This window comes from Methylobrevis albus (assembly GCF_015904235.1).
GTDB classification, from domain to species: domain Bacteria; phylum Pseudomonadota; class Alphaproteobacteria; order Rhizobiales; family Pleomorphomonadaceae; genus Methylobrevis_A; species Methylobrevis_A albus.
The window spans coordinates 110,714-168,044 of record NZ_JADZLT010000052.1 but is presented as its reverse complement, the minus strand read 5'-3'; the positions used below and the strand labels follow the sequence as shown (position 1 = coordinate 168,044).

Sequence of the window (57,331 nt, the reverse complement as noted above, 5' to 3'; positions counted from 1 at the left end):
CGCTGCCCCAACTCGTGATCCCGCTCGGCCTGTCGGGGCTCTATGCGGTTCTGGTGCTGCGCCATTTCGCCGAACCCGGCGGCGGCTACGGCAGTCTCGCCGAGGTGCGGCAGCTCTTTTCATCCGACTGGGTCTTGCTCGCGGGCTGGGTGCACTATCTCGCCTTTGACCTCGCGATCGGCGCGCTGCTGGCGACCCGGATGGAGAGGGCCGGCATCGGCCGCCTCATACAGGCGCCGATCCTGCTCGCGACTTTCCTGTTCGGCCCGGTGGGGTTCCTGCTCGCCCTGGTCACCGAGGCGGCCCTCGCGGCGCGGCTCGTCGTTCCCGTGCGTTTGGATCCCAGCCCCTGGACGTGACCCGATGACCTCGTCGGATTTCCCTGCTTCGACCGGACCGGCGCCGCCGAGCCCGCTCGCCGTGCTCACCGCGCTGTCCTTCGCCCTCGTCGTGTTGACGGCGGCCTGGGGGCTGGTCGACGACCGATTGCTGCAGGGCGTGCCGGTGTGGAGCAAGCCGCTGAAGTTCGCCGTCTCCTTCACGGTGCTGTTCGCCACGCTGGCGCTTGCCGAGCAGCGCCTGTCCCCGGCCTGGCGCGGCAGCTGGACGCTGCGGCTCACCACGGCGGTGATGGCCGCCGCGATGATCGGCGAGATGGCCTACATCATCGCCATGGCGGCGCAGCAGACCGCGTCGCACTACAACGTCGCCACCCCGTTCACGGCGCTGATGTACAGCCTGATGGGCGTCGGCGCGCTGGCGCTGGTCGCAGGCGTTGCGGTCTTCGGCCTCGCGGCGCTGCGCGACGCCGGCGCCCGCCTCGCCCCCGGCCTGCGCTGGGGCATCGGCTGGGGCTTCCTGCTCTCCGCCGGCCTGACGCTGGTGACGGCAGGATACATGGGCTCGGCCGGAACCCACGTCGGCACCCAGCTCGCCGGCGCCGCCACCCTGCCCCTCTTCGGCTGGTCGGCCAGCGTCGGCGACATCCGGCCCGCGCATTTCCTCGCGCTGCACGCGATGCAGGTGCTGCCGCTAGCCGGACTTCTGGCCGACCGGAACGCCATCCCCGTGCATCGCCTGCGCTGGGTGGCGCTCGCCTACACGGCCCTCACCGCCGCGGTCTTCGCGCAGGCGCTGGCAGGCTTGCCGTTGGTCCGCCTCTGAGGACCGGCCGCGACCCGGCCGCCGGACGGCGCCCGGCCACTTGCCCATGGCGCTTGCCACGAACGCATCGCCGACAGCGGCTGAAAGAGCATCGGAAAGCTGAAACCCAAGGTGGCTGCAAGTCCCGCCATCAGCTATCTGAGAGCATGTTTCTATCGATTGCGACCACCTGCCAGCCCGCCACCGACCTCGGGTACCTGCTCCACAAGCATCCCGACCGGCTGCACGAGATCGAGCAGACGTTCGGCAAGGCTTGGGTGTTTTATCCCGAGGCCGGCGAGACTCGCTGCGAAGCGGCGCTTGTGCTCGACGTCGACCCCGTCGGCTTGGTCCGCGGCAAGGGCAGCGCGGACGGCCTGCTCGACCAGTATGTCAACGACCGCCCCTATGCGGCGTCCTCGTTCCTTTCGGTCGCGCTGAACAAGGCGTTCCGGACGGCGATGACCGGCGTCTGCAAGCCGCGGCAGGATCTCGCCGACAGCGCCTTGCCGCTCGAAGCCGTGATCTGCCCCCTGCCGATGCGCGGCGGCGAGAAGCTGCTCCGTCAGCTCTTCGAACCGCTCGGCTGGAGCGTCAGCGTCGATCCGGTCCCCGGTCCGGACGCGGCGGCGATGAGCAACCTCTATGCGCGTGTGCAACTGACCGGCACGGCTCGCCTCAGCGCCCTCCTCAACCATCTCTACGTCCTCATTCCCGTCCTCGACGACGCCAAGCACTACTGGGTGGGCGACGACGAGATCGACAAGCTGCTGAAGCGCGGCGAGGGCTGGCTCGACAGCCACCCGGCGAAGGACCTGATCGTCCGCCGCTATCTTCGTCACCGCGGCGTGCTGGCGCGGGCGGCGCTGGAGAAACTGGCGCCGGAGACGCAGCAGGAGGCCATCGAGCCGGAGGCGCGCCGGGCTCCGGAAGACGCCCTGGAAGCGCCCATGCGCCTGCACGACGAACGGCTGGCGGCGGTCGTCGACGCGCTCCGGGCCGCCGGCGCGAAAACCATCGCCGATCTCGGCTGCGGCGAGGGAAGGCTGCTGCAACGCCTGCTGCGCGAGCGGTGGGCGGAGCGGCTGATCGGCCTCGATCCCGCCGCGCGCGAGCTGGAATGGGCGGCGAAACGGCTGAAGCTGCATCTTCCAGGTGGCCCGCCGGAGGAGCGCGTGCGGCTGCTGCACGGATCACTGACCTATCGGGACGGTCGGTGGGCCGACGTCGACGCCGCCGCGCTCGTCGAGGTCATCGAGCATCTCGACCCGGATCGGCTGCCGCTGGTCGAGCGCGTGGTGTTCGGCGAGACGCGCCCGGCCACCGTCGTGGTCACGACCCCCAACGCCGACTACAACGCGCTGTTTCCGAACCTGCCTGCCGGCGCCTTTCGCCATCCCGACCACCGGTTCGAATGGACACGGGCCGAGTTCGAAGCCTGGGCCGGCAAGATCGGATCGACCTATGGCTATCGGCCGGCCTTCAGCGGCATCGGCCGGCTGGACGAAACGCTGGGCGCACCGACACAGATGGCGGTATTCACCCGATGAGCACGGCCGCCCAGAGCATCGATATCCCCGATTTCTCTCTCGTCGTGCTCATCGGCTCGACGGGTGCGGGAAAATCGTCGTTCGCAGCCAGGCATTTCGGTCCGACCGAGATCATCTCGTCCGACCGTTGCCGCGCCCTGATCTCGGATGACGAAACCAACCAGGACGTCAGCGCCGACGCCTTCGCGCTGGCAGCTGAAATCGCCGGCCGGCGGCTGAAGCATCGCAAGCTCGCGGTCATCGATGCCACCAATGTCCGCCCGGCCGATCGCAAGGCCTGGATCGACCTCGCGCGCCAGTGGCACGCCCTCCCCGTCGCCATCGTCCTCGACCCAGGCATCGACGTCTGCATAGCGCGCAACAAGGCGCGGCCCGATCGTGCCTTTGGCGGCCAGGTCGTGCAGCGGATGACGGCGGAGGTGCGGCGCGGCCTCGGCGGCCTGCAGCGCGAGGGCTTCCGCCAGGTCTGGAAGCTCACCAGCGTCGACGCCATCGAGGCGGCGACCGTCGCGCGGCAGCCGCTCTGGACCGACAAGCGCCACGACTCTGGTCCCTTCGACATCATCGGCGACGTCCACGGCTGCGCCGACGAACTGCAGACGCTTCTCGCCCGGCTCGGATACCGGATCGAGTGGTCGGAGGAGCATGGCGAGCGGACGGTCGCCGTGACGCCGCCCGAAGGCCGAAAGGCGGTCTTCGTCGGCGATCTCGTCGACCGGGGGCCGAACTCGCCGGACGTGCTGCGTATCGCGATGAGCATGACGGCGGCCGGAACGGCCTATGCCGTCCAAGGCAATCATGACCGCAAGTTCGAGCGCTGGCTGGCAGGCCGAAAGGTGACGATCGCGCACGGCCTGCAGCAGACCATCGACCAGATGAAGGACCAGAGCCGCGACTTCCGCGACGCCCTGCCGAAATTCCTCGACGGGCTGCGCAGCCACCTCTGGCTCGACGGCGGCCGGCTCGCGGTCGCCCATGCCGGCCTGAAGGCGGAGATGATCGGCCGCGGCTCCGGCACGGTGCGCGAGTTCGCGCTCTACGGCGAGACGACCGGCGAGATCGACGAATTCGGCCTGCCGGTCCGCGCCGACTGGGCGGCGAGCTATCGCGGGTCGACGACCGTCGTCTACGGTCACACGCCGGTGCTGCGCGCCGACTGGGTCAACAACACACTCTGCATCGACACGGGCTGCGTCTTCGGCGGCAAGCTCACGGCGCTGCGCTGGCCGGAGAAGGACCTCGTCGAGGTCCCGGCCGAGCGCATCTGGTCCGAGCCGGTCCGCCCGCTCGGCGGCAGCCTCGACCCGGCGTCGGCCCAGGCCGGCGCGGATGCCGTCCTCGACATCAAGGACGTCAGCGGACGCCGCTGGATCGAGACGGAGCTGAAGGGCAACGTCGTCGTCGCGGAAGAAAACGCGTCCGCGGCGCTGGAAGTGATGAGCCGCTTCGCACTGGCGCCGCAGTGGCTCGCCTACCTGCCGCCGACGATGTCGCCCTCCGAGACCAGCGATCGCGACGGCTGGCTCGAGCGGCCGGAGGAGGCCTTCGCGCATTTCCGGGAGCGCGGCGTCGCCGAGGTCGTGTGCGAGGAGAAGCACATGGGCTCCCGCGCCGTGATCGCCCTCTGCAGGACGGCAGACGCCGCCAGAAACCGCTTCGGCGTGACCGGCGACGATACCGGCGCGATCTGGACCCGCACGGGACGGGCCTTCTTCGGTGATCCGGCGACGACCGAAGGGGTGCTCGCCCGGCTGCGCGCGGCGGTCGATGGTGCCGGCCTCTGGGCGGAGCTCGGCACGGACTGGCTGCTCCTCGATGCCGAGATCATGCCCTGGTCGGCCAAGGCCGGCAGCCTGATCGAAAGCCAGTACGCCCCCGTCGCGGCCTCATCCCGGGCAGGCTTTGCCGCCGCCACGGACGCCTTCACCCGGGCCGGCGCCCGCGGCGTGGAGGTCGCAGATGTCGGCGCGCATTTCGCCGATCGCGCCCGGCGGGCCGCGCTCTACGGCAAGGCCTGGGCGCCCTACGTCTGGCCGGTGTCCGGGATCGACGACCTCAAGGTCGCGCCCTTCCATCTGCTCGCGAGCGAGGGACGGCTCTGGTTCGGCGAGGATCACGTCTGGCACATGAGCCAGGCCGATCGCATGGCCGCGGCCGGCGGCGCCGTCGTGTGCCGCACGGCATGGCGCACCGTCGCGCTCGATGACGAGCGCGCTGTCGCGGGCGCGGTCGCATGGTGGGAGACGCTGACCGAAGGCGGCGGCGAAGGCATGGTGGTCAAACCGCGCCCGTTCGTCGCGCGCGGCACGAAGGGCCTCATCCAGCCCGCCCTGAAGGTGCGCGGCCGCGAATACCTCCGCATCATCTATGGCCCCGAATACGACGCCCCCGGCAACCTCGTACGTCTCCGCGAGCGGGGCCTCGGCGCCAAGCGCAATCTCGCCCTGCGCGAATTCGCGCTCGGCCACGAAGCCCTCAAGCGCTTCGTCGCCCGCGAACCGCTGCGGCGGGTCCATGAATGCGTGTTCGCGGTGCTGGCGCTCGAAAGCGAGCCGATCGATCCGAGGCTCTGACGGCGCGTGCCGCTGGTCGACGAGGTTTGCCGGAAGACGTCCGAAGCCGGCTTCGGCACGATGGCCGACGCCCCCGCACCGCGATAGTTTGCGATCCGCTTCTGGTCGTTCGGCAGGTCAAGAGGCCAGATCGCCATCAGTCGTAGGTCAGAAATTCATGGACTTGGCACCGATCACCCGTGATCACATGATCGAGACACTGCTCGTCGCCGACCCGTCCTTCCACCCGCACTGGACAGAGTTCCTCGCCGAATGGGTCGATGAGCCGGAGCCGCCGATCTATGTGGCGCTCGGATCGTTGGCGAGGCACATCCTGGAGTGCCTCGAAGCCGGCAGCAGCGAGAGGTTGGACGCGATCTTCGCTGTGGTGGAGCGCTGGCATGTCGACGGTGATCACTTCGTCCGGGAAGCCGCGACCATCGGCTTGCTCGAGACCTTGCAGAACCATACTGCCGAAAGCGAAGTGACGTTGGCGGCCGTGAAATCCCGGCTCGGGCCGGAAAGCAGGCGCTGGTGGGACAAGCTCGACCGCTTCTGGCAAGGCGATGCCCACGCGCTCGCCTTCGACGACTGACGACCGCCGCCGCGGACACCGTCGTCCGCCTCGCGAAACAGAAGACGTAGCGCCTTACTGCGGACGAGCCGCTCGCTAGAGAAACCGGCGCCAGAGCGGCCAGGCCGCCGCGGCCAGAAGCAGCAGCACCCCGCCGAACAGCAGTGGATTGTCGCTGGCCGCCATCTCCTCCATGCCGCGCGTCGCGGTGTAGCCCGGCAGCAGCATCAGGGGCGCCCAGACGAGGGCCGAGGCGATGTTGGCCGTCTGGAAACGCCGCTCCTGCATCCGCGCGACGCCCGCCAGCACCGGGACGAACGCGCGCACGGGGCCGAGGAACCGGCCGAAGAACACGGCGGCCCAGCCCCAGCGCCGGAACAGCAGCCGCGCGCGGGCATAGGCGCGGCGCTGGCGCCGCGGCAGCCATCGACGCACCACGCGCGGCCCGACCGCGCGGGCGACCCAGAAGCCTACCGCGTCGCCGGCGATCGCGCCCGTGACGGCGGCGACCACGATCGGCCCCGGCTCCAGCGCACCGGTCCCGAGCAGCGCCCCCACGGCGAGCAGCAGGGCCGTCGCCGGCACCAGCAGGCTGATGCCGGGCAGCGATTCGAGGCAGGTGATGGCGAAGACGGCGACGGGCGCCCAGCCCGAACTGTCGCGGATCCAGCGCTCGAAGCCGGCGATCAGCGCGTCCATCAGCGGCAACAGCCGGCGGACCGCCGCCGCCGCGGCCGCCCGCGTGGCACCGGCCGTCCGCCGCGCGCGAACCGGTCGATGATCGTCATGCCGTCCTCGCTCCGGCCGGCGACCGGACAGCCACCACCCCCGCCGGGAGCACGTGCTTCAGGATGTCGGCGAGGGTGATGACGCCGCGGACCGCGTCGCCGTCCATCACGACGGCGATCTGCACGCTGGCACCCCGCATGCGGGCCAGCGCCTCGTAGACCGGCGCCTTCGCTGCGAGCTTGAAGGCCGGGCGGGCGCTGTCCCGCGCGAGTTGCGTCGTCGGCAGCGTCAGCGTGTCCCGCACATGCACCACGGACGGCGCCGCGCCCTCCCCGCCGAGCATCAGGATGCGCATGTGTCCCGACTGCAGCGCGACGGCACGAAGCTCGCCCACGGTCGCGGTCGGCCCGACATGGACAGGCGACCGCGTGACGAGTGCCTCGACCGGCAACTTGCCGAGATCGATCAGTCCCGAGATCTGCTGCTGGATCTGCGGGTCGAGCGTCCCGACCTTGGCCGAGTGCTCGACCAGCTGGCGGATGGTCGCGCTGTCCTGGCCGCCGACGGCCGCACTCTCGACAGGCTCGACGCCGCTCGCCCTGACCAGCCGGTTCGCCATGCTGTTGACCCAGCGCAGCAGCGGCCGCAACGGCCAGAGCATGGCGCGAGACAGCAGGCCGATCGCCAGCGCCGAGGTCTCGGGATGCGCGATCGCCCAGGATTTCGGCGCCATCTCGCCCACCACCAGGTGCAGGAAAGTGACGATGAAGAGGGCGGCGGCGAAGGCGGACGCGCCCGCCGCCCATTCGGGCAAGCCGAGCGCGGCGAAGACCGGCCCGAGCCAGACGTCGAAAGCCGGCTTGGTGACCGCACCGAGACCGAAGGTCGAGGCGGTGATGCCGAGCTGCGCGCCCGCGAGCATCAGGGTCAGGTCGTTCATGCCGCGCAGCGCGGCACGCGCGGAGCGACTGTCGGCCGCCAGTTCCTCGAGCCGATGCCGGCGCGCGCCGAGCAGGGCGAATTCGATGATGACGCAGACGGCGCTGAGCGCGATCAGCGCGAGGGTCGCCAGCGCGATGAAGAGCGGATCGTTCATCGGTCGCCCTCCTCCGCCGCCACTTCGACGAGGCGCACGCGCACCTCGGCGGGCACATGGCGTTCGATGCGCAGCACATCGACCTCGAGCCGCCGTTGCACCAGCTCGTTGGTCGCGAGTTCCGCCGGATCGGCGGGGAGCGCGATCGTCACCGTCTCGCCTTCCGCGGGCAGGCCGCCCTTCTCGGCGATGAGCAGGCCCGCCACGGTCTCGACGTCGCCGCGCGGCAGGTCGTGGCCGATGGCACGCTCGACCTCGTCGAGATGCACGTCGCCGTCCATGAGCCAGACACCGTCGCCTTCGGACACGACGGCCTGCTCGGTCGCGTCGTCATGCTCGTCGGTGATCTCGCCGACGATCTCCATGGCGAGATCCTCGAGGGTCAGCACGCCGGCGAAGCCGCCATATTCGTCGATCACGCAGGCGAGCTGATTGGTCGTCCGCACCAGTTCCTCCAGGGCCGCCGGCAGGGGCATCAGGGTCGGGATCACCGGGGCGGGCCGCATCACTGTGAGGACCGACTCGCCCGTCTGGCCAGATTCCATGCGGGCGAGCACATCGGAGAGGTGAACCAGCCCGATCGGCGCATCGTCGTCGTCGACCACCGGATAACGGGTATGGGCGCGCGCCATGAGGTCGCGCAGATCCTCCAGCGTCGCCTCCGGACCGACCCAGTCGCATTGCGAGCGCGGCACCATGGCGTGCTCGACGGTGCGCTGGGGGAAATCGAGGATCCGATCCAGCATCACCGCGAGCTCGGCCGGCAGATCGCCGCTCGCGCGCGAGGCCGCGATGATGTGCGGCAGGTCGGCGGCCGAGGCGCTGACATCGAGGTCGTGCACGGGCTCGATCCGCAGCACCCGCAGCAGCAGGTTGGCCGACTTGTCGAAGATGGTGATCAGCCAGCCGAACACCCGCATGTAGAGCAGCGTGGAGCGGGCGAACGCCCGCGCCATCGGTTCGGCATTCGCGATGGCGAGGTTCTTCGGATAGAGCTCCCCGAAGATCATCTGGACGATCGTCGCAAGCACGAGGGTGGCGATGGTGCCGGTGGCGACCGCCACCTCGGTGGAAATGTTCGCCGCGCCGAGGAGCACGCCGAGCGAACGACCGACCAGCGGCTCGGCGACGAAGCCGACGAGCAGACCGGTGATGGTGATGCCGAGCTGGGCGCCCGACAGCATGAAGCTGGTGCGCCGAGTCACGGTGAGCGCGCGCTCGGCTGCGACGTCACCCTCGGCCGCCCGCGCGGCGAGCCGCGTGCGGTCCACCGCCATGTAGGCGAACTCCTGGGCAACGAAGTACCCGTTCACCGCGATGATCGCCAGAATGACGACAAGGCCGAGCAGCAGGCCAAGCAGCGCTTCCATCATCGTGGGATCACCAAGGCGAGGGTCGGTCGTTGAGCGGGCGGGCCATCAGGATTGGGCACGGCGGTTTCATCACCTGTTGCTGGAGGAAGGGGTCGAGGCGCAAGCGGGAAAGGCGACGCAAGGCAACGATGCCAGGGCGCCGTAGGCTGATCACGATGCACGGTGCGCGTTTGGCGCTGCGGGCATGGCCGATCGGCCTGCAGCCGGCGCAGTAGGGCCTGACGGCTTGGAAATATGGCGGCAAGCATTTCGGTGGTGCGGGCCGGACCGGCCCGGCGACTACTGCCGCAGGCGTCGGCAGCCTGGCGGGAGGAGCGGCATGCCGGTCGGCGTCGCGACAGCGGCCGCGGATGCCGGCCCCTCGACCATGCTCCAGCGGCGGTCGCCCGGCGGCAGCTCGCTTGCGCCGCAATCGCAGCGGCGACGCCGGCCGGACCAAGCCGCGATGCCCTCGCCGCCGGACACGACCGGGCACGGGGAGGATATGAACACTTGGAACGTTGAGAGAATGCGGAGCCGGCAACGCGGCGAGGCGCGCCGAAAGCCGGGCGTCCCGGCGCAAGGCGGCGATCTCGCATATCGCCGCGGCCCGAAACAGCAGATCGCAACCGACCCGGCCAACCGGGCACAGCTTCAGGGGGCTTCGAGGGCGGACTTGGCCCGTCGGGTCCCAAGTTAGAACTCCCGTTTCGACATGGAAGCTTATGTAGGTCGCACCTCGCGATTTGTCGAGCGCGTGGCGTTGTGGTGCCTCGCCATAGGCATCGATCGATTGCCCGGCCGGCCCGGCCAATCGAAACCCCGTCCGTCCGCTGATCCGCAGCGAAGAGCCGGAGCGCCCGGCCCGGTGAAGATCCCTCCCAATCGATCGTCCCCGGCGGCTTTCTGGTCGCGTTGTAAACCACCCGGTTCACGCCCTTCACTTCGTCGATGATCCGTGTCGCGACACGGCCGAGGAAGGCCATGTCGTAGGGGGAGAAGTCGGCGGTCATGCCGTCGACGGAGGTGACGGCGCGGAACTCGAGGACGTTTTCGTAGGTGCGGCCGTCAATCAGCCGTCGTCCCGGTCTGGACATCCGCATGCCCCATCGGCTTTCGGCCACGCAGCCAGTGCAGCCGAAACGATCCCGAGCAGGGAAGAGCGCGATGCTCCGTCGCGCGCCAGAACCGACATTCCCTGGACGACAGCCATGATGAGGCCAGCCAGCGCAGCGGCGTCGGTGGCGCCGGGCAGTGCGCCGTTCGCCACGTCGGAGTGGATGCGCGCTTCAAGACTAGCGGCGATCGACTTGCGAATGCCGGCAATCTCGCCCTGAACGTCGCGGGCTTCAGCCGAACCACTCGCGGTCGCGCTGGCGAGCAGACATCCCTTGGGCGTCGCCTCCCCGGTAAACGCGATGGCGGCGCTGGTCAGCATCGCGTTCGCAGCATCGTACGCCGTCGGCGCGCCCCGGATCTCGCCGGCCATCACTTCGGGGTCGCCGGCGTAGAGGCGTGCCGCTTCGAGAAACAAGCGCTTCTTATCGCCGAACGCACTGTACAGGCTGGGGGCCGTCACCCCCATCGCCGTCGTCAGATCGACGATCGAGGTCGTCTCATAGCCGTGCTGCCAGAAGGTCAGCATCGCTCGTTCGAGCGCAGCGTGGCGGTCGAACGAAAGTGGCCGTCCGGTCTTTCGGCGCGAGGGAGGCGGCTTCGAACCTTTCATAGTGATCACTCGGGAATGGGTTGACTCGACCGGCCCGACCTAGCATGGCTTTCATAACGAACGCTATGAAAGATCCTCCATGTCCCTCACCGATTTCCGCACGCTTGGCCGGTCCGGCCTCGTCGTCAGCCCACTCGCACTGGGTACAATGACCTTTGGTCCCGGCGAGTGGGGTGCCGACGAAGCGACATCCCGCGCAATCTTCGATGCTTATCGCGCGGCCGGGGGCAATTTTGTCGACACCGCCGACATCTATTCAGGTGGCGAGAGCGAGACGCTGGTCGGCAAGTTCATCGCCGACAGTGGCAGCCGGGACGAGGTCGTGCTCGCGACAAAGTTCGGGTTCAACGGCTCGGCGAGCCCTCTGAGCGCGACCCAAGCCGGCGGGGGCAATCCCAATGCCGGCGGCGCGGGTGCGAAAAACATTCACCGCGCACTCGATGCCTCGCTGAAGCGGCTCGGGACCGACTATGTCGACCTTTACTGGATGCACGTCTGGGACGGCGTGACGCCGGTCGAGGAAATCGTTCAGACGCTTGGCGATCTCGTTCGTGCCGGCAAGATCCGCTATTTCGGCTTCTCGGACATGCCCGCATGGCTGGCGATGAAGGCCGCGACGATCGCCAGCGAACGCCGCGTTCCCGGCCCGATCGCGATGCAGCTCGAATACTCGCTGGTCGCCCGCGATGTGGAAGCGGAGCACTTCCCCGTGGCGCACGAAGCCGCGATGGGGATCATGCCCTGGAGCCCTCTCGCGGGAGGTTTTCTCACCGGCAAATACGCACGCGAGAACACGGCGGGCACCGGCCGACTGAGCGGTGCCAACCCATTCGGCAACAGCAAATTCGTCGATCGCAACTGGGACATTCTCGATGTCTTGAAGGCGATCGCACTCGAACTCGATCGACCGCCTGCGCAGGTGGCGTTGGCCTGGACGTTGGCCCGACCCGGTGTGGCATCGACGCTGATCGGCGCGAGCAAGCTGTCGCAGCTGGAAAGCAACATTGCTGCGGCGGAGTTACGGATGACCGCCGACCAGATGCACCGGCTCGACATCGCCAGCGCGCCGGAAACCGGATTCAGTGCCTCGTTGGCGCAACCGTTCATTCGCCGCATGATTTTTGGCGGGCACGGTGTCGTTGGCTGGGGCGCGTGAATGGCGGGAGGCGCGGATGTTGTCCGTTTTCCGTTTGACGATGCATGGCGAAAAGGCGCATCCGCGCTCGGGTGCCTCCGACCGTTGACTGAAGACGGGACCGTGCTGAGAGCATCCGGTCGGTTTTCGTCGATCGGAATTGCTGAACGGCCGAACAAAAGCGGGCAAAGAGCCTTCCGGCTTATTTGCCCGCCAGTCAGTCAGCTAAAGGCACAGCCCAGAAGGGCTGTGCCTTTCATCGTCATTCCCACTCGATCGTCCCCGGCGGCTTGCTCGTCACGTCGTAGACCACCCGGTTCACGCCCTTCACCTCGTTGATGATCCGTGTCGCGACGCGGCCGAGGAAGGTCATGTCGTAGGGGTAGAAGTCGGCGGTCATGCCGTCGACGGAGGTGACGGCGCGGAGCGCGAGGACGTTTTCGTAGGTGCGGCCGTCGCCCATCACGCCGACGGTCTGGACCGGGAGCAGCACGGCGAAGGCCTGCCAGATCGCGTCGTAGAGGCCGGCTTTCCGGATCTCGTCGAGATAGATCGCGTCGGCCTGGCGCAGCACGTCGAGCTTCTCGCGGCTGATGCCGCCCGGCACGCGGATGGCGAGGCCGGGGCCCGGGAACGGGTGGCGGCCGATGAAGGTCTCGGGCAGGCCGAGCGTGCGGCCGAGCGCACGGACTTCGTCCTTGAAGAGTTCGCGCAGCGGCTCGACCAGCTGCATGTTCATCCGCGCCGGCAGGCCGCCGACATTGTGGTGCGACTTGATCGTCACCGACGGGCCGCCGGTGAACGACACGCTCTCGATCACGTCGGGATAGAGCGTACCCTGCGCGAGGAACTTCGCCGGCTTGCCGTCCAGCGCCAGCTTCTTCGCCTCGGCCTCGAACACCTCGATGAACAGGCGGCCGATGATCTTGCGCTTCGTCTCCGGGTCGGCGACGCCGGTGAGCTCGCCGATGAAGAGGTCGGCGGCATCGACGTGCACGAGCGGGATGTTGAAGTGCTCGCGGAAGAGGGTCACGACCTGCTCGCCCTCGCCGAGCCGCATCAGGCCGTGATCGACGAAGATGCAGGTGAGCTGCTCGCCGATCGCCTCGTGGATCAGCACCGCGGCGACCGCCGAATCGACGCCGCCCGACAGTGCGCAGATCACGCGCTCAGGTCCGACCTGCGCCCGGATGCGGGCGATCGCCTCCTCGCGGAACGCCGACATCGACCAGTCGCCGGCGACGCCTGCGACGTTGTGCACGAAGTTGGCGAGCAGCTTGGCGCCGTCCGGGGTGTGCACCACTTCCGGGTGGAACTGCACGGCGTAGAAGCGGCGATTCTCGTCGGCGATCGCCGCGAACGGCGCGCCCGGCGACGTCGCGACCACCTTGAAGCCGTCGGGCAGCGCGGTCACCCGGTCGCCGTGGCTCATCCAGACCTGGTGGCGCGTGCCCTTGGCCCAGATCCCCTCGAACAACTTGCAGTCCTCGGCGATCTCGATGAAGGCGCGGCCGAATTCGCGGTGGTTGTCGGGTTCGACGGCGCCGCCGAGCTGGGCGCACATGGTGTGCTCGCCGTAGCAGATGCCGAGCACCGGGATGCCGGCGTCGAAGATGGCCTGCGGCGCCCGCGGCGAGCCGATCTCGGAGGTGCTGGCCGGGCTGCCCGACAGGATCACCGCCTTCGGCTGCATCCGCGCGAAGGCCGCCTCGGCCGACTGGAACGGCACGATCTCGGAATAGACCCCGGCCTCGCGCACCCGGCGCGCGATCAGCTGCGTCACCTGGCTGCCGAAGTCGATGATGAGGATGGAATCATGGCTCATGGCGGAAGCTCTCCGAACGGCGCCGCGGCGGCGGTGTCGGAGCGAACCGACCGCCGCCGGGCTGGAAACAACGCGCGCCCGGCGACGGCCGGGCGGCGGGACGGGATGCCCGAAGCCGGACGCAGCGGCGCGACGAACGGGGGACCCGTCAGTCGGCGCGGCGCAGGCGGGCGATGAAGAAGCCGTCGGTGCCGGTGGCGTGCGGCGTCAGCCGCGCCGCCGTACCGGCCCCGAGGGGAACGCGGGTCGTCTCCGGCAGCGGGCGCGCCGCGACGCGGCCGAGCGCTGCCGCGGTGTCCTCCAGCCGGAAGTCGCGCCGGGCGGCGAGGAAGGCCGCGACCTGGTCCTCGTTCTCCTCCGGCAGCACCGAGCAGGTGATGTAGCAGATGGTCCCGCCGGGGCGCACCAGCTGCGCCGCGGCGCCGAGCACGCCGCGCTGCTGCTCGCGCCGCATCTCCAGCGCGCCGGGCGCAAGGCGCCACTTGGCGTCGGGCCGCCGGCGCCAGGTGCCGGTGCCGGTGCAGGGCGCATCGACGACGACGAGGTCGGCGCTGCCCGCGAGTGGCGCCAGCGGATCGCCGCGGCCGGGGTCGAGCACCTCGATGCCGGACGCCCCGGAGCGCGCGATGCGGTCGAGGATGTCGCCGAAGCGGCGCTTGTCGTTGTCGTAGGCGAGGATGCGGCCGGCGTCGCCGAGGGCAGCCGCCAGCGCCAGCGACTTGCCGCCGCCGCCGGCACAGAGGTCGATCACCACGGAGCCCGCGGCCGCCGGGCCGAGGGCTTCGGCCGCAACCAGTGCCGCGAGCTGGCTGCCCTCGTCCTGCACCTCGAACCAGCCGCGCTTGAAGCTGAGCTCCGAGACGAGGTGCGGCGCCTTCTCGTCCCCCGGCCCGACCGGCACCCGAACGCCGACCGGCGACCAGGTCGCCGCGATGGCGCCGGCGCCGGCGAGGTCGGCGAGCACGGCATCGCGGTCGGCCTTCAGCGTATTGGCGCGCAGATCGACGTCGGCGCGGGCGGCGAGCGCCCTGCCCTCGGTCTCGAGCCGGTCGCCGAACACGCGGGCGAGCGACGGCACCAGCCAGCCGGGCAGGTCGGCACGGGTCGCGATGTCGGCGTCGTCCGGCAGCGTCGCCGCGGTCAGCGCCGCGGCCTCCGCGGGCGTCGGTGGCGCGGGCGCATGCCGGTCGGCCGGGTCGGCGGCGGCGGCGAGACCGTCGAGGCCCTTGCCCCACTGCAGCGCATAGGCGGCGAACACCAGCGCGCGCGGATCGTCATTCCCCATGATCGCGCCGAGCGAGGCGCGCCGGCGCAGCACGTCGTAGACGAGGTTGCCGATGGCGGAGCGATCGCGCGAGCCGGCGAAGCGGTGCGTCAGGCCCCAGTCCTTCAGCGCGTCCTGCACGGGGCGCCGGCGGGTTTCGAGATCGGCGAGGATCTCGATCGCTGCGGAGATGCGGCCACCGTCGCGCATCAGCCCGCCATCCCGAGCACGATGCGAAGCGTGAGGATCACCGCCATCACCGCGATGCAGGCAACGCCCGCGGCGAACATCCTGAAGCGCGGCAGCACGTCGTTGCTGCCGGTGTGGACCGCCATGTGCAGGATGCGGAAGCCGACGAACACCCAGGCGAGCACCGCGACGGCGAGATCGGCCATGCCGAGCGCCAGCGCCAGCAGCCCGACGGCGTAGAACAGCGTCGGCGTCTCGAACTGGTTCTGCATGTTGTTGGACATCTTGCGCACGTCGTCCGGCCACGCACCGGTGTCGAGCGCGATATCGGCGAGGCGCACGCGGCGCGCCCGCACCGCGCCGACGCGCGCCGCCCCCGCCCGCAGCATCGCCACGATGCTGAGGGCGATCTGCGCGAGCAGCGCGAGGGCGAGCAGCGCGGCGGCCGTCGGCATCACACGTTCCCCGGATAGTTCGGGCTCTCGCGGGTGATGGCGACGTCGTGGGCGTGGCTTTCGCGCATGCCGGCCGGCGAGATGCGGATGAAGCGGCCCTTGTCGCGCAGCTCCTCCAGCGTGTGGGCGCCGACGTAGCCCATGGCGGCGCGCACGCCGCCGGTGAGCTGGTGCAGGATGCTGGCGACCGGGCCCTTGTAGGGCACCTGGCCCTCGATGCCTTCCGGCACCAGCTTCAGCGCGTCGGTGACTTCGGACTGGAAGTAGCGGTCGGCCGAGCCGCGCGCCATCGCGCCGACCGAGCCCATGCCGCGGTACGCCTTGAAGCTGCGGCCCTGGTGCAGGTAGACCTCGCCGGGGCTTTCCTCGGTGCCGGCGAACAGCGAACCGATCATCACGGCCGAGGCGCCGGCGGCGAGCGCCTTGGCGATGTCGCCCGAGAAGCGGATGCCGCCGTCGGCGATCACCGGCACGTCGGCGTCCTGTGCCGCCTTCACCGATTCCATGATCGCGGTGAGCTGCGGCACGCCGACGCCGGCGACGATGCGGGTGGTGCAGATCGAGCCCGGGCCGATGCCGACCTTCACGGCGTCGGCGCCCGCATCGATCAGCGCCTTGGTGGCGTCGGCGGTGGCGACGTTGCCAGCGAGGATCTGGGTGCGGTTGGAGATGCGCTTCACCCGCCGCACCGCGTCGAGCACGCGCTCGGAATGGCCGTGCGCGGTGTCGACGACGAGGATGTCGACCCCGGCATCGATCAGCCGCTGCGAGCGCTCGTAGCCGGCGTCACCGACGGTGGTCGCGGCGGCGACGCGCAGGCGGCCCTGGTCGTCCTTGGCGGCGTTCGGATGCAGCTGCGCCTTTTCGATGTCCTTGACGGTGATCAGGCCGATGCAGCGGTAGCTCTCGTCGACGACGAGCAGCTTCTCGATGCGGTGGCTGTGCAGCAGGCGCTTGGCCTCGTCCTGGCTGACGCCGTCCTGCACGGTGATCAGGTTGTCCTTGGTCATCAGCTCGCTGACGGGCTGGTTCGGATTGGTCGCGAAGCGCACGTCGCGGTTGGTCAGGATGCCGACCAGCTTGCCGACCACCTGGCCGCCGGCGCCGCCGTTTTCCACCACCGGAATGCCGGAGATGCGGAACGACTTCATCAGCCCCAGCGCCTGCTCCAGCGTCGCGTGCGGGCCGATCACCACCGGGTTGACGACCATGCCGCTCTCGAACTTCTTCACCTGCCGCACGTGCTCGGCCTGGATCTCCGGCGTCAGGTTGCGGTGGATGACGCCGAGACCGCCGGCCTGCGCCATCGCAATGGCGAGCCGCGCCTCGGTGACGGTGTCCATGGCCGAGGAAATGATCGGGATGCGGATGTCGATCTCGCGCGTCAACCGGGTGCGCAGGTCCGTATCGGACGGCAGCACCTCGGAATGACCCGGCAGCAGCAGCACGTCGTCGAAGGTAAGCCCGAGCGAACCGCCGTGGGCGGGATCGAAGAAGATCGCCATGAACCAACTCCTGAAATGACCTGACGCCCCGCGGAGACGAATCTCCGAAGGGCGTAATCCCGTCGCCGCGCGACCGGAACGTCAGGCGGAAAGTTGGCGCCGGTCATTAACACGGGCATGACGTGTTGCAAAGCCGGAGTCGTCGCTGCAGGGCAGCCCTGCGACGCGGGACCAGCCGCGGCAGGCTGCGGGCGCCGCGAGGGTCACATCGCCGAAGCCCGCGGGGCACGCGCTCCCGGCGCCCTGCCCGTTTCCTGGGCCGTCCGCACGGGCTCAGTCGTCTCTCGCCTTGGCGCGCGGGTCCCAGCCGCCGGCGTCCTCGGCCGGCATGTCCTCGGCGCCCCAGTCCTCGGTGCGGGCGTCCGCGGGCCGCTCGTCGTCGGCGACCATGGTCGTGGCTGCCGTCTCGTCGGCCGCCTCGACCGGCGCCTCGCTCCGCCCGCGAAAACCGCGGGCGATGACGTAGAGCTCGGGGCTTTCCTGCCGGCTGGCCGGCGGCTTCACGTGGCCGATGCTGGCGAAATCGCGCTTCAGGTCGGCGAGCAGCGTGTGTTCGGTGCCGCCGCGGAACACTTTCGCAAGGAACACGCCGCCAGGTGCCAGCACGTCGCGCGCGAATTCGGCGGCGACCTCGCAGAGGTGAACGATGCGCAGGTGATCCGTCGGGGTGTGACCCGTCGTCGGCGCCGCCATGTCGGACAGCACGAGGTCGACCTTGTGGCCGCCGAGCGCCGCAACCAGCGCGTCCGGCGCGTCGTCGTCGAGGAAATCCTTCTGCAGCATGATCACGCCGGGAATCGCGTCGACCTCGAGATAGTCGATGCCGACGACAAGCGGCCGGTCCGGCGTCGAGTGCACCTTGCGCGCGGCGACCTGGCTCCAGCCGCCGGGCGCAGCGCCGAGGTCGACCACGCGCTGGCCGGGTTTCAGCAGCTTGAACTTCTCGTCGATCTCGATGAGCTTGTAGGCGGCGCGCGAGCGCCAGCCCTCCCGCTTCGCCTTGACGACATAGGGGTCGTTGAGCTGGCGTTCCAGCCAGCGCTGCGACGACGCGGTGCGGCCGCGCGCGGTCTTCACGCGCACTTTCAGGCCGGTGTTCATCCGGCCGCTACCCTTGGCGCCGACCTTGGTCGTCGGCTTCTTCGGCGGTTTCTCGTCAGCCACGCGCGCCTCCCTGCTCTTCGGCGCGCGGCGCCGGCCGCCGCCGCCAGACGCCGTCGCGCGCCATCAACTCGACGAGAATCCCCTCGCGCAGACCGCGATCGGCCACCCGCAGCGTCTGGCACGGCCAGCGCCGGCGGATCGCCTCGAGGATCGCACAGCCCGCCATGACGAGGTCGGCGCGGTCGTGGCCGATACACGGGTTCGCCACCCGCTCCTCGAACGGCATGTCGAGCAGCTGGTCGATCATGCCGCCGACCTCCTCCGACTTCAGCCACACCCCGTCGACCCGGCGCCGGTCGTAGCGCTTCAGCCCGAGATGGACGCCGGCGAGCGTCGTCACCGTACCCGAGGTGCCGAGCATGTGCACGCGGCCCTCGGCGATCAGCCGCGGCAGTTCCTCGATGCCGGCGAAGGCGTCGAGCATGCCGTTCACCTCGGCCACCATCTGCTCGAAGATCTCGCGCGTCACGCAGACGCCGCCGTGCCGCTCCGACAGCGTGACGACGCCGACCGGCAGCGACGTCCACGCCCGGATGAACCGCGTCAGCGCGAAGCCGCGCGCGTTGCCGCGCTGGCGCAGATCCAGCCACACGAGTTCCGACGAGCCGCCGCCGATGTCGAACAGCAGAACGCCGTCGGCCTGCGGATCGACCAGCGTGGCGCAGCCCGCCACCGCAAGGCGCGCCTCGGTCTCGCGGTTGACGATTTCCAGCGACAGGCCGGTCTCGGCGCGCACGCGCTCGAGGAACTGCGGGCCGTTGTCGGCGGCGCGGCAGGCTTCCGTCGCGATCAGCCGCATCCGGCGCACCTTCAGCTCCGCCATCTTGGAATGGCAGACCGCCAGCGCCTCGACGGCGCGCTCCATCGCGGCCTCCGACAGCCGGCCGGATCTGCCGATGCCCTCGCCGAGACGGACGATGCGCGAGAACGCGTCGACGACCCGGAAGCCGCGCTCCTGCGGCTCCGCAACGAGAAGGCGGCAGTTGTTGGTGCCGAGATCGAGCGCCGCATAGAGCGGCCGCGTCGCCGACGCCGCCCGCGACGAGGCGCGGATCCCGCCGCGCCGCAGCGGCGCCGAGCCGCCGTCGCCGGGGTCGCGATGCCCGCCAGGCGGATCGTACCTGGCCGGATCGTGCCGGGGAGAGTCATGGCGCGGGGCCTCGGCCCGGCCGGGCTCACCGGCCGGCCCGTCACGGCGCACGGCATCGTGGCGCTGCGGATCATGGCGCTGGGGATCGTGACGCGGCGCTTCGGCGCGATGGCGGCCGCGACCGCCGTCGGCGCGGGGGCCGTCGCCGCGCTCGCGCCGCCGCTCGCCCCGCCCGTCCGCCGGCCGCCCGTCGGCACCCACCGGGCCGCCCGGCCCGCGGACACCGCGCACACCGGCGCCACCCGCCGGCTCTGGCCGCGGGGCTCCGGACGACGCGCTGCGCTTGCGCCGCCGCCGCTTGCTCTTGCTGTCAGTCGCCTTGACGGCGGCTGGCGCGGATGCCTCCGGCTTCTGCGGTGAAGCGCCCGGGGGGCGCTTCTTGCGGCGACGTGCCGCCCGCTTGCCGACGCCGCCGGGCGAACGCGCCTGACCACTGTCGCGGTCTGCAGGTCCGGTTCCGACGACGAGGTCTCCGCGGCCGTCGATCTCGCCCGCGTCGATCACTGTCAATCTCCCGCGCGCCGCACGAACCGATCAGGCTCGAGTGCTGCGCGCATGTCCTCTAGTTGACAGTAAGGTAACAGCGCATGCCGGCCCGCAAAAGGGACATGGCGAAAGATTGTACACCGGTCCCGGGGCGCCGGGCACCGCGCCGCACGGACCGATCGGCCGCCGCGGCGGCGGATCAGTCCACTTCGTCGGACGGCACGATCGTCGTCTCGCGGCGGCCCGCCTCCGCCCAGGCGGCAAAGCCCGGATGGGCGAAGATCGCGTCGACGTAAGCCGACTCGACGTCGCCGATCGCGACCGCGTAGGTCCTGAGCCGGCTCGCCACCGGCGCATAGAAGCAGTCGGCGGCCGAGAAGGCGCCGAAGAGATACGGCCCAGCCGCGCCGAAACGCGCCCGGCAGTCGCGCCAGATCGCGGTGATACGCGCGATATCGGCCGCGGCCGTCTCGGTCGGCGGCCGCTCCGCCACCGGACGGCGGATGTTCATCGGATAGTGATTGCGCAGGCCGCCGAAACCGGAATGTATCTCGGCGACCACCGAACGGGCGTGCGCGCGCGCCGCCGCATCGGCCGGCCACAGCCCGGATCCGGGGAATTTTTCGGCGAGATATTCGATGATCGCCAGTGAATCCCACACCCGCACCGCGCCGTCGACCAGCACCGGCACCCGGCCGGCCGGCGAATAATCGCCGATCCGGGCGGCGAACTCCGGCGTGTCGAGTTCGAGCATGATCTCCTCGAACGGCGCGCCGACATGCTGCACGGCCAGCCAGCCGCGCAGCGACCAGCTCGAATAGTTCTTGTTGCCGATCACGATCTGCATGTCGTCAGAGGCTCCGCGGGAGAGGCCCGCCCTGCGGCACCCCGGCGAACCGGCAGAGCTCCGCGTAGGCGAGGACGATGTGATAGAAGGTGCTGGCCGGCGTCGGTGCGCGGCTGAGCACGCCGTCGGCCGACAGCGGCTCGCACCAGAGGCCCGCCGTCGGCGACGCCTCGATGAACGGCCGCATCCGCCGCGCCGCCTCGACCACCGCGTCAGCGGTCGCCTCCGACGGTGCCCGCTCCGCCATGGTGACGGCGGCTTTCAGCCGCTCGGTCTGCGGCCAAAACCGCGACCCGGCGGATTTCACCGTGCCGTCGGCCCAGACTTCGTCGACCGCGGTGCCGTTAGGCGCCGAAATGCCGTGACGCTCCGCAAAAGCGTAGAGGGGCGCGATCGCCGCGCTGTCGGTGCCGGTCAGCACGGCGTAGCGGCCGAGCAGCCAGACCCACTCGAAATGGTGCCCCGGCTCCGTCACCAGTCCCTCGGGTCCCTCGATGCGGCGGAGCTCGTCGTCGAAGAACTCGGGCAGCACGCCGGCGGCGGAATCAAACAGCCGCGTTTCGAACAGATGGTGCAGCCGGACGGCGAGATCGGCGAAGGGCGATGCGCCCGCCGCCGCGCCGTCGCAGGCCATCCAGGCCATCGCCGCCTCGAAGAGGTGCATATGCGGGTTCTGCCGCCGCACCGCGCGCCGCGCCGGTACCGACTCGCGAAAGCCGCCGGCCGGATGCGCGAGCCGCGCCTCGACGAGGCCGAGCAGCCGCAGCGCCTCGTCGCGCACCGCCGCATCGCCGGTGATGCGATACGCCTGCGCCAGCGCCAGCAGCACGAAGGCCGTCTCGTAGAGATCGAACAGGTCGTCGCGCACGCCGCCGTCGGCATCGAACAGTATGGCATAGTGGCCGGCGCCGAGCCGCGCCCGCCGGTCGAGGAACGCCAGCCCGTGCGCGATCACCTCGCGCCCACCGGCAAAGCCGAGCCGGTCCGCCTCGCCGAAGGCGAAGATCTGCCGCGTCTGCACCCGAAGTCGCCGCGTGTCGCCGGCGTCGCGCGCGGTCTCGAGATCGAGCTTCTCGAAGAAGCCGCCGCCGACGCGGTCGAGCCCGCGCTCCGCCCAGAGCGGAAACGCCGCAGCCAGCATCCAGTCGTGGGCCCAGCGCGCCTCGGCGCGGACCGCCGCCGAAAGCTCGGCGCCGACGCCTGGCAGGGTGCCCGCCGGACCGGCGCCGGACAGCGCCGCTCCGGCCGCGCCGACGTCGTCAGTCCTGCCGCGGCGCGATCCGGTCCCGGGCATCGAAAGTCCCCGGCTCAGAACGGGATCTCGTCATCCATGTCGCTGGCGAAGCTCGGCCGGGCCGCGGCCCGGTTGCCGCCGCCGGTGCCGCTGCCGCGCGGCGCCTCGGCGCCGCGATCGCCGCCCCGGTCGGAGCCGCGCTCCATCGGGCTGGAACGGCCGTAGTCGGAGCCGCCGCCGGCGTCCATGTCGCCGCTGTCACCCGAGCGCTCGCCGCGCCCGTCGAGCATGGTCAGCGTGGCGTTGAAGCCCTGCAGCACGACTTCGGTCGAGTAGCGCTTCTGGCCGCTCTGGTCTTCCCACTCGCGGGTCTGCAACTGGCCCTCGAGGTAGACCTTGGAGCCCTTGCGCAGGAACTGCTCGGCGACCTTGCAGAGGCCTTCGCTGAAGATCACCACCCGGTGCCACTCGGTTTTCTCGCGCCGCTCGCCGCTGCTGCGATCGCGCCAGCTTTCCGACGTCGCGATCCGCAGGTTGGCGATCGGCCGGCCGTCCTGGGTGCGGCGGATCTCGGGATCGGCTCCGAGGTTGCCCACGAGGATCACCTTGTTGACGCTGCCCGCCATGACGCTCACTCCTTCCATGCCGGCCGCGATGAGCCCCGCGGCGGCGCCTTATTCTCGCCGGCGCGCCGACCCGGCGCGCAGCGGCATGCCCGTCGCCGTTCGGGCGCAGACCTTGGCAACCCTTAGCACAGAACGATCCGCCGGAACCGTCGGAGCATCTTTTCCACAAGCGCTAAGAAAATGCGGACTGCCCCTCGTCGCGACCCATCGTTCCTGTTATGTTCCATTCATGTCATGATCGAGTCGTCGAGTCCAGTCCCGGAATCAACGCAGACGGTGGACAACGCGGAACGACCGCCCGCGGCAAGGGTTCATCCGGCGGGGTCGGTGCCGCGTATGCTGCGACGCCGCCGTGCACTCGCGGCGGTACCGGGCGGGCACGGCGATTGCTATATCGACGACATCCGTCGTGACGACGGCAGTTCGGGCGACGAGCCCGCGAAGCGAGCGTGGACCGACAGGCGATGACGACAGGCAAGACGTTCAAGCATTCCGCGCCGGACGCCGGCGGGCGCCGCCTGATCTCGGTCCGCGGCGCGCGCGAGCACAATCTGAAGAACGTCGACCTCGACCTGCCCCGCGACAGCCTCGTCGTGATGACCGGCCTGTCCGGCTCGGGCAAGTCGTCGCTCGCCTTCGACACGATCTACGCCGAGGGCCAGCGCCGCTATGTCGAGAGCCTGTCGGCCTATGCCCGGCAGTTCCTCGAGATGATGCAGAAGCCGGACGTCGACCAGATCGACGGCCTGTCGCCGGCGATCTCGATCGAGCAGAAGACGACCTCGCGCAACCCGCGCTCGACGGTCGGCACCGTCACCGAGATCTATGACTACATGCGGCTGCTGTTCGCCCGCGTCGGCATTCCCTATTCGCCGGCGACCGGCCTGCCGATCGAGAGCCAGACCGTCAGCCAGATGGTCGACCGCGTGCTGGAGCTGCCCGAGGGCAGCCGGCTCTACCTGCTCGCGCCGATGATCCGCGGCCGCAAGGGCGAATACCGCAAGGAACTCGCCGAACTGCAGAAGAAGGGCTTCCAGCGCGTACGCATCGACGGCGCCTACGTCGAGATCGCCGAAGCCCCTGCCCTCGACAAGAAGCTGAAGCACGACATCGACGTGGTGGTCGACCGCCTCGTCGTGCGCCCGGACATCGCCACCCGCCTCGCCGACAGCTTCGAGACCGCGCTCGGCCTCGCCGACGGCATCGCGATCGTCGAGTTCGCCGACGAGAAGGACGAGGCCGGCGAGCCGCGCCGCGTCGTGTTCTCGCAGAAGTTCGCCTGTCCGGTGTCGGGCTTCACGATCTCCGAGATCGAGCCGCGGCTGTTCTCGTTCAACAACCCCTTCGGCGCCTGCCCGCACTGCGACGGCCTCGGCACCACGCTGCGCTTCGAGGCGGAGCTGGTGGTGCCGGATTCCTCGCTCAGCCTGAAGGGCGGCGCCGTGCTGCCGTGGGCGAAGACCGGCAGCACCTCGCCCTACTACGCCCAGACGCTGGAGGCGATCTGCCGCCACTTCAAGGTTTCGATGGCGACGCCCTGGTACAAGCTACCCGAGCGGGTGCGCGACGTGATCCTGACGGGCTCCGGCAAGGAAGAGATCGAGTTCACCTACGATGACGGCCTGCGCACCTACCGTACGGCGAAGACCTTCGAAGGCGTCGTCGTCAACATCGAGCGGCGCTGGCGCGAGACCGATTCCGACTGGGTACGCGAGGAACTGTCGCGCTTCCAGTCCGACCATCCGTGCGAGCATTGCTTCGGCTACCGGCTGAAGCCCGAGGCGCTCGCGGTGAAGATCGCCGGGCTGCACATCGGCGAGGTCGGCGAGAAGTCGATCCGCGGCGCGGCCGACTGGTTCGACACCCTGCCCGATCGCCTGACCGCCAAGCAGAACGAGATCGCCGCCCGGATCCTGAAAGAGATCCGCGACCGGCTGAAGTTCCTCAACGACGTCGGCCTCGAATACCTCACCCTGTCGCGCGCCTCCGGCACGCTGTCGGGCGGCGAGAGCCAGCGCATCCGCCTCGCCTCGCAGATCGGCTCCGGCCTCACCGGCGTGCTATACGTGCTCGACGAACCGTCGATTGGCCTGCACCAGCGCGACAACGACCGGCTGATCGAGACGCTGAAGCACCTGCGCGACCTCGGCAACACCGTGATCGTCGTCGAGCACGACGAGGACGCGATCCTCGCCGCCGACTGGGTGGTCGACGTCGGCCCCGGCGCCGGCGTGCACGGCGGCCGCATCGTCTCGGAGGGCACGCCCGCCGAGGTGATCGCCGACCCGAACTCGCTCACCGGGCAGTATCTCTCCGGCGTCCTCGCCGTGCCGGTGCCCGAACAGCGCCGGCCGTCGCTGAAGCAGCGCCAGCTCAAGGTGTTCGGCGCCCGCGGCAACAATCTGAAGAACGTCGACGTCGAGATCCCGCTCGGCACCTTCACCTGCGTCACCGGCGTTTCGGGCGGCGGCAAGTCGACCTTCCTGATCGACACGCTGTTCCGCGCCGCCTCGCGCCGGCTGAACGGCTCGCGCGAGCAGGCGGCGCCGCACGACCGCATCGACGGCCTCGAGCACCTCGACAAGGTGATCGACATCGACCAGTCGCCGATCGGCCGCACGCCGCGCTCGAACCCGGCCACCTACACCGGCGCCTTCACGCCGATCCGCGAATGGTTCGCCGGCCTGCCGGAGGCGAAGGCGCGCGGCTACCAGGCCGGCCGCTTCTCGTTCAACGTCAAGGGCGGCCGCTGCGAGGCGTGCCAGGGCGACGGCGTCATCAAGATCGAGATGCACTTCCTGCCCGACGTCTACGTCACCTGCGACGTCTGCAAGGGCAAGCGCTACAACCGCGAAACCCTCGACGTCGCCTTCAAGGGCAAGTCGATCGCCGACGTGCTCGACATGACCGTCGACGAGGCCGCCGTGTTCTTCCAGGCGGTCCCCGCCGTGCGCGACAAGATGGAGACGCTGGCCCGCGTCGGCCTCGGCTACGTCAAGGTCGGCCAGCAGGCGACGACCCTGTCGGGCGGCGAGGCGCAGCGCGTCAAGCTCGCCAAGGAACTGTCGCGGCGCGCGACGGGGCGCACGCTCTACATCCTCGACGAGCCGACCACCGGCCTGCACTTCCACGACGTCGCCAAGCTGCTCGAGGTGCTGCACGAGCTGGTCGACCAGGGCAACAGCGTCGTGGTGATCGAGCACAATCTCGAAGTGATCAAGACCGCCGACTGGATCGTCGACTTCGGCCCCGAGGGCGGCGACGGCGGCGGCCGGGTGGTGGCCGCGGGCAAGCCCGAGGACATCGTCGACAACCCGGCCTCGCACACCGGCCACTACCTGAAGACCCTGCTGCAGCGCCGCCCGCGCGGCCGCGTCGCGGCGGAATAGCCGGTCGCGCGGAGCCGGGCCCACCGCGCGCCGACGCGCCCTGGCAACGCCAGGATGCCGCGTCGGCGCGGCTGGTCCACCAATGGTCGCCACCGCGTTGCTCTGGCCGCCGCCACGACGACTTCCCGTGCGTCCGGCGCTCCTCGCCGCCCGCGCGGGAAACGCCATCGCGACCGCCGTCCAGAGCAGCCTCGGATCGCTAAACCGATTTTATTCCACGGCTCTTCACGAATCATTCGTACACAGACGAATTGGTGCGACGCACCATGGCCGTCGATCGTCATTTCAACGCCATGAAGTCACATTCGTAAGCCATTGATAAAAATCATTTTTGCACGGTTTGTCGCAGCAGCGTCATCTGTTTGCCACACGTCTCTATTCCGCAGCGCACCTATTGCGGCGCAAATTAAATTTGCCATGCGAAAAATACATGCTCGACATGCGACGCGCCCCCTGTCACGGCGCGGGTGCATGGCTTAGATATCTCCTCGTCGGCAGCGACGCCCCGCAGCGACAGCAGCGAGAGCGGCGGCGCTTCCAGAAGAGTTTCGAAGATCCAGAAAGGTGACCATCATGTTCGGTTCCGTCGTCAAGAAGTACCAGACCTACGTCAAGTACCAGCAGACCTACCGCGAGCTGTCGCGTCTCTCGAGCCGTGAGCTCAACGACCTCGGCATCGCCCGTTCGGACATCGCTCAGCTCGCCCGCCAGGCGGCCCGCTGAAGCAAATGATCGCCGCCGGCTCATAGGGAGCCGGACGGTCTGTCCGTCGGGCCGCGTTGGCCTGAACACACGAGATACCCATTCGGGCTGCTAGGCCTCGGCGACCTCCTCCCCGCCGACCCCAAGAGCGCCCGATACGCCCCGGCAGTCTCCTCCCCTGCCCGGGCAACTCCACGGAACTCCTCCCTCCGTGGACCCAACGACGCCCACCGGATCTCCTCCCCCGGTGGGCGTTCGTTTTTCTGGGGCCTGCCGCCCGCCGCCAGTCCCGATGCTTGCCGCCGCGCCGCCGCCGGACTAGGGTCCGCCCCATGTCCAGCCCCTCCGATACTCCCCTCCGCCCGGTTCACGTGATCGGTGGCGGCCTTGCCGGCACCGAGGCCGCGTGGGCGCTCGCCAACGCCGGCGTGCCCGTCGCCCTGCACGAGATGCGCCCCGTCCGCGCCACCGACGTGCACCAGACCGACAGGCTCGCCGAGCTCGTCTGCTCCAATTCCTTCCGCTCCGACGATGCCGAGGCCAATGCGGTCGGCCTGCTCCACGCCGAGATGCGCCGCGCCGGCTCGCTCGTCATGCGCTGCGCCGACGCGAACCAGGTGCCGGCCGGCGGCGCCCTCGCGGTCGACCGCGAGGGCTTTGCCGAAGCGGTGACGGCGGCGATCGAAGCCCATCCGCTGATCTCGCTGGAGCGCGGCGAGATCGACGGCCTGCCGCCGGAAGACTGGGACTCGGTGATCGTCGCGACCGGCCCGCTCACCTCGCCGGCGCTGGCCGAGGCGATCCGCACGCTCTCCGGTGAGGACAGCCTCGCCTTCTTCGACGCCATCGCGCCGATCGTGCACTTCGACAGCATCGACCTCGGCACCGCCTGGTTCCAGTCGCGCTACGACAAGGTCGGCCCGGGCGGCACCGGCAAGGACTACCTCAACTGCCCGATGTCGCGGGAGGTCTACGAGGCCTTCGTCGCGGCGCTGGTCGCCGGAGACAAGACCGAGTTCAAAGCCTTCGAGGGCACGCCCTATTTCGACGGCTGCCTGCCGATCGAGGTGATGGCCGAGCGCGGCCCCGAGACGCTGCGCCACGGGCCGATGAAGCCGATGGGCCTCACCAACGCGCACGAGCCGACGGTGAAGCCCTATGCCGTGGTGCAGCTGCGCCAGGACAACGCGCTCGGCACGCTCTACAACATGGTCGGCTTCCAGACGAAGCTGAAGTACGCCGAGCAGGTGCGGATCTTCCGCACCATCCCCGGGCTCGAAAACGCCGAGTTCGCCCGCCTCGGCGGCCTGCACCGCAACACCTTCCTCAACTCGCCGGTGCTGCTCGACACGGCGCTGCGCCTAAAGGCGGCGCCGCGGCTGCGCTTTGCCGGCCAGATCACCGGCTGCGAGGGCTATGTCGAATCGGCGGCGATCGGGCTGCTCGCCGGCCGCTTCGCCGCGGCCGAGCGCCTCGGCCTCGCCGTGGCACCGCCGCCGCCGACCACGGCCTTCGGCGCGATCCTCGGCCACATCACCGGCGGCCACCTCGTCGACGAGACGGAGGCTGATGGCCCGCGGCCGCGCTCGTTCCAGCCGATGAACGTCAATTTCGGCCTGTTCCCGCCGGTGGAGGTGCCGAAGACCGAGGGCAAGCGCCTGCGCGGGCCGGAGAAGTCGTCCGCCCGCAAGCGCGCGCTCAGCGCCCGGGCTCTGCAGGACGTCGACGCCTGGCTCGGCGCCAACCCGATCGGCCCGATCGGCGCCCTGCCCGCGCCAGAGCGGCTGGCGGGATAGGCCGGACGCGACCCGCGACCGGCGCCCCCGTCAGAACATCGCCCGCCCCTGCCGGCCGGCCCGCGCGGCGCGCCACAGCGTCCACTGCCGCTTCACCAGCGACACTTCGCCGGCCCCGATATAGGGGTCGGCCGTCTCCAGCGCCTTCAGCCACAGCGGCACCAGCGCCAGCGGCAGGAACGCCGGCAGCACCGGCACCGGCACGTCGGCGAGGCCCTTGCGGGCGGCATCGAGGTGACGCTGGGCGCGGGCGCGCAATTCCGCCAGCGCCGTGATCAGGCCGGGCGTCACCAGCCCGGACCGCACGTCGTGCGGCGCGAGGCCGTGGCGGGCGAGCAGGTCCTTCGGCAGGTAGACCTGCCCGCGCCGCGCCTGCAGCGGCAACGCGCGCATCAGCCCGGTCAGCGCATAGGCGACGCCGCCGTGCCCGGCCGCGTCCGCCGTTTCAGCCGGCGCGCCCTTGTTGAGGATGATCGCGCCGAGCTGGAACAGCGCCGAGGCGGTCTCGCCGGCATAGCCTTCGAGATCGTCGATCGTCGGCATCGCGTCCTCGTAGAGGTCGAAGGTGCGCGCGTCGATCAGGTCGACGAAGGGTCCGGTCGGCAGGCGGTAGATGTCGATCGTGTCGCGCAGGGCCCGGGCCACCGGATGGCCCTCGGCGTCGCCGGCGGCATCCCCGGTGACGACGTCGCGCCACCATTTTGCCCGGATGATGCCGATCTGCGGCTCGCGGATCACTTCACGGATCCGCGCGATCTCGACGTTGAAGGCGAGCACGGCCAGCAGGTGCGGCCGCTCTTCGGCGGCGGCGAACAGGCTGGCCAGCCAGCGGTCACGATCGCCGTCGCGGACGATCCGGTCCGCGTGGCGGTAGGCCGCCTTGAGTTCGCTCTGCCGCCGCGCCACGCTCATCGCCGCCCCGGACTCCCCGCTCACGTGATCACCCGCGCCGCCCGGCGGCACATCCGCACCGCGCAGCGCCGGTCCCCGGCCAGTACAAGTGGATTCTGGAAGAACTTCAATCTGCAAGGCGCGCCACGACGTCACATGGCGTTGATGTTACGGCGGTGCCGGCGCGGCCGGATCACTCGGTCGCGATCAGCGCCGCCGCCACACGCCGGCCTTCACCGAGTAGGATGTTGTAGGTGCGGATCGCCGCCCCGGTCGACATCGCCTCCAGCCCGATCGCGACGTCGCGGCAGGCGAACCGCAGCGCTTCGCTGGGAAAGTCGAGGCCGCGGCCGGTGCCGAGCAGCAACTGGTCGATCTCGCCGGCTTCCGCGAACACCCGTTCCAGCGCGGCGGCCGAAACCGCGTCGCCCGCGCGCACGTCCCAGCCGTAGATGCCGCTCGGCAGGCACAGCAGCGAGCCGCGGTGCGACATGCCGGCGAAACGGAAGCCGCCGTCGCCGTAGGAGTCGATCGGCGCCCGGCCGGGAAAATGCGCGTCGCGGCGGGCGGGCGCCTGCGGTGTTCCGCGCCCGCCGTAGCCGGTGCTCACGCCGTCCGGGCCTTTTCCGGGGTCTCGGGCTCGGGCGCGTTGAGACCGAACAGGATCAGCACCGGCGCCGCGATGAAGATCGACGAGTAGGTGCCGATGGCGACACCGAAGATCATCGCGATCGTGAACGAGCGGATCACCTCGCCGCCGAAGAAGGCCAGCGCCGTCAGCGCGATCAGCGTCGTCAGCGCCGTCATCACCGTGCGGCTCAGCGTCTGGTTGATCGCGAGATCGATCATCTCGGGGAGCGGCATCTTCTTGTATTTTCGCCGGGTTTCGCGGATGCGGTCGTAGACGACGACGGTGTCGTTCAGCGAGTAGCCGACGATTGTCAGCACCGCCGCGATCGAACTCAGGTTGAACTCGAGTTGCAAGAGCGAGAACAGCCCGATCGTCATGATCACGTCGTGCGCCGTCGCGATCGTCGAGCCGATGCCGTACTGCCATTCGAACCGGAACCAGAGGTAGACGAGGATCGCCCCCATCGACACCAGCACGGCGATGGTGCCCGCCCAGGCGAGTTCGCCCGAGACGCGCGGGCCCACCACCTCGACGCGTCGGTACTCGACCTCCTCGCCGAAGGCGGCCCGAACCTGCTCCACCGCCTGCTGCTGCTCGGCGTCGCCGCCCTCCTGCCGCACGATGCGGATCAGCACCTGGTCGGGGGCGCCGAACTCCTGCACCTGCACTTCGCCGAGGTTCAGTTCGGCGAGCCGCGCGCGAATGGCGCCGATGTCGGCCGGCCCCTCCCGCGTCTGGATCTCGATCAGCGTGCCGCCTTCGAAGTCGATGCCGTAGTTCATGCCGCGCACGGCGAACAGGGCGATCGACAGCACGCTCGCGATCAACGACAGCGCGAAGATGTAGTTGCGGATCCGCATGAACGGAATGTGGGTGTCGTCCGGAATGAGTTTCAGAAGACGCATGATTGTCCTCGCCACCGGAGCGATCAGCCCCGGCGCAGAAGGTTCAGATCGGAAGCACCGTCGGCCGGCGGCGGCGCAGCCAGATGGTGATGATGAAGCGGGTGACGGTCACCGCCGTGAACAGGCTGGTGAAGATGCCGATGGCGAGCGTGACGGCAAAGCCGCGCACCGGGCCGGAGCCGAGTTGGAACAGCACCACGGCCGCGATCAGCGTCGTGACGTTGGAGTCCATGATCGTGCCGATCGCGCGCGAGAAGCCCGAATCGATCGAACTGATCACCGAGCGGCCGTTGCGCTGCTCTTCACGGATACGCTCGTAGATCAGCACGTTGGCGTCCACCGCCATGCCCATGGTCAGCACGATGCCGGCGATGCCGGGCAGCGTCAGCGTCGCGCCGATCGCCGTCATCGCCGCGAAGATCAGCATCACGTTGGCGAACAGGGCCATCACGGAGAAGACGCCGAACAGGCCGTAGCAGGCGATCATGAAGACCGCGACGGCGGCCGCGCCGATATAGGACGCGATCTTGCCGGCCTCGATCGAATCGGCGCCGAGGCCGGGGCCGACGGTGCGCTCCTCGATCACGTCGAGCTTCGCCGGCAGTGCGCCGGCGCGCAGCAGCACCGCGAGGTCGTTGGCGCCCTGCACCGAGAAGCTGCCCGAGATCTGGCCCGAGCCCTGCGTGATCGGCTCGCGGATCACCGGCGCGGAGATCACCTCCTCGTCGAGCACGATGGCGAAGGGCCGGCCGACATTCTGCGTCGTGGCCTCGGCGAACTTGCGCGCGCCGCCCGTGGTCAGGCGGAACGAGACCACCGGCTGGTTGGTCTGCTGCTCGAAGGCGGCGCGGGCGTCGGAAAGATCCTCGCCGGTCAGCAGCGGCACGTCCTCGATGATGTATGCGACACCGTCGCCCTCGGTCGAGGGCAGCACGCGGGTGCCGGGCGGCGGACGGCTGTTCAGCGCGTCCTCGGCCGGCATCGTGTTGTCGACGAGGTGGAAGGTCAGCTGCGCGGTCTGGCCGATCAGGTTCTTCAGCCGGTCCGGATCCCGCTCGCCGGGCGCCTCGACGAGGATGCGGTCGTCGCCGTTGCGCTGGATCGAGGGCTCGGTCGTGCCGATCTCGTCGACGCGGCGGCGGATCACCTCGATCGACTGCTCGACCACGGTGGTCATGCGGCGGGAGAGACCGTCGTCGCTGAGCGCCAGCCGCAGCAGCCCGTCGCCGGCGTCGCTGAAGGTGAACTCGGTGACGCCGCCGTTCTGGCCGAAGCCGAGCACCGAATCGTCGAGCGGGTTTTCCAGCGCCGTCAGCCGGGTCGTCGCATCGGCGAGGCGCTCGCTGTCGCGGATGCGCACCTGCACCGCGTTGCCCTGGATCGCGAGGCCGGTATAGCCGAGGCGCGGCTCCTGGCGCAGCGCGAGGCGGACGTCGTTCTCGACGCTGCGCAGCCGCTGCGCGATGTAGTCGGCGCGGTCGACCTCGTAGAGCAGATAGACGCCGCCCTGCAGGTCGAGGCCGAGCACGATCTGCTGCGACGGCAGCCAGCTCGGCCACCACGAGCGCAGTTGCTCGGAGGTCAGGAAGTTCGGGGCTGTGAAGAGCGCGCCGGCCAGAAGCACCAGCGAGATCAGCGTCACCTTCCAGCGGGCGAAATGCAGCATCGGACCCTCTTCACCGGAGCCTCGCCCCGCCGCGGCGCATCGCTGCGCGGCCAGAACAGCCGGTCATCGTCAGATCGGCCGGCCGCCCCCGTAAGGGCGCCGGCCGCAACAGTCAGGCACGGCACGCGCTCCGGACCTCCGGAAGCGACATCGCCGCGGCGACCTCGCCGACGACGCAGGACCGGCACAGCGCGTGCCCGGCCGCACCCCCGACGACGTCGGCGCGGAACGTCAGCTGCGCGGCGTCACTCCTTGACCGGCTCGCCCTTGGCGCGCAGATCCTGCACGAAGCTGCGCGCGATGCGGACCTTGGTGCCTTCGCCGACGTCGAGCTGCAGTTCGGTGTCGTCGACGATCTTGACGATCTTGCCGATCAGGCCGCCGGACGTCACGACGGTGTCGCCGCGGCGCAGGTTCTTGATCATCTCGAGATGCGCCTTCTGGCGCTGGCGCTGCGGCCGGATGATCAGGAAGTACATGATCACGAAGATCAGCAGGAACGGCATGATCTGGATGAGGAAACCGGTGGTTCCCATCGGGTCGGCGGCGGCCTGGGCGAAGGCGGGGGTCACGAACATCGTGCGCTCCTGAAACGAAAAGGGGTTGCGGCGCCCCCAGGGAAGCGCGCGCAGCCGTTGACCGCGTGGTGGTCTCGCCGGTACGGCCCCGTCCGGGGACGGGCGCACCGGGACCGCCACGCAGGTGCTGGCCCCGTCGCCGGCGTCCGCTCGAAAATCGGCGCATCGACGGCAGCGGGACGGTGATCGAACGGCCGGACCGAGGTCCTGCCGAAAGCGCGCGGACTATAGCGACGCGCCCGCGCTTTGCAAACCTCGACCGCGGCGGAGCGCGGACTTGCGCACGATTTCCGCCGCGGGCCGGGCAGCGCTACCGGCTCCGCCCTCCGCCGCCGGGTGCCCCGCCCCCGCGCGGGCGACCCCGGCGCCCCGTGCGCATGAGGGTCGCAAAAGGGGTTGCCCTCTCCGATCACCGCGATTATAAACCGCCGCGCTGCACCCTTCGTCTAGCGGTCCAGGACACCGCCCTTTCACGGCGGTAACACGGGTTCGAGTCCCGTAGGGTGTACCACTTCCTCATCAGCAGCAGATTCAGCGCCCCGAGCGCCGCCGCCTCCGGCCGCGCGGCACCTGTGGGTCCGGCCGAGCGCCCGGGTCGACGTACGGTCGGCCGGCCGGCGCGGCCCGCCGAATCAGTCTCGGCGGATCACCGTCCGGACCACCGGCCGGCGCGACGGCGAAGGCGCGATGCGACCGCAATCGTTGCCGAAACCGCGGCCGGGGCGGCGGCGCTTGCGCGGGCCGGGGAATGATCTATCCCTCACGCGGAGATCTGCGCAGCGGGGGCGGCAGCGAGGCCATGCAGTCAGGGTTGGAGGATGCCGTTCGGGCACGCGATCTCGTGTTCGAACCCCGCCTGGCGGCCGCGTCAGCGCGATCCTCGCATCCAGCCGGCGCCCGCATCTCGCGCTACCTCGCCGACTGCGCCCGCTTTGCCGTCGCAGCCTTCGCCCGGCCGCCGGGCGAGGCCGGCGGCGACATCGCGACGACCGTCGAGGCGATCATCGCGATCCTGCTCGGCGACGAGTTCAATTTCCAGTCGCGCGGCCGCGTCGCGCATCTCGTGCCCGCGGTGCGCGAGGCCCTCGCCGTCCATGTGGCGCGCGGCGCGCCGATCCAGCTCTTCATGAGCTACAACGGCGGCTATCACGCGACGACGCGGGCCGACTTTTCCGAGCCGCTCGGCTTCGACGCCGGGATCACGGAATTCCTGTTCCTTTACATGATCGCCCGGCTGAAGCACCGCCTCGCCGCGGTCTATCCGCCCGGCATGACCTATCACGTCGTCCTCAACAACGGCGTCGCCGCCTACGTCAACGACATCCCGGTGGCGCGGACCGAAGCCTATGCGCGGCAGTTCGAAGCGATGGCGGCGCGGCTCGGCGCGGCGCGCGACGTCCGCGTCGTCGTGCAGAGCGAACTCGGCGATTTCTCGCCGCGCATGGCCGGCGTGCCGATCCCGCCGCTCGGCGCGATCGACGCCGCCGCGCACCACAACATCGAACGCTTCCTCGGCCGCCCCTGCAGCGAGGCGGAGGCGCGCCGCCGCTTCGCCTGCTATCAGCCGGCGGAAGCGGTCTGGTGGGAAGAGCTCCGCGAGATCATCGCCGCGGCGAACGGCATCCGCCTGCTGCAGGTGGCGAGCCCGAACTTTCTCTCGTTCCGCCCGTTCCCCGGGTCCGCCACCCGGTCGCAGACCGGGCAGGTCGGCTTCCGGCTGCAGGGCGACAAGGTAGTGCCGATGCTCGTCACCACGCTCACCGCGGCGAAGGCCGACGTGGTGCCGGTCGCGGTGTCATGGCCGGCGCCGCTCGCCGCCGCCATGCCGACGCTGGCTTGCGGCGATGGCTGACCTCGTGCCGCGGCCGATGCCCGATTCGGGTGCACGCGACCCGCTCGCCATCGACGGCAACTGGCGGCGCTCCGTTCTGCCGATGCCGGAGCCCGCCCATCTCGCGATGACGCTGGGCGAGAGCCTCGGGCACGTCGCCGCGCTGTCTCCGGACGCGCCGGCCGTCGTCTCGGCGACCGAGCACGTCACCTTCGCCGGCCTGCTCGGCCTCGTCGGCAGCATGGCCGACGCGATCCGCGGCGCCGGGGCGCCCGACGGGCCGGTCGCGCTGCTGCTCCCCGCCGGAGCGGCCTATATCGCCGCGTGCTTCGCCTGCGCGGCTGCCGGTCGGCCGCTGCTGATGGTCGAGGTGTCGAATCCTCCCGCCCGCAACGCCGCGCTGATCGCAGCGGCCGGCGCGACCCTCGTGCTGCACGACGGCGACGCCGCGGCCGTGGCGGCGGCCGGGCGCTGCGCGAGCCTCGTCATCGGCGCCCTGCCCGCCCCTGTTCCCGGCCCCCTTGCCGGCCCGCCAAAACAACCACCGGGCGGCCTCGACGCCGAGGCGCCGGCGTTCCTGTTCGCGACCTCCGGCTCGTCGGGCGAACCGAAGCTCGTCGTCTACGCCCAGGCCACCGTGCAGGCGAAGGTGCAGTGCTCGGGCGCCGTGTTCGGCGTCGGTCCCGGCGACACGGTGATGATCGCCGGCTCGCACGCGAATTTCGGCGTGCTGCACCACGCGCTGGTGTTTCTCTTTCGCGGCGCGGCGATCTGCCTGCACGACATGCGCGAAGGCGGTCTCTCGGGGATGTTCGACGCGATCGATCGCTTCGGCGTCAACCACCTGCGCTTCACCCCGTCGCTGTTCCGCACCATCGCCGCGATGCCGGAGGCGGCTTCGGCGCTTCACCGCGCCGCCTGCATCCGCTTTGCCGGCGAGCCGCTGCTGCGCAGTGACATCGAGCTCGCCCGGGCGCACGTCGGGCCGGACTGCGCGGTGCAGAACCTCTACGGCAGCACCGAGAGCATGATCTTCTTCTGGTGCGACGGGGCCGAACGGCTCCCCGACGGCCCGGTGGTGCCGAACGGCCGGATCTACCCGGTCGCTGAATACATGCTGCTCGACGATGACGGCCGCCCCGTCGCGGGTGACGGCGCCGGCGAACTGGTGATCAGTTCCCGCCGCCACGCCCTCGGCGACTGGATCGACGGCCGCGTCGACCCTGCCCGCTTTCCGCCCGACCCGCGCGGCGGCGGCCGGCGGCTCTACCGCACCGGCGACATCGCGCGGGTGCTGCCGGACGGCACCATGATCGTGCTCGGCCGCAAGGACCGCCTGCTGAAGATCAACGGCCAGCGCCTGTCGCTGCTGGAGATCGAGGCGACGCTGAGGATGATGCCGGGGTGCCGGGAGGTCTCCGTGCAGCCCTGGCCGCAGGGCGACACCACCCAGCTCGCCGCCTTCCTTGTCGCGGACGGCGCCGGCGCCCTGCCGGTCCATCCCGGCGCGTGGCTCGCCGAGCGGCTGCCGCGCTTCATGGTGCCCGCGCGCTTCACCGTCGTCGCCGAGCTGCCGCTGCTGCCCGCCGGCAAGGTGGACGGCCGGGCGTTGATCGGAAGCCTCGCCGCCGCGCCGGCCGCGGCCACCGCCCCGGCGGACGACGCGACCGACCTGCTGCGCTTCCTCGCCGACGCCTTCGCCCGGGTGCTGGACATCCCCGCGCCGGATCCGGACGCCGACTTCTTCGACCTCGGCGGCGATTCGCTGAACCTGCTCGAACTGACCCTGATCGTCGAACGGCGTACCGGCCGGCCGCTCAGCCCGTCGGCGTTCCTCGGCGCGCCGACCATCCGCGGCCTCGCGCGGCTGATCGAGCTGCAGGCCGAGACCGCGGTGCCCGCACTGCCCCCGCTGGCGGCGCCGCATGGCCTGCGCCTCGACATGCGCGGCCGGCTCGACCTGCGCCGGATCCGCCATGCCCGCGGCATCTCGCGCGGTCAGGTGCTCGGCATGCCCGGCGTGCTCGGTCACGCGGCGGTGGCGAACACGATCGCGGCGAACGCGATGCCGGACCACGAGGTCTGGGCCTTCGTCGCCGATCTCGGCGGCGGCAGCCTGCTCGATGGCGAGGCCTGGCTCGCCTGCGCGCTGGAAATCGCCGAACGGCTCGCCGCCACCGGCTGGCTGCGGCCGCAGCTGCTGTTCGGCTACTCGATCGGTGGCTATGCGAGCTGGCTCGTCGACCGCGTCCTTGCCGCCGGTGGCGGCTGGTCGCCGGGGCGCATCATCGTCACCGACGCCGCTCCGGTGCACCTCGAAGCGCCGGGAACCCGCGCGCGGGTCGAGGACCTGATCGCCGGCGCCGCCGCCCGCCCAGCGGAGATGCTGCTCCTGCACCGGCGCCGGCCGGCGCCGTTCAGCCTGGCACAGGACGCCGCCGACCGCTGGCGGGCGATCGGCGTGCCGTTCCGGGGCATCGACTTCGCAACGCTCAGCCATACCGACATGAACCGCAAGGCGGTGATCCGGGCGATGGGGCCGGTGATGACCCGCTTTGCCGAGACAGGCACCATCGATGCCGCGGACGAGCACAGCGACATCGTCTTCGACACCACCGGCGGCCGCATCCACCGGCTGCTGACGGCCGACGAGCCGCCCGGCTTCGACGAACTGCGCGGCCTGATCGCCCCGGCCGGCCTGCCGACCAATGAGGGGCAATATCTGCTGGCGCTGCTCTTCATGCTGATCGCGGTCGGCGACCAGCCGGCCGCGCTGGATTTTGCCCGCCGCATGCTCGCCGAGCAGCGGCATCATCCGCGCGCCGTCACCTATGCGGCGGTCGGCCTGCTCGCCGTCGGCGGCGCCCACGCCGAGGCGGCCGCGCTGGCGGAGAGCTGGTGCGACGCCCATGGCAACGACGCGTCGATCCGGGCCCGGGCCGGGCGCACCGCGCAGCCGCCGACGCCCTGGTCCGGCCTCGCGGGCCTCTGCATCGGCACCGACACCGCGCTCGACCGCGTGCTCGACCTGATGGCCGCCCGCGGCGGCCGCGCCGCCGGCTGACGCGACGGCCGACCGCCGATTCCGCCACCATGATGCCCGTCAGTGACCTCGAAGCTTTTCGGCTATCTCAGGGGGCCGTCGGCTCGCGGACGTCTCGAAACAGGGGCATCAATCCACAGCATCGCCAAGGAATTCGCCCGGGACGGATCCGGTGCTGCGAACAACGCTCTCAGATCGGCGGCGGAAGTTGTCGGCGCGCCCGTTTTGTGACAGATTTGCGACGATCAGATCCTGAAGAGCAGTCATATGACCATCCTCGAATTCTCGTCCGGTGACTTCCAGGACGGGATGGGACAGACGTTGAGCCTCACGCGCCAGAGTCCCTTGGCGGAAGGGCGCTCGCGGCTGGTCTATGCCCTGTCGGAGCGTCCCAGCCTGCTGCTGAAGGTGCAGAAGCCCGAGCCGCCACACCGCGGTTTTCTGTCGACCTGGCGGGTGCTCGCGTCTATCCGCAAGTACTACAAGAGGATCGTCCCGATCCGGCGCGAGATCGCAGAGTACCGACGCGTGTCGGACGAAGGCGAGGCGACCCGGCGGCATCTGCAGCAGTTCGAAGGACTGGTGCAGACCAGCCAGGGCGCCGGCCTGGTGGTTGCGGCGGTCCGGACGGCCGACGGCAGGCTCGGCCAGACCCTCGGCCAGTCGATCAGCGCCGGCACCTACGACGCCCGGCGCCACGCCGCGCTGCTCGAGTTCCTCAACTGGTTCGTCGCCAGCAAGGTCGTCGCCGCCGACGTTCACCTCAACAACATTGTCTACGACGAGACATCCGGATCGATGGTCCTCGTCGATGGCATCGGCGACAAGACGCTGATTCCACTCCGCTCCTGGTCGCAGCGGATCAATCGGAGCAACAAGCAGCGCTTGGCGAAGACGATCAAGGCGAACGTCGCCCTTGCCTTCCTGAATCGGCAACTCGGCAAAAACATCGTCGCGATCGTCCTGATCGGCCTCGGGGCCCTCGTTGGCGTCGACATGATGGATGGCAGGCTGATCGACGGATAGCGGCCCTCCCGGCAGCCGTGCCCGGTCCGAGGCCGCCCCAGCCACGGAAACCCCGGATTCACCCTCTTCGGCAAAGCCGCCCGTCCAGCCGCTCGCTGTAACCGGACGGTTCACCGTGCCCGGATAGGGTCAGCCGGCGCCGGGGTCTGTCGTCCCGACGCGCGTCCCCGGTTCGCGAGCCTCCGTCGTCATGGTCACCCGCCGTTTCCACCTTGCCCGTGTCGCCGTGCTGGTCGCGATGACGCTCGCCGAAATCGCGGTCTCCGGTCCGGTCGTGGCGGCGCCGCGGTGCGCGGATCTCGTTCAGGTGGAGACGGCGATCCTGCGCCAGCAGGCGGCGCTGGCCGGCACCAACCGGCAGATCCGTCGCGGCGGATGTCTCGGCGGGCTGTTTGCCGGCGCGCCGCATCCGCAGTGCGGAGACCTCGAATCAGCCGCCGCCTCGATGCAGGCGAACTTGGTGACGCTGGACGCGCGCAAGCGCCGCGCCGAGGCCGCCTGCGGGGTACAGGCCGCGATGCACGCGCCGCCGGCGCGCCAGCCCGCCGCAGACCGCAACGTGGGCCTCGACGCCGGGGTTGGCAGCGCCGGTTTCGGCGCCGGCAGCTACCGCACCCTCTGCGTGCGCGCCTGCGACGGCTACTATTTCCCGATCAGCGAGCGCGCCGGCCGCGGCCGGTTTGCGAAAGACGAGAATCAGTGCCGGGCGACCTGCCCGCGCGCCGACGTCGGCCTGTTCGTGCACCGCGCCGGCGGCGACAGCGCCGATGCCGTGTCGCTCGACGGCCGCCGCTACCGCGACTTGCCCACGGCCTTCGCCTACCGCAAGGCGTTCAACCCGGCCTGCGGCTGCGACGCACAGGGCACGGCGACCGGCGGCCCGTTCGTGCCCGCGCCGGGCCTGTCGGCGATGCCGGTCGCCGCACCGCCGGCCCTGGTCGACGTGACCGCGGCCGCCCCCGCCACCGACCCATCCGACGATGCGCTGTTCGCCACTCGCCGGCTCGACCTCGACCTCGGCCCCCTGCCCGCGCCCGAGGCCGCTGCGCCGGCAGCGCCGGCTGCCGACGCCGAAGCGCTCAACCGACCGGTGCGGATAGTCGGGCCAACGTATCTTCCCGCCCGATGAGCCGCATCAGGCCGGCGAGTTCCGGCCCGTGCTCGCGGCCGGTGAGCGCGAGCCTGAGCGGCAGGAACAGCGCCTTGCCCTTGCGCCCGGTCTCCGCGCCGACAGCCGCCGTCCAGGCCTTGAACGCCGCCTGATCGAACGGAAACGCCGGCAGCAGCTTCGCCGCAATGGCGAGCAGCGGCGCGTCGTCGACGGCGATGATCCGCGGCGCCTCGCCGGTGACGACGTGCCACCAGCCGGCGAGATCGTCGAAGCGCGCGAGATTGCCGCTGAACAGTGCCCACACCTCCGGATCGGCCGGAACGCCCAGCGCGACCATCCGCTCCGCCACGGCCGCAAAGGGCAGCGCCCGCAGCGTATCGGCGTTGAGCGCCTCGAGATCGGCCGGATCGAAGCGGGCCGACGACTTCGACACCGCGGCGAGATCGAAGCCCGGCGCGAGCTCGGCGAGATCCGCCACCGCCCGCACCGCCGCCGCCGTCCCGGTCAGCACGGCGAGCGCCGCCACCGCCTGCGGCTCGTAGCCCGCCTCGCGCAGGCTGCGCAGCGACAGCGAGCCCTTGCGCTTCGACAGGCCTTCGCCGCTGGCGTCGGTCAAAAGGTTGTGGTGGCCGAAGGCCGGCGGCGCGGCGCCGAGCGCCTCGAACAGCGCGATCTGCACGCCGGTGTTGGTGATGTGGTCCTCGCCGCGCACGACATGGGTGACGCCGAGATCGATGTCGTCGACCACCGACGGCAGCGTGTAGAGGAACGAGCCGTCCTCGCGCACCAGCACCGGATCGGACAGCGAGCCGAGGTCGATCGACTGCCGGCCGCGGCTGAGGTCGTCGAACACGATGCTGCGATGGCCGATCTGCAGCGGGTCGCCGTCGTGGTTGGGCAGCAGGAAGCGCCAGTGCGGCCGGCGCCCCTCGGCCTCGAGCCGCGCCCGCTCCGCCGGCTCCAGCGTCAGCGCGGCACGGTCGTAGACCGGCGGCTGGTTGCGCAGCCGCTGCCGGCGCCGCTTCAGGTCGAGCTCGTCCGCCGTCTCGTAGCAGGGATAGAGCAGCCCACGGCCGATGAGGTCGTCCATCGCCGCGCGGTAGCGGCCGAGCCGCGCCGACTGGCGCTCGACCTGGTGCGGCCGGATGCCGAGCCAGGCGAGGTCCTCGGCGATCGCGTCGGCGAACTCCGGGCGCGAGCGTTCGGCATCGGTGTCGTCGAAGCGCAGGATGAAGCGGCCGCCCTCTTTCAGCGCGAGCAGCCAGTTAAACAGCGCCGTGCGGGCGTTGCCGATGTGGAGCAGGCCGGTCGGCGACGGCGCAAAGCGGACGTTGAGGGGCATGGGGGGTGTCATCGGCGGGTTCATCGGCTGGATGTACCCCGCGGCCCCGCCCCGTTCAACGCCCGTCGCCGGGCGACGCCGCCGCGCGCGGCCGGACCCGCATGCCGCGGCCGCCGAGCCGCCCGGCGACGAAGGCCATCGTCGCCGCCGCGAACAGCGTATAGCCGGCGAGGCAGACGAGCAGCGTCTCGATCGCGAAGCCGACATCCATCAGGCCGCCGATCATCCCCGGGGCCAGCGCCGAGGCGAAGACGAGGCCGGAGGTGGCGAGCCCGCGCACGGCGCCGAGGTGGGCGGTGCCGTAGAGCTCGGCCCAGAGCGCCCCGAACAGCGTGTTGGCGCCGCCCGCCGTCAGCCCGGCGAACGCCATCGCCACCGGCAACAGCCAGGCGTCCCGCGCCAGCGCGAAGGTCAGCGCCGAGGCGGCGAGCGGCAGCAGGTAGAGCGGCAGCACCCGCCGCGCGCCGAGCCGGTCGACCACTACCCCGGCGACCAGGCTGCAGGCGACCGTGACCGCCGCATAGACCGGCACCGACGCCGCGAACCACGCGAGTTGCCAGCCCTTGGCGGCGACCAGCGAGGTCTGGCTGATGAAGATGCCGGTGAGCACGAACGGCGGCGCGAGAATGCCCGGCTGCAGCGCGAAGAACATCGGGTCGCGCAGCACCTCGGCCCGCGTCCAGCCCTCTTCCGCCGCCGGCGTGTCCGGCCCGGCCGGTCCGGCCGGGCGCACGCGCACCGGCTCGCGCGCGAGCAGCAGCAGGATCGCCGGCAGCGTCACCAGCAGCAGGAAGCCGCACGCGATCAGCCAGATCGTCCGCCAGCCATAGGCGTCGATGCCGAGCACGGTGAGCGTCGGCAGCAAGGCTTCGCCGGTCGGAAAGCCGAGCGCGACGATCGCCACCGCCTTGCCGCGCATCGTGGGAAACCAGCGGCCCATCGCCGTCATCGCAATGTGGATCAGCAGGCCCTGGCCGAAGAAACGCAGGCCGAACAACAGGATCAGCAGCGCCCAGCCGGCGGAGACCACCGCCATGCCCGCCGTCGTCGCCGCAAGCGCCACCACCACGCCGGCGGCGATCCAGCGCAGTTGCGCGGCATCGGCGATCCGCCCGAAACTCATCAGCAGCACGGCGCTGGCGATGGTGCCCGCCGTGTAGAGCGCGCCGAAGCCACCGGCCGACAGGCCGAGGTCGGCGCGGATGTGGCCGACGAAGGTCGCGATGAAATAGGTCTGGCCAAACGCCGACGCCAGCGCCAGCAGGTAGCCGGCGCAAAGCCAGCGCAGGCCCGACCGCATCGTCTCGTTCATCGGGCCTGTCCCTGGAAATGTCCCGGCCGGTGCGCGTCAGACCTTGTCGCGGAACCGGTTGGTGATCGGGTAGCGCCGGTCGCGGCCGAAGTTGCGCCGGCTGATCTTCACCCCCGGCGCCGCCTGCCGGCGCTTGTACTCGGCAAGATGCAGCAGGTGCGCGATGCGGCGGACGGTCTCGGGCTCGAAGCCGCGCGCCACCACGTCGGGCAGCGCGAGTTCTTCCTCGACGAGGCAGGCGAGGATGCCGTCGAGAACGTCATAGGGCGGCAGCGAGTCCTGGTCCTTCTGGTTTTCGCGCAACTCCGCGGTCGGCGCCTTGTCGATGATCCGCGGCGGGATCACCACGCCACCGGGGCCGGCGAGGCTCTCCGGGCGATTGGCGTTGCGCCAGCGCGACAGCCGGTAGACGTCGGTCTTGTAGAGGTCCTTGATCGGGTTGAAGCCGCCGTTCATGTCGCCGTAGAGCGTCGAATAGCCGACCGACACCTCCGACTTGTTGCCGGTCGTCACCACCATCGCGCCGAACTTGTTCGAGATCGCCATCAGGATGGTGCCGCGCGCGCGCGACTGCAGGTTCTCTTCGGTGATGCCCGGCTGCAGCCCGGCGAACAGCGGCGCCAGTGCCTCGGTGAAGCCTTCGACCGGGCCCGCGATCGGCACCACGTCGTAGCGCACGCCGAGCGCCCGCGCGCAGGCCTCCGCGTCCTCGAGGCTGTCGGACGAGGTGTAGCGGTAGGGCAGCATCACGCAGTGCACCCGCTCCGGCCCCAGCGCGTCGACGGCGATCGCCGCGCAGATCGCGCTGTCGATGCCGCCCGAAAGGCCGAGCACGATGCCGGGGAAGCGGTTCTTCTCGACGTAGTCGCGCAGGCCGAGCACGCAGGCGTGCCAGTCGGCCTCGTCGGGATCGGGGATGGCGGCGACCGGGCCGCCCTCGCCTTTCCACGCGCCGTCCGCGCCGCGGCGGTACTCCACCGTCGTCACCACCGCCGCGAACGACGGCAGCTGGAACGCCAGCGCGCGGTCGGCGTCGATGCCGAACGAGGCGCCGTCGAACACCAGCTCGTCCTGGCCGCCGAGCTGGTTGACGTAGACGACCGGCAGATTGCTCTCGGCGATGCGGGCGAGCGCGATCTGCAGCCGCACGTCGTGCTTCGCCCGGTAGTAGGGCGAGCCGTTCGGCACGATGAGGATTTCGGCCCCGGTCTCGACCAGGCACTCGACGACGTCCTCGCCCCAGATATCCTCGCAGATCGGCACGCCGAGGCGGACGCCGCGGAAGCCGACCGGCCCCGGCATCGGGCCGACGTCGAAGACGCGCTTCTCGTCGAAGACGCCGTAGTTCGGCAGGTCGACCTTGAAGCGCACCGCCTCGACCTTGCCGCCGTCGAGCAGCGCCACCGCATTGTAGAGGCGGCCGCCGTCGAGCCACGGCGTTCCAATCAGCACGCCCGGGCCGCCGTCGGCGGTCTCGGCCGCGAGGCGTTCCACGGCGTTGCGGCAGGCGTGCTGGAAGCCGGGGTTGAGCACGAGGTCTTCCGGCGGATAGCCGCAGATGAAGAGTTCGGTCAGCACCAGCAGGTCGGCACCCGCCGCGGCCGCGTCGGCGCGGGCCGCGCGGGCGAGCGCGAGGTTGCCCTCGATGTCACCGAGGACGGGATCGAGCTGGGCGAGCGCGAGGCGGAGGCGATTCGGGGACGGGGACGACATGGCACCGGGTTTACCGCGCCGCGCCGGACACGACAATCGGCCGCGCGCGGGCAGCGGCCGTGCAGGCGGACGGGGTCAGATCTGCACGATCGATCGCATCATTTCGTCGAGCACGATCACTTCGGACGGCAGCGCGGCGGCACCCGCGCCGGGCGCCGGCTCCGGATGGGCGGACCGGGCGGGCGGACGTTCGACGATTTCGAGCCGGCCGTTGCGCCGGACATAGGCTGACTGCGAGAGAATCAGCCGGCGGATGCGCTCGTAGAGCACCCGCGCCGACAGCGGCTTCACGATGAAATCGTTCGCCCCGAGCTTGGCGCCGAGCAGAACGTGGCGGCGGTCGGAGTGCGCGGACACGAAGATGAATCGGGTCGCGGCGAGTTCGGTGTCGCTGCAGCGCCGGACCTTTTCGAGCAACGCCGTCCCGTCCTCGCCGCCGAGATTCCAGTCGACGATCAGCACGTCCGGGCGATGTTCTTCGAGCAGCTTCCAGCCGTCTTCGGTGCCGGCTGCTTCGTGGATGGTACGAACACCGAAGCCCGACAACAGCGACCGCAGGATGCGCCGGAAGAATGGATTGTTCTCGACGATGGCGACCGAAAGCTGGCTCATGTCGAGATAGGTGGATGAAATCATTTGGGGCTACCCGGGATCACGCGAGGGTCGGGGATTGGGATCAACCGACGCCACCGGCATCGCAGCGCCCTCCATCTCGTGGGGGGCCGCCAAAATAGGCATGCCTACTTTATACCTGCTCCGTTCGGTCCATAGCGCTCTCGCCGATACTGATAGGGCTTATACGGATGACGCAGGGCAACGCGCCGACGCCGAGCTAAGGCGGTCTGACAAGTTCCCGTCAAGAGCCGAAGAACTCATCATATCAGCTGGTTGAGTTCGCCGGGCAATCCGGTTTTTCCGCGAAACCGCCGTCGCCGCCGATCTTGCCCGGCAGCGGACGGTGCAGGCAGATGCGAGATATGCGCGCGGCGCAAGGCAGCCCACCGAAACAGGCATGAAGCCCTCATCCTTTCGAGGGAAGCGCCCGCCGGCCCCAACTCTTCACTGCACGTTTACGCCGTATGCCTATCGTCGACATTCATCGTCGCGCGGTGCTGACAGGCGCCTGCGGCAGGTATGGCGGTTCGCGCCGGCCCTGGCCGCGAATCGTTGGACATCGACCCCAGAACGGCGGCTCCATGTCTTCTCGTGCGCTCATGCGGTGGCTGCGGATCGTCGGTTCGACGACCATCGTCGTCGCATTGCCGATGCTGGTCGCCGAGTACGTCCTGTCGCATCACGCCATGTCGTTCGGCCGCGCCGAACTGCGCCACATGGCCACCGCCTATGTCGAGCAGGCCGATCGCATCGTCGGCGAAGGCCTCACCATCCTGCGGCGGCTGCAGGCCGAGGGACGCACCGGCTGCTCGCTCGAGGATCGCCAGGCCTACGGCACGGGCGCCTTCAACTCGAGCTTCGTCCAGCAGGTCGGTGTCGCCGACAATCGCGGCATCCTGCTGTGCGGCGAGCCGATGGGGTCGCTCGCCTCCCCCGTCCGCCTGCCCTCCACCACCGTCAGCGATCCCTCGATCATGCTCGGCGTCCTCACCGGTGCGAACGGCGAACCGCAGGCGGTCGTGTCGCTGCGGGTCGACGGCGAGCGCCGCCTGATCGCCCGGTTCAGCCGGCAGTCGATCGCCATCGCCTCGGGCTCGCCGACCTTCCGCCGCGTCAGCTCCGTCACCGTCTACCTGCAGGACGGCTCGCAGTGGTGGCACGACTCCGCCGCCTTCGGCACCCCGGCGACGGCCGACATGATCGTCGAGCGGGCCCGGTCGGCGGAACTGCCGCTGCAGGTGCTGGTCTCGGCCCCGCCCGACGCCGCGCGGGAACTGGTGGCGCCGTTGCGGCGCATTGCCATGGTCGCCGCGATCTTCACCGGCGCCTTCACCCTGCTCACCGGCATCTGGCTCACCTGGCACAAGGACGAGGACCAGGACGAGTTCACCCGCGCCGTCCGCGCCCAGGAGTTCGTGCCCTACTACCAGCCCGTGATGGATCTCTTCACCGGCGAACTCCGTGGCTGCGAGCTGCTGGTGCGCTGGCGCCGCGCCGACGGCAGCATGGTCCCGCCCGGCGCCTTCCTGCCCTATGCCGAGGCAACCGGCGCCATCCGCGAGATCACCCGGCAACTGATGGCGCAGTCGGTCGAGGACCTCGCCGAGCTCTACGCCGTCAATCCGCAGCTGAAGCTGTCGGTCAACCTCACCGCCTCGCACTTCGACACCAGCGCCATCCTCGACGAGATCCGCGACATCTACGACGAGAGCGGCATCGCCTTCTCGCAGCTGGTGTTCGAAGTGACCGAGCAGCACCCGCTGCGCGACCTCGATCTCGCCCGCAAGATCGTCGGCCACATGCAGGCGCTCGGCGCCGCCGTGGCGCTCGACGACGCCGGCACCGGCCACGGCGTGCTCACCTATCTGCAGAAGCTCGGCGTCGACGTCCTGAAGATCGACAAGATGTTCATCGACGGCATCGGCATCGACGTGCCGTCGGAGAAGATCATCCGCAGCCTCGTCGACCTCGGCCACGAACTCGGCCTCGGCATCATCGCCGAGGGCGTCGAGCGGCAGGACCAGGCGGAATATCTGAAGGGCATCGGCGTCGCCGTCTGCCAGGGCTACCTGTTCTCGCCCGCCTTGCCGGCCAAGGCCTACATCGAGTATGCCGCGGCCAACAGGGCGACCATGCTGGCGAACGCCGAGGCCGCCGAGGCGGGCGAACCCATCGGCGCCGCCGCCTGATCGCCGCCGTCAGCTGCCCGGAATGCCGCGCCGCGCGTCGGCGCCCCAGATCGCCTGCACCTGCGCATCGCGGCCGCAGCTGTAGCGGTAGTAGCGATAGCGGACCGGGTTCTTCTCGCCATAGTTCTGGTGATAATCCTCGGCGGCATAGAACGGCGTAGCATCGAGCACCGGCGTCACCAGCGTCTTGCCGATCGAGGCGCCCGCCGCGGCCAGCACCGCCTCGGCCGTCTTGCGTTCCGCCGCGCCGTTCACGAACACCGCCGTGCGGTAGCTCTCGCCGCGGTCGCAGAACTGGCCGCCGGCGTCGGTGGCGTCCACCGAGTGAACGAAGACGTCAACCAGCGTCTCGTAGCTGACCCGGGCCGGGTCGTACTCGATCTGCACCGCCTCGTAATGGCCCGTCCCGCCCGCCGAGACCTGCTCGTAGGTCGCTGTTTCCGCCGCGCCGCCGATATAGCCGGAGGTGGTGGCGGTGACGCCCGGCACCTTGTCGAAGTCGGTCTCGACGCACCAGAAGCAGCCGCCGGCGAACACCGCCGTGTCGGCCGACGCCGGGCCCGGCGCCGCGGCCACCCCGGCAACCAGCACCGCGGCGAGCGCCGCGCGCTCAAGCATCCGTTTCATCATCTCAAAGCCTCCCGTCGTCCGGCAAACCGGGGCGATCCGCCCTCGAGCCGGCCGAGGAGCCGAGATTGCGCGCCCGGCTCCCCGCGGCAAGGCCGCGCGGGTCCGTCTCACGCGGCTTTGATCGGCGACAGCCGGAAGACGCCGGCCGGCGACGGCGCCGGCTGCGACAGCCGGTGGGCGTGAACCGTGGCGACGACGAGCAGGATCGCGGCCATCGCCTGGTGCACGAGGGCGATGCCGATCGGCACCACCAGCAGCAGCGTCACGATGCCGATTACCGCCTGCGCCACCACCATCGCGGTGAGCAGCCAGGCCCGCCGCACCGTCCGCCGGTCGAGCGCCGCGCGCCGCACCGTGACGAGGTGCCAGACGGTCGCCGCCAGCAGCACGTAGGCACCGATGCGGTGCACGAATTGCACGGTGAGGTGGCTCTCGAAGAAGTTCAGCCACCAGGGCGACATCGCGAGCAGGCCATCGGGAACGATGCGCCCGTCCATCAGCGGCCAGGTGTTGTAGATCAGCCCGGCATTGAGGCCGGCGACCAGCCCGCCGAGGAACACCTGCGCCAGCAGCAGCCCGACAAGCAACTTCGCGCCGCGCCGCACCACCGACGGCTCGGCGAACAGCGCGGTCGATTTACGAAAGCCCTCCGCGATCCAGACGGTGGCGACCAGCAGCACGCAGGCAAACGTGAGGTGCGTCGCGAGGCGGTACTGGCTGACGTCGGTGCGCTCGGTCAGCCCGCTCGCCACCATCCACCAGCCGATCGCCCCCTGCAGGCCGCCGAGCACAAACAGGAGGCCGAGCCGCGGTAGCATCGACCGCTCGATCGCGCCCCGTGCGGCAAAGACGAGGAACGGCACCAGGAAGACGAGGCCGATCAGCCGCCCGAGCTGGCGGTGCGCCCATTCCCACCAGAAGATCGTCTTGAACGCCTCCAGCGACATGCCCTTGTTGATCTCGGTGTACTGCGGGATCTGGCGGTACTTGTCGAACTCCTCCTGCCACTCGGCATCGGAGAGCGGCGGGATCATGCCGTGGATCGGCTTCCACTCGGTGATCGAGAGGCCGGATTCGGTGAGCCGTGTCGCGCCGCCGACGATCACCATAGCGACGATCATCAGCGCGACGACCCAGAGCCAGGTCCGGACGGCCCCTTGCCCGGGCGCGACGCCCGCCGACGGGGCGAGACTGGCGGAATGGCTGGCGGCAGAGGACATCTTGCGGGGGCTCCCTCGGGACCGGAACAGGCGGCGACCCGCGCATAGCACGGAAGTCCGGGTCGCCGCCAACGACGTCAGGGTAAGATGGGAGCCGGGTGCAGCCCGGCCAGATGCCGCACTGCGATCACCCGATGCGAAACGATCGATGATCGTCTATATTGACCACATGAGTAAAGTTCGTACGGCCAAGTTCCAGATCGGCGACGTCGTCAGGCACCGGGTGTTTCCATTCCGGGGCGTGATCTTCGACGTCGATCCGATCTTCGCCAACACCGATGAATGGTACGAGGCGATCCCGGAAGAGGTGCGCCCCCGCAAGGACCAGCCGTTCTATCACCTCTTCGCCGAGAACGAGGAAACCGAGTACATCGCCTATGTCTCGGAGCAGAACCTCGTGCGCGACGAAACCGGGCTGCCGGTGCGTCATCCGCAGATCGACGAGGTCTTCGAGATCACCGACGACGGCGCCTATCGCCTCTCGGGCCCCTCCCTGCACTGATCCCTGGATGAGGCCGGCCCCGACCGCCAGCCGCGCCGCCGTCAGTTGTCGGCGGTGACGGCGTCGCCCGGCGCACAGTCGCGATTGTGGATCTCGAAGCCGGCGATGTAGGCCTCGATCTCCGCCGGATCGAACAGGCGGCCGTCGCAGAAGGCGTCCGGTCCCATCGCCACGCCGCCATGGTCGCTCGGCACCACCGCGTTCGGCTCGCCTTCGCGCTTGCTGTCCGCCAGCGGCAGCGGCGTCGTCCGCCCGGCGAGCGCGGCACGGTAGATGTCCGGACGATAGGCGGCCGTGGCAGCGGCGAGCCCCTTGGCCGAGAGGCCGGTCTGCCCCCAGCGCACCATCTGGCTGTAGGTCCACAGCGCGTGGCTGACGAAGGGGAAGTTCGCGAGCTTGCGGTGGAAGACGAAATAGTCGTCGACCTGCCGCATGGTGCCGTTCGGATCGACGGTGAACTCGCCCGACAGCACCCGCTTCAGAATCTCGACCGGCGCGCCGATATAGGCCGGCCGGGCGAGGATCGAGGCGAGAATGTCGCGGTTGCCCGGCTCGTCGCACCAGCGCGCCGCGGCGTCGAGCGCGACGATCAGCTGCGCCAGCGTTTCGCGGTTGAGCTCGGCCCAGTCGTGCCGCACGCCGATCACCTTTTCCGGGCTCGACGGCCAGAGGTCGGGCTTGGTCGCGACGATGCGGCCGACCCCGGCCTCCACCGCCAGCATGTTCCACGGCGCGCCGACGCAGAAGCCATCGATCGCGCCCGCGAGCAGCGCGTCGGCGGTGAGCGGCGGCGGCACCACGACCATGCGCACGTCGCGGTCGGGGTGGATGCCGGCCGCCCCCATCCAGTAGCGGAACTCGTAGTTGTGCGACGAGAAGGGATAGGTCATCGCGAAGGCGAGCATCGGCTCGCCCCGCGCCCGCCGGCCCTCGACGATCGCCTTCAGCGCCCGGCCGTTCGCCATCGCGTCCTCGGCGCCGGCGAGCCCCGCCGCCTCCTGCATCTGGCGATAGAGGTCGACCGACAGCGTGATCGCGTTGCCGCCGAGGCCGAGCGAGAACGGCGCGATCACCGGGAACGGATTGGAGCCGAGCGCGAGCTGCGAGGCGATCGGCATCGGGTTCAGCATGTGCGCGACGTCGAACTGGCGGAAAGCCAGCCGGTCGCGGATGTTCGACCACGAAACGTCCTTGACGAGGTCGAGCCGCACCCCCTCGCGCTCGGCGAAGCCGAGTTCCGCGGCGACGATCAGCACCGAGGCGTCGACGAGCGGAATGAAGCCCGCGCGCACGGTGCGCGGCTGGGCGGCGCGTGCGCGCCGCGGCGCGTCCACTTCGATCCCGGGTCCCAGCTCGGAGATGGTCATGCCTCGCCCTTCCTCTAGCCGCCGAACAGCGACGCGGCGGTGACGACGCTCTGGGCGATCTCCGCGAGCTTCTTCTTCTCGTTCATCGCCGACTGGCGCAGCAGCACGAAGGCCTCCTCCTCGGAAAGACCCCGCGTCCGCATCAGGATGCCCTTCGCCCGCTCGATCACCTTGCGGTCCTCGAGCGCGCTCTTCGCCTCGTTGAGCTCGCGCTGCAGCCGGCTGAAGGCGTTGAAGCGGCTGATCGTCATGTCGAGGATCGGCTTCACCCGCTCTTTCCGCAGCCCGTCGACGATATAGGCCGAAACGCCGGCGTCGATCGCCGCCTCGATCGAGGCGGTGTCCGACTGGTCGACGAACATCGCCACCGGCCGGCTCACCATGCGCGAGACCTGGAACATCTGCTCCAGCACGTCGCGGCTCGGATTCTCGAGGTCGATGATGACGACGTCGGGGTCGATCGCCACGATCCGGCGCAGGAGATGCGTCGTCTCGCGGATGATGTGGAGATCGGTCAGCCCGGCCGCGCGCAGGCCGTCTTCCAGGATCGCGGCGCGAACCTGGTTTTCATCGATGACGACGATGCGGAGTGGCGCCTGACTCATGTCGGCCGGAGTATCACCGCCTGCGTTGTGCGGCGCAATAGAACTCGGCGCCCGGCGCCGCGGCATGGCGCCGTCGGCGACAGCGACACGCGGTCGCCCCCACCGAGGGGACGACCGCGTGCGAAGCGATCACGCCGGCACGAGATCCGGCGGCACGGCTTCCGCCGTCACCATCGCCATCGCCTCGTCGAGGGTCATGGCTTTCGGATACTGCGAGCCGAGACGGCGGACGTTGACCGTGCGCTCCTCGGCCTCGCGCTTGCCGCAGACGAAGATCAGCGGCACCTTGCCGAGGCTGTGCTCGCGCACCTTGTAGTTGATCTTCTCGTTGCGCACGTCGAGCTCGGCCCGGATGCCCGCGGCGAGCAGCGCCCGGTGCACCTCGGCGGCGTAGTCGTCGGCCTCCGAGGTGATCGTCGCCACCACCACCTGCTCCGGCGCCAGCCAGAGCGGGAAATGGCCGGCGAAGTTCTCGATCAGGATGCCGAGGAAGCGCTCCATCGAGCCGCAGATCGCGCGGTGGATCATCACCGGCGTCTTCTTCTCGCTGTCCTTGTCGACATAGAACGCGCCGAAGCGGGTCGGCAGGTTGAAGTCGACCTGCGTCGTGCCGCACTGCCACTCGCGCCCGATCGCGTCCTTCAGCGTGTATTCGAACTTCGGGCCGTAGAACGCGCCCTCGCCCGGGTTGATCGCGGTCTTGATCCGCCCGCCCGACGCCGCGGCGATCTGCTCCAGCACCCGGGTCATCACCTCCTCGGCGTGATCCCAGAGTTCGTCCGAGCCGACGCGCTTCTCCGGCCGGGTCGAGAGCTTGACGATCACCTCGTCGAAGCCGAAATGCGCGTAGACCGAGAGGATCAGCTCGTTGATCTTCAGGCACTCTTCCGCCATCTGCTCTTCGGTGCAGAAGATGTGGGCGTCGTCCTGCGTGAAGCCGCGCACGCGCATCAGGCCGTGCATCGCGCCCGACGGCTCGTAGCGGTGCACCGCGCCGAACTCGGCGAAGCGGATCGGCAGGTCGCGGTAGGACTTCAGGCCGTGCTTGAAGATCTGCACGTGGCCCGGGCAGTTCATCGGCTTCAGTGCGAAGACGCGCTTGTCCTCGGCCTCGTCGCCGGCCGACTGCACGGCGAACATGTTCTCCTTGTACCAGCCCCAGTGGCCGGAGATTTCCCACAGCGACTTGTCGAGCACCTGCGGTGCGTTGACCTCGCGGTAGTCCGCCTTCAGACGGCGCCGCATGTAGGCGACGAGTTCCTGAAACAGGCTCCAGCCCTTCGGGTGCCAGAACACGACGCCCGGCCCCTCTTCCTGGAAATGGAACAGGTCCATCTCGCGCCCCAGCCGGCGATGGTCGCGCTTCTCCGCCTCCTCCAGCATGTGGAGATAGGCGGCGAGGTCGTTGTCGTTGGCGAAGGCGGTGGCGTAGATGCGGGTCAGCATCGGGTTGTTGCTGTCACCGCGCCAGTAGGCGCCGGCCACCTTCATCAGCTTGAACGAATTGCCGATCTTGCCGGTCGAGGTCATGTGCGGGCCGCGGCAGAGATCGAGCCACTGGCCCTGGCGATAGATCTTGAGGTCCTGCCCGGCCGGGATCGCGTCGATCAGCTCGATCTTGAACGCCTCGCCGCGCGCCGCAAAATGCGCCTTCGCCTCGTCGCGGGTCCACACTTCCTTGGTGAAGGGGGCGTCGCGGGCGATGATCTCGCGCATCTTCGCTTCGATCTTCGGCAGGTCATCGGGCGTGAACGGGCCTTCCGGGCGCAGGAAATCGTAATAGAAGCCGTTCTCGATCACCGGACCGATGGTCACCTGGGTGCCGGGAAACAGCTCCTGCACCGCCTCGGCCATCACATGCGCCGCGTCGTGGCGGATCAGTTCCACCGCGCGCGGGTCGTCGCGGGTGACGATCTCGAGCCGGACATCGCGGTCGATCGGATCGGAAAGATCGGCGAGATTGCCGTCGACGGCCATCGCGACGGCCTTCTTCGCCAGCGACTTCGAGATGCCTTCGGCGATCGCCCGGCCGGTGATCCCGGGCTCAAACGGCCGCACGGAACCGTCGGGGAAGGTGACGTTGATCATGGCAGGGTCCTGTGGCTGGCTCACTCCCGCAGACGAGCGCGGGTAAGCTGTGGTCGACGCCGGCCATATACGAGGCGGAGGCTGGAATGTCCAATGGGAGCGTTTGCGGGGTCCCGTCGTGGGGCTGCCCCCTCCCTGTCCCTCCCCCGCTTCGCAGGAGAGGGGACGCAGGAGGTTAGGGCGCCCCCAACAACAGCGTTTCGGTTCGGCGCAGATTTCGTTTTGCCAAAGCCCTATCGCCCATCGTCCCCTCTCCTGCGAAGCGGGGGAGGTGCGCAGCACGGGAGGGGGGAGGCCCCACGGCAACGCCTCAGCCAAACCAAAAGCCCGCCCGCTCATCGCGGACGGGCAGAGATCAAGAACCGGCTGTCACTGCCCCAGCGAGGCCGCGCAGGTGGTCTTGTCCAGCTTGGCCGCCGTCCGCGTCAGGCCGAGCGTGTTGGTGCGGTCGAGCACGAGGCAGACGTCGTAGACGATGACTTTCGAGGCGGGGTAGCCGACGAACTCCTGCGAGGTGGTGGGGCTGTCCCAGACGCGCGTCAGGCTCGGGCCGGTGCCGTAGTAGGCCGACGAGCCCCAGGCGATCTTCTTGCCGGTCGTCGGCGTGTTCGGCGCGTTGTAGGGCAGGCTGTACTGCAGCGACTGGTACGGCCATTCCCAGTCGCACGGCAGCAGCTGGTCCTGGTAGGCGCAGCCGGCGCCGTTGCGGAACAGCGCGGAGGTCGAGCCGCGCGGGTCGGCATAGCCATGCCGGATTTCGGTATTGGCATAGAGCTTCGGCTCGAACAGGCCCATCTCGTAGTTGCCGACGAGCAGCGCGTGGTAGCGCCCGCCGGTGTTGCCGGCGTTCCAGGTCCAGCCGGTGTTGCGCGTCACCGGGCTCGACGTCGTCGCGAAGTGCAGGCGGTCGGCCCACACCACCTTGGTGACGGCAGAGTTGTTGCCATTGTCGAAGTTGAGCACGCCGTAGGGGCCGCGCAGATCGAAGCTGACCCGGTCCGGCGGCACGTTGGTGAGGTCCACCTTGGTGCGGATGCGCGGGAAGTCGCGCCCGGCCATGATGTGCCAGCCGACGGTGACGGGAATGTCGTAGCGCTTGTAGGACGCCGACGTCAGCGGCAGCGGCGGGTTGTCGGAGCCGCCGGCATCCACCGGCCGGGCGGCGACGGTGCCGTAGCGCGGATAGGTGATCGTCGCCTTGTAGATCTGCGTCTTGCCGTCCTGCAGCGGATAGGTCTGGATCGTCGCCGGGAAGCCGCGGCCGAGCGGCGAATCGTCCTTGTTGAAGATCTTGCCGGCGATGGTGTCCTGGGTGCCGTCGGAGAAATCGCGGTAGCGCTCGTGCGAGACGAAATAGCCGAATCCGCCGTCACTGGTCGCCGGCGCCGCCACCGTCGTGGTGCGCAACGCACCGGCGTTGTTCGGGTACTGGTAGGTCATCTGCACGGCGTAGCCGCCGTTGCCGGTGTTGCCCGACCCCTGCTTCTTGAACGAGATCGTCCGCAGGCGCTTGCGGGAATCGAGCCAGCGGAAGGTGTCGACGGCGACGCCGTTGAGCGTCTGGCTGACCCGTTCGACCTGTCCGACCTCGACGGCTGTTGCCGGCGCGGCGGGCGTCAGCAGGATGAGCGCCGCAAGCGCGGCTCCGAGCGAAAAGCGCATGAATGGCCTCCTGAAAATGAATCGTCTCGAAATCGTCGCCATCCCGTCCGCGGGGATGCCGGTTGCAGAACGTCTGTGGCCCGAAGCTGCCTTACGGTCCGTGCGAAACGCACATTCGGACCGAGGGATGATCAATCATCAAAATGAGTTATCGGCACCGTGCCGCGCACCGGGCCGTCTGCAACCGCGCGATCATCGGCGAGGACGGCTTGCGGCGCAAGAGCTTCGTCTCGGCGCCTCCGGCCTGTCGACGAAACCTTGCCGCGGGCGGCGCGGCGGCGCTGGGAACTTCGGGCCGTTCACGGGCTTTTGTCGAGAAGGCCCGCCCCGGCCGGAACGCCCCCCTCGACCTTCGCGGCCGGACACAGCATAAACCGTCGGCCTGATTTGAAAAAACACGCGGAGTCGCCGCGGACTGATGCTGATTCCGCTGATCATCGCCTGCGCCCTGTTCATGGAGAACCTCGACTCGTCGGTCGTGGCCACCTCCCTGCCCGTGATCGCCGCCGATCTCGGCGTCGACCCGGTGGCGCTGAAACTCGCCTTCACCTCCTACCTGCTGTCGATCGCGGTCTTCACGCCGATCTCCGGCTGGTGCGCCGACCGCTACGGCGCGCGCACCGTGTTCCGCACCGCCATCGTGGTGTTCACGCTCGGCTCCGTCGCCTGCGGCTTTGCCGGAACGCTGCACCAGTTCGTCGGCGCGCGCGTGCTGCAGGGTCTCGGCGGGGCGATGATGGTGCCGGTCGGGCGGCTGGTGCTGCTGCGCTCGGTCGAGCGGTCGGACTATGTCCGCGCCCTCTCGTGGCTGACGATCCCCGGCTTGATGGGCCCGGTGCTCGGCCCGCCGGTCGGCGGCTTCATCACCACCTTCTTCGACTGGCGCTGGATCTTCTGGGTCAACGTGCCGATCGGCGTCATCGGCTTCGTGCTGGTCTCGATCTACATCCAGAATTTCAAGGAAGAGGAGCGCCGGCCGCTCGACCGTGTCGGCTTCGTCTTCTCGGCGATCGGCCTCTCCGGCCTCGTCTTCGGCCTCGCCGCCAGCGGCATCGGTCTGGTGCCGGAAATGTGGGAGACCATCCTGATCGGCGGCGGCGCCGGCTTCGTGCTGCTCTACATCGTGCACGCGCTGCGCACCGAGCATCCGCTGATCGACCTCCGGCTGCTCCGCCTCGTCACCTTCCGCACCAGCGTGCTCGGCGGGCTGATGTTTCGGCTCGGCATCGGCGCCCTGCCCTTCCTGCTGCCGCTGATGCTGCAACTCGGCTTCGGGCTGACCGCGTTCCAGAGCGGCATGCTGACCTTCGCGTCCGCCGCCGGGGCGATGGCGATGAAGGTGACCGCCCCGCCGATCCTGCGCCGCTTCGGCTTCCGCAAGGTGCTGGCGATCAACGCCATTCTCAGCGCGATCTTCATCGCCGCCTGCGCCCTGTTCACGCCGGCGACGCCGGGGGCGGCGATCTTCGCGGTGCTGACCGTCGGCGGCTTCTTCCGCTCGCTGCAGTTCACGGCGTTCAACGCGGTCGGCTTTGCCGATATCCCGCGCGACAAGATGAGCCAGGCGACCAGCCTTTCCAGCGTCATGCAGCAGGTCTCGGTCGCCGCCGGCGTCACCGTCGCCGCCTTCGTGCTGGAAGCGAGCCGCAGCGCGCGCGGCTCGACCGAACTCGCCGTGTCGGATTTCCAGAACGCCTTCCTCGTGGCGGGCATCCTCTCTTCGCTCGCCATCATCGTCGCCCTGCGGCTGCCGCGAGACGCCGGCGCCGAAATCTCCGGCCACCGGGTGCGCGGCAGCGGCGCGGCGCTGAACACCGCCGCCAAGGCACCCGACGACGCGGTTTGACGGCAGCGACTGGGGCGTCAGCCGTCCGGCTCGCCCGCCAGCAGCCGGCCGCGCCAGTCACCGGCG

General features: G+C 69.9%; 46 protein-coding genes, 1 tRNA gene and 1 pseudogene (2 of these 48 cut by a window edge). 17 read left to right on the top strand and 31 right to left on the bottom strand.

The genetic code is table 11. From position 1 onward, the window contains the following. From I5731_RS14435 to I5731_RS14415, 5 genes are all read left to right on the top strand, one after another. Positions 1-359: the 3' portion of an ABA4-like family protein gene (locus tag I5731_RS14435; RefSeq protein WP_197312103.1), read on the top strand. It extends 97 nt beyond the left edge of the window; only the last 359 of its 456 coding nucleotides appear in the window; its start codon lies beyond the left edge, outside the window; it ends in the stop codon at positions 357-359. Between the two features lie 4 nt (positions 360-363). Continuing rightward, complete coding sequence (locus tag I5731_RS14430; RefSeq protein WP_197312102.1) at positions 364-1,164, top strand: hypothetical protein; 801 nt, start codon at positions 364-366, stop codon at positions 1,162-1,164. 53 nt (positions 1,165-1,217) lie between these two features. Next, positions 1,218-2,693, top strand: coding sequence for a 3' terminal RNA ribose 2'-O-methyltransferase Hen1 (locus tag I5731_RS14425; protein WP_235981801.1), 1,476 nt, complete (start codon positions 1,218-1,220; stop codon positions 2,691-2,693). Next, positions 2,690-5,266, top strand: coding sequence for a polynucleotide kinase-phosphatase (locus I5731_RS14420; protein WP_197312101.1), 2,577 nt, complete (start codon positions 2,690-2,692; stop codon positions 5,264-5,266). Before I5731_RS14425 ends, I5731_RS14420 begins: the two co-directional genes overlap by 4 nt. Before the next feature lie 163 nt (positions 5,267-5,429). Continuing rightward, entirely contained in the window at positions 5,430-5,840 is a 411-nt protein-coding gene (locus I5731_RS14415; RefSeq protein WP_197312100.1) for a DUF7674 family protein, read from the top strand. Positions 5,841-5,915: 75 nt separating this feature from the next. Here the strand turns inward: I5731_RS14415 and I5731_RS14410 are convergent, their stop codons facing one another. From I5731_RS14410 to I5731_RS14390, 5 genes and pseudogenes are all read right to left on the bottom strand, one after another. Beyond that, positions 5,916-6,518: a DedA family protein gene (locus I5731_RS14410; RefSeq protein ID WP_197312099.1), complete on the bottom strand. Its 603-nt coding sequence runs from the start codon at positions 6,516-6,518 to the stop codon at positions 5,916-5,918. An 85-nt stretch (positions 6,519-6,603) separates the two neighbouring features. Then, a complete protein-coding gene (locus I5731_RS14405) occupies positions 6,604-7,644 on the bottom strand; it encodes a CNNM domain-containing protein (protein ID WP_197312098.1) in 1,041 nt (346 codons plus the stop codon). Continuing rightward, on the bottom strand, positions 7,641-9,014 hold the full coding sequence (locus I5731_RS14400; protein WP_197312097.1) for a hemolysin family protein: 1,374 nt from the start codon (positions 9,012-9,014) through the stop codon (positions 7,641-7,643). Before I5731_RS14400 ends, I5731_RS14405 begins: the two co-directional genes overlap by 4 nt. Positions 9,015-9,874: 860 nt before the next feature. After that, a pseudogene (locus tag I5731_RS14395) lies at positions 9,875-10,066 on the bottom strand (GMP synthase (glutamine-hydrolyzing)); the annotation flags it as partial. Between the two features lie 2 nt (positions 10,067-10,068). After that, positions 10,069-10,641: a TetR/AcrR family transcriptional regulator gene (locus tag I5731_RS14390; RefSeq protein WP_235981799.1), complete on the bottom strand. Its 573-nt coding sequence runs from the start codon at positions 10,639-10,641 to the stop codon at positions 10,069-10,071. A 163-nt stretch (positions 10,642-10,804) separates the two neighbouring features. Between I5731_RS14390 and I5731_RS14385 the strand changes: the two genes are divergently transcribed. After that, a complete protein-coding gene (locus I5731_RS14385; RefSeq protein WP_197312095.1) occupies positions 10,805-11,881 on the top strand; it encodes an aldo/keto reductase in 1,077 nt (358 codons plus the stop codon). A gap of 241 nt (positions 11,882-12,122) precedes the next feature. Here I5731_RS14385 and guaA read toward each other — a convergent pair whose 3' ends face one another. The 9 genes from guaA to I5731_RS14340 form a co-directional block, all read right to left on the bottom strand. Then, positions 12,123-13,685, bottom strand: a complete 1,563-nt coding sequence (gene guaA / locus I5731_RS14380; protein ID WP_197312094.1) for a glutamine-hydrolyzing GMP synthase — start codon at positions 13,683-13,685, stop codon at positions 12,123-12,125. 148 nt (positions 13,686-13,833) lie between these two features. Further along, positions 13,834-15,159 (bottom strand): RsmB/NOP family class I SAM-dependent RNA methyltransferase, encoded by a 1,326-nt coding sequence (locus tag I5731_RS14375; RefSeq protein WP_197312093.1) that lies wholly within the window; start codon positions 15,157-15,159, stop codon positions 13,834-13,836. Further along, positions 15,159-15,593 carry an MAPEG family protein gene (locus I5731_RS14370; RefSeq protein WP_197312092.1) on the bottom strand — a complete coding sequence of 145 codons (435 nt, stop codon included), beginning with the start codon at positions 15,591-15,593 and terminating at the stop codon, positions 15,159-15,161. The genes I5731_RS14375 and I5731_RS14370 overlap by 1 nt, the downstream gene beginning before the upstream one ends. Beyond that, complete coding sequence (guaB, locus tag I5731_RS14365) at positions 15,593-17,098, bottom strand: IMP dehydrogenase (protein ID WP_197312091.1); 1,506 nt, start codon at positions 17,096-17,098, stop codon at positions 15,593-15,595. The genes I5731_RS14370 and guaB overlap by 1 nt, the downstream gene beginning before the upstream one ends. Before the next feature lie 273 nt (positions 17,099-17,371). Next, the gene (locus tag I5731_RS14360; protein ID WP_197312218.1) at positions 17,372-18,199 is read right to left on the bottom strand and encodes an RlmE family RNA methyltransferase; all 828 of its coding nucleotides are present in this window, start codon (positions 18,197-18,199) and stop codon (positions 17,372-17,374) included. Positions 18,200-18,254: 55 nt separating this feature from the next. Further along, positions 18,255-19,643, bottom strand: a complete 1,389-nt coding sequence (locus I5731_RS19830) for a Ppx/GppA phosphatase family protein (protein WP_197312090.1) — start codon at positions 19,641-19,643, stop codon at positions 18,255-18,257. Between the two features lie 454 nt (positions 19,644-20,097). After that, positions 20,098-20,745 (bottom strand): glutathione S-transferase family protein, encoded by a 648-nt coding sequence (locus tag I5731_RS14350; protein ID WP_197312089.1) that lies wholly within the window; start codon positions 20,743-20,745, stop codon positions 20,098-20,100. Positions 20,746-20,749: 4 nt separating this feature from the next. Beyond that, a complete protein-coding gene (locus I5731_RS14345; protein ID WP_197312088.1) occupies positions 20,750-22,039 on the bottom strand; it encodes an AGE family epimerase/isomerase in 1,290 nt (429 codons plus the stop codon). 14 nt (positions 22,040-22,053) lie between these two features. Continuing rightward, on the bottom strand, positions 22,054-22,605 hold the full coding sequence (locus tag I5731_RS14340; RefSeq protein WP_197312087.1) for a single-stranded DNA-binding protein: 552 nt from the start codon (positions 22,603-22,605) through the stop codon (positions 22,054-22,056). Between the two features lie 464 nt (positions 22,606-23,069). On the opposite strand from I5731_RS14340, the gene uvrA reads away from it, so the two are divergent. The 3 genes from uvrA (at position 23,070) to trmFO (ending at position 28,492) form a co-directional block, all read left to right on the top strand. Continuing rightward, positions 23,070-25,994, top strand: coding sequence for an excinuclease ABC subunit UvrA (uvrA, locus tag I5731_RS14335; protein ID WP_197312086.1), 2,925 nt, complete (start codon positions 23,070-23,072; stop codon positions 25,992-25,994). Positions 25,995-26,567: 573 nt separating this feature from the next. Continuing rightward, on the top strand, positions 26,568-26,717 hold the full coding sequence (locus tag I5731_RS14330) for a DUF1127 domain-containing protein (RefSeq protein ID WP_197312085.1): 150 nt from the start codon (positions 26,568-26,570) through the stop codon (positions 26,715-26,717). 311 nt (positions 26,718-27,028) lie between these two features. Beyond that, positions 27,029-28,492 carry a methylenetetrahydrofolate--tRNA-(uracil(54)-C(5))-methyltransferase (FADH(2)-oxidizing) TrmFO gene (gene trmFO, locus I5731_RS14325; RefSeq protein ID WP_197312084.1) on the top strand — a complete coding sequence of 488 codons (1,464 nt, stop codon included), beginning with the start codon at positions 27,029-27,031 and terminating at the stop codon, positions 28,490-28,492. Positions 28,493-28,522: 30 nt separating this feature from the next. Here trmFO and I5731_RS14320 read toward each other — a convergent pair whose 3' ends face one another. The 5 genes from I5731_RS14320 to yajC all read right to left on the bottom strand — a co-directional run bounded on the left by I5731_RS14320 (position 28,523) and on the right by yajC (position 33,163). Further along, positions 28,523-29,404, bottom strand: coding sequence for a phytoene/squalene synthase family protein (locus tag I5731_RS14320; protein WP_197312083.1), 882 nt, complete (start codon positions 29,402-29,404; stop codon positions 28,523-28,525). A gap of 172 nt (positions 29,405-29,576) precedes the next feature. Then, positions 29,577-29,993 carry an Mth938-like domain-containing protein gene (locus I5731_RS14315; RefSeq protein ID WP_328838869.1) on the bottom strand — a complete coding sequence of 139 codons (417 nt, stop codon included), beginning with the start codon at positions 29,991-29,993 and terminating at the stop codon, positions 29,577-29,579. Continuing rightward, positions 29,990-30,919, bottom strand: coding sequence for a protein translocase subunit SecF (gene secF / locus I5731_RS19825; RefSeq protein WP_235981797.1), 930 nt, complete (start codon positions 30,917-30,919; stop codon positions 29,990-29,992). The genes I5731_RS14315 and secF overlap by 4 nt, the downstream gene beginning before the upstream one ends. Positions 30,920-30,962: 43 nt before the next feature. After that, positions 30,963-32,585, bottom strand: a complete 1,623-nt coding sequence (secD, locus tag I5731_RS19820) for a protein translocase subunit SecD (RefSeq protein WP_235981796.1) — start codon at positions 32,583-32,585, stop codon at positions 30,963-30,965. A 245-nt stretch (positions 32,586-32,830) separates the two neighbouring features. After that, entirely contained in the window at positions 32,831-33,163 is a 333-nt protein-coding gene (gene yajC / locus I5731_RS14305; protein WP_197312082.1) for a preprotein translocase subunit YajC, read from the bottom strand. A 435-nt stretch (positions 33,164-33,598) separates the two neighbouring features. Between yajC and I5731_RS14300 the strand changes: the two genes are divergently transcribed. From I5731_RS14300 to I5731_RS14290, 3 genes are all read left to right on the top strand, one after another. Next, positions 33,599-33,674, top strand: a tRNA-Glu gene (locus I5731_RS14300). 330 nt (positions 33,675-34,004) lie between these two features. After that, the gene (locus I5731_RS14295) at positions 34,005-35,015 is read left to right on the top strand and encodes a hypothetical protein (RefSeq protein ID WP_197312081.1); all 1,011 of its coding nucleotides are present in this window, start codon (positions 34,005-34,007) and stop codon (positions 35,013-35,015) included. Continuing rightward, positions 35,008-38,058: a non-ribosomal peptide synthetase gene (locus tag I5731_RS14290; protein WP_197312080.1), complete on the top strand. Its 3,051-nt coding sequence runs from the start codon at positions 35,008-35,010 to the stop codon at positions 38,056-38,058. Before I5731_RS14295 ends, I5731_RS14290 begins: the two co-directional genes overlap by 8 nt. A gap of 108 nt (positions 38,059-38,166) precedes the next feature. Here the strand turns inward: I5731_RS14290 and I5731_RS14285 are convergent, their stop codons facing one another. Next, entirely contained in the window at positions 38,167-38,304 is a 138-nt protein-coding gene (locus I5731_RS14285; protein ID WP_197312079.1) for a hypothetical protein, read from the bottom strand. Here I5731_RS14285 and I5731_RS14280 point away from each other — a divergent pair, their 5' ends adjacent. Beyond that, positions 38,305-39,063 carry a YrbL family protein gene (locus I5731_RS14280; RefSeq protein WP_197312078.1) on the top strand — a complete coding sequence of 253 codons (759 nt, stop codon included), beginning with the start codon at positions 38,305-38,307 and terminating at the stop codon, positions 39,061-39,063. A 190-nt stretch (positions 39,064-39,253) separates the two neighbouring features. Next, positions 39,254-40,192, top strand: a complete 939-nt coding sequence (locus tag I5731_RS14275) for a DUF2865 domain-containing protein (protein WP_197312077.1) — start codon at positions 39,254-39,256, stop codon at positions 40,190-40,192. On the opposite strand, the gene gltX is transcribed toward I5731_RS14275, so the two are convergent. From gltX to I5731_RS14255, 4 genes are all read right to left on the bottom strand, one after another. Further along, positions 40,143-41,516 (bottom strand): glutamate--tRNA ligase, encoded by a 1,374-nt coding sequence (gene gltX, locus I5731_RS14270; RefSeq protein ID WP_197312076.1) that lies wholly within the window; start codon positions 41,514-41,516, stop codon positions 40,143-40,145. The two genes, I5731_RS14275 and gltX, sit on opposite strands and share 50 nt — an antisense overlap. Before the next feature lie 55 nt (positions 41,517-41,571). Then, a complete protein-coding gene (locus tag I5731_RS14265; protein WP_197312075.1) occupies positions 41,572-42,828 on the bottom strand; it encodes an MFS transporter in 1,257 nt (418 codons plus the stop codon). 36 nt (positions 42,829-42,864) lie between these two features. Continuing rightward, positions 42,865-44,541: an NAD+ synthase gene (locus I5731_RS14260; RefSeq protein WP_197312074.1), complete on the bottom strand. Its 1,677-nt coding sequence runs from the start codon at positions 44,539-44,541 to the stop codon at positions 42,865-42,867. 75 nt (positions 44,542-44,616) lie between these two features. After that, positions 44,617-45,177 carry a response regulator gene (locus I5731_RS14255; RefSeq protein ID WP_197312073.1) on the bottom strand — a complete coding sequence of 187 codons (561 nt, stop codon included), beginning with the start codon at positions 45,175-45,177 and terminating at the stop codon, positions 44,617-44,619. 560 nt (positions 45,178-45,737) lie between these two features. Between I5731_RS14255 and I5731_RS14250 the strand changes: the two genes are divergently transcribed. After that, positions 45,738-47,345 carry an EAL domain-containing protein gene (locus tag I5731_RS14250; RefSeq protein WP_197312072.1) on the top strand — a complete coding sequence of 536 codons (1,608 nt, stop codon included), beginning with the start codon at positions 45,738-45,740 and terminating at the stop codon, positions 47,343-47,345. A 9-nt stretch (positions 47,346-47,354) separates the two neighbouring features. Here I5731_RS14250 and msrA read toward each other — a convergent pair whose 3' ends face one another. Beyond that, on the bottom strand, positions 47,355-47,972 hold the full coding sequence (gene msrA, locus I5731_RS14245) for a peptide-methionine (S)-S-oxide reductase MsrA (RefSeq protein WP_197312071.1): 618 nt from the start codon (positions 47,970-47,972) through the stop codon (positions 47,355-47,357). Positions 47,973-48,082: 110 nt separating this feature from the next. After that, positions 48,083-49,195 carry a COX15/CtaA family protein gene (locus tag I5731_RS14240; protein WP_197312070.1) on the bottom strand — a complete coding sequence of 371 codons (1,113 nt, stop codon included), beginning with the start codon at positions 49,193-49,195 and terminating at the stop codon, positions 48,083-48,085. A gap of 148 nt (positions 49,196-49,343) precedes the next feature. Between I5731_RS14240 and hspQ the strand changes: the two genes are divergently transcribed. After that, positions 49,344-49,697, top strand: coding sequence for a heat shock protein HspQ (gene hspQ, locus I5731_RS14235; RefSeq protein ID WP_235981794.1), 354 nt, complete (start codon positions 49,344-49,346; stop codon positions 49,695-49,697). A 41-nt stretch (positions 49,698-49,738) separates the two neighbouring features. Here the strand turns inward: hspQ and I5731_RS14230 are convergent, their stop codons facing one another. The 4 genes from I5731_RS14230 to I5731_RS14215 form a co-directional block, all read right to left on the bottom strand. Continuing rightward, complete coding sequence (locus I5731_RS14230) at positions 49,739-51,064, bottom strand: CmpA/NrtA family ABC transporter substrate-binding protein (RefSeq protein WP_197312069.1); 1,326 nt, start codon at positions 51,062-51,064, stop codon at positions 49,739-49,741. Between the two features lie 14 nt (positions 51,065-51,078). Then, positions 51,079-51,669: an ANTAR domain-containing response regulator gene (locus I5731_RS14225; protein WP_197312068.1), complete on the bottom strand. Its 591-nt coding sequence runs from the start codon at positions 51,667-51,669 to the stop codon at positions 51,079-51,081. A 129-nt stretch (positions 51,670-51,798) separates the two neighbouring features. Continuing rightward, positions 51,799-53,757, bottom strand: coding sequence for a threonine--tRNA ligase (gene thrS / locus I5731_RS14220; protein ID WP_197312067.1), 1,959 nt, complete (start codon positions 53,755-53,757; stop codon positions 51,799-51,801). 369 nt (positions 53,758-54,126) lie between these two features. Beyond that, the gene (locus tag I5731_RS14215; protein WP_197312066.1) at positions 54,127-55,419 is read right to left on the bottom strand and encodes a hypothetical protein; all 1,293 of its coding nucleotides are present in this window, start codon (positions 55,417-55,419) and stop codon (positions 54,127-54,129) included. Positions 55,420-55,837: 418 nt separating this feature from the next. On the opposite strand from I5731_RS14215, the gene I5731_RS14210 reads away from it, so the two are divergent. Next, a complete protein-coding gene (locus I5731_RS14210; protein WP_197312065.1) occupies positions 55,838-57,265 on the top strand; it encodes a DHA2 family efflux MFS transporter permease subunit in 1,428 nt (475 codons plus the stop codon). Between the two features lie 17 nt (positions 57,266-57,282). Here the strand turns inward: I5731_RS14210 and yidD are convergent, their stop codons facing one another. Beyond that, positions 57,283-57,331: the final stretch of a membrane protein insertion efficiency factor YidD gene (gene yidD / locus I5731_RS14205; RefSeq protein WP_197312064.1), read on the bottom strand. Its footprint extends 308 nt past the window's final position; 49 of the gene's 357 nt are visible here — the last part of the coding sequence; its start codon lies beyond the right edge, outside the window; the stop codon is at positions 57,283-57,285.

What these genes read in the sequence shown, in the direction of transcription:
- guaB (WP_197312091.1), bottom strand. Translation starts at nt 17,098, where the DNA reads ATGGCGATCTTCTTCGATCCCGCCCACGGCGGTTCGCTCGGGCTTACC.
- secF (WP_235981797.1), bottom strand. Translation starts at nt 30,919, where the DNA reads ATGCGTCTTCTGAAACTCATTCCGGACGACACCCACATTCCGTTCATG.
- I5731_RS14250 (WP_197312072.1), top strand. Translation starts at nt 45,738, where the DNA reads ATGTCTTCTCGTGCGCTCATGCGGTGGCTGCGGATCGTCGGTTCGACG.
- I5731_RS14420 (WP_197312101.1), top strand. Translation starts at nt 2,690, where the DNA reads ATGAGCACGGCCGCCCAGAGCATCGATATCCCCGATTTCTCTCTCGTC.
- I5731_RS14400 (WP_197312097.1), bottom strand. Translation starts at nt 9,014, where the DNA reads ATGGAAGCGCTGCTTGGCCTGCTGCTCGGCCTTGTCGTCATTCTGGCG.
- secD (WP_235981796.1), bottom strand. Translation starts at nt 32,585, where the DNA reads ATGCTGCATTTCGCCCGCTGGAAGGTGACGCTGATCTCGCTGGTGCTT.
- gltX (WP_197312076.1), bottom strand. Translation starts at nt 41,516, where the DNA reads ATGCCCCTCAACGTCCGCTTTGCGCCGTCGCCGACCGGCCTGCTCCAC.
- hspQ (WP_235981794.1), top strand. Translation starts at nt 49,344, where the DNA reads ATGATCGTCTATATTGACCACATGAGTAAAGTTCGTACGGCCAAGTTC.
- I5731_RS14255 (WP_197312073.1), bottom strand. Translation starts at nt 45,177, where the DNA reads ATGATTTCATCCACCTATCTCGACATGAGCCAGCTTTCGGTCGCCATC.
- I5731_RS14405 (WP_197312098.1), bottom strand. Translation starts at nt 7,644, where the DNA reads ATGAACGATCCGCTCTTCATCGCGCTGGCGACCCTCGCGCTGATCGCG.
- I5731_RS14280 (WP_197312078.1), top strand. Translation starts at nt 38,305, where the DNA reads ATGACCATCCTCGAATTCTCGTCCGGTGACTTCCAGGACGGGATGGGA.
- I5731_RS14350 (WP_197312089.1), bottom strand. Translation starts at nt 20,745, where the DNA reads ATGCAGATCGTGATCGGCAACAAGAACTATTCGAGCTGGTCGCTGCGC.
- I5731_RS14225 (WP_197312068.1), bottom strand. Translation starts at nt 51,669, where the DNA reads ATGAGTCAGGCGCCACTCCGCATCGTCGTCATCGATGAAAACCAGGTT.
- trmFO (WP_197312084.1), top strand. Translation starts at nt 27,029, where the DNA reads ATGTCCAGCCCCTCCGATACTCCCCTCCGCCCGGTTCACGTGATCGGT.
- uvrA (WP_197312086.1), top strand. Translation starts at nt 23,070, where the DNA reads ATGACGACAGGCAAGACGTTCAAGCATTCCGCGCCGGACGCCGGCGGG.
- thrS (WP_197312067.1), bottom strand. Translation starts at nt 53,757, where the DNA reads ATGATCAACGTCACCTTCCCCGACGGTTCCGTGCGGCCGTTTGAGCCC.
- I5731_RS14290 (WP_197312080.1), top strand. Translation starts at nt 35,008, where the DNA reads ATGGCTGACCTCGTGCCGCGGCCGATGCCCGATTCGGGTGCACGCGAC.
- I5731_RS14370 (WP_197312092.1), bottom strand. Translation starts at nt 15,593, where the DNA reads ATGCCGACGGCCGCCGCGCTGCTCGCCCTCGCGCTGCTCGCGCAGATC.
- I5731_RS14265 (WP_197312075.1), bottom strand. Translation starts at nt 42,828, where the DNA reads ATGAACGAGACGATGCGGTCGGGCCTGCGCTGGCTTTGCGCCGGCTAC.
- I5731_RS14330 (WP_197312085.1), top strand. Translation starts at nt 26,568, where the DNA reads ATGTTCGGTTCCGTCGTCAAGAAGTACCAGACCTACGTCAAGTACCAG.
- I5731_RS14230 (WP_197312069.1), bottom strand. Translation starts at nt 51,064, where the DNA reads ATGACCATCTCCGAGCTGGGACCCGGGATCGAAGTGGACGCGCCGCGG.
- I5731_RS14210 (WP_197312065.1), top strand. Translation starts at nt 55,838, where the DNA reads ATGCTGATTCCGCTGATCATCGCCTGCGCCCTGTTCATGGAGAACCTC.
- I5731_RS14275 (WP_197312077.1), top strand. Translation starts at nt 39,254, where the DNA reads ATGGTCACCCGCCGTTTCCACCTTGCCCGTGTCGCCGTGCTGGTCGCG.
- I5731_RS14240 (WP_197312070.1), bottom strand. Translation starts at nt 49,195, where the DNA reads ATGTCCTCTGCCGCCAGCCATTCCGCCAGTCTCGCCCCGTCGGCGGGC.
- I5731_RS14385 (WP_197312095.1), top strand. Translation starts at nt 10,805, where the DNA reads ATGTCCCTCACCGATTTCCGCACGCTTGGCCGGTCCGGCCTCGTCGTC.
- I5731_RS14430 (WP_197312102.1), top strand. Translation starts at nt 364, where the DNA reads ATGACCTCGTCGGATTTCCCTGCTTCGACCGGACCGGCGCCGCCGAGC.
- I5731_RS14320 (WP_197312083.1), bottom strand. Translation starts at nt 29,404, where the DNA reads ATGAGCGTGGCGCGGCGGCAGAGCGAACTCAAGGCGGCCTACCGCCAC.
- I5731_RS14375 (WP_197312093.1), bottom strand. Translation starts at nt 15,159, where the DNA reads ATGCGCGACGGTGGCCGCATCTCCGCAGCGATCGAGATCCTCGCCGAT.
- I5731_RS14340 (WP_197312087.1), bottom strand. Translation starts at nt 22,605, where the DNA reads ATGGCGGGCAGCGTCAACAAGGTGATCCTCGTGGGCAACCTCGGAGCC.
- I5731_RS14410 (WP_197312099.1), bottom strand. Translation starts at nt 6,518, where the DNA reads ATGGACGCGCTGATCGCCGGCTTCGAGCGCTGGATCCGCGACAGTTCG.
- msrA (WP_197312071.1), bottom strand. Translation starts at nt 47,972, where the DNA reads ATGAAACGGATGCTTGAGCGCGCGGCGCTCGCCGCGGTGCTGGTTGCC.
- I5731_RS14260 (WP_197312074.1), bottom strand. Translation starts at nt 44,541, where the DNA reads ATGTCGTCCCCGTCCCCGAATCGCCTCCGCCTCGCGCTCGCCCAGCTC.
- I5731_RS14390 (WP_235981799.1), bottom strand. Translation starts at nt 10,641, where the DNA reads ATGCTGACCTTCTGGCAGCACGGCTATGAGACGACCTCGATCGTCGAT.
- I5731_RS14215 (WP_197312066.1), bottom strand. Translation starts at nt 55,419, where the DNA reads ATGCGCTTTTCGCTCGGAGCCGCGCTTGCGGCGCTCATCCTGCTGACG.
- guaA (WP_197312094.1), bottom strand. Translation starts at nt 13,685, where the DNA reads ATGAGCCATGATTCCATCCTCATCATCGACTTCGGCAGCCAGGTGACG.
- yajC (WP_197312082.1), bottom strand. Translation starts at nt 33,163, where the DNA reads ATGTTCGTGACCCCCGCCTTCGCCCAGGCCGCCGCCGACCCGATGGGA.
- I5731_RS14345 (WP_197312088.1), bottom strand. Translation starts at nt 22,039, where the DNA reads ATGCCCGGGACCGGATCGCGCCGCGGCAGGACTGACGACGTCGGCGCG.
- I5731_RS14360 (WP_197312218.1), bottom strand. Translation starts at nt 18,199, where the DNA reads ATGAACACCGGCCTGAAAGTGCGCGTGAAGACCGCGCGCGGCCGCACC.
- I5731_RS14285 (WP_197312079.1), bottom strand. Translation starts at nt 38,304, where the DNA reads ATGACTGCTCTTCAGGATCTGATCGTCGCAAATCTGTCACAAAACGGG.